56 protein-coding genes (2 of these 56 running past the window's edge) are annotated in these 55298 nt (G+C 53.5%); 36 read left to right on the top strand and 20 right to left on the bottom strand.

Annotated elements, in window-relative coordinates; all coding sequences use genetic code 11:
* Nucleotides 1–1101, bottom strand: partial view of an RNA-guided endonuclease TnpB family protein gene (locus tag TRICHSKD4_RS04470; protein ID WP_009466248.1) — the 5' portion only. It extends 144 nt beyond the left edge of the window; the window shows 1101 of its 1245 coding nt (coding positions 1–1101); the start codon lies at nucleotides 1099–1101; the stop codon falls past the left edge of the window.
* A 36-nt stretch (nucleotides 1102–1137) separates the two neighbouring features.
* Here TRICHSKD4_RS04470 and tnpA point away from each other — a divergent pair, with 36 nt between their 5' ends.
* From tnpA to TRICHSKD4_RS04365, 22 genes are all read left to right on the top strand, one after another.
* On the top strand, nucleotides 1138–1599 hold the full coding sequence (gene tnpA, locus TRICHSKD4_RS28985) for an IS200/IS605 family transposase (protein ID WP_083782717.1): 462 nt from the start codon (nucleotides 1138–1140) through the stop codon (nucleotides 1597–1599).
* A gap of 24 nt (nucleotides 1600–1623) precedes the next feature.
* Entirely contained in the window at nucleotides 1624–1848 is a 225-nt protein-coding gene (locus tag TRICHSKD4_RS04465; protein ID WP_009466246.1) for a hypothetical protein, read from the top strand.
* A 53-nt stretch (nucleotides 1849–1901) separates the two neighbouring features.
* Complete coding sequence (locus TRICHSKD4_RS04460) at nucleotides 1902–2876, top strand: phage tail tube protein (RefSeq protein ID WP_009466245.1); 975 nt, start codon at nucleotides 1902–1904, stop codon at nucleotides 2874–2876.
* Nucleotides 2869–3432 (top strand): hypothetical protein, encoded by a 564-nt coding sequence (locus TRICHSKD4_RS04455; protein WP_040616162.1) that lies wholly within the window; start codon nucleotides 2869–2871, stop codon nucleotides 3430–3432. The genes TRICHSKD4_RS04460 and TRICHSKD4_RS04455 overlap by 8 nt, the downstream gene beginning before the upstream one ends.
* A gap of 14 nt (nucleotides 3433–3446) precedes the next feature.
* On the top strand, nucleotides 3447–3707 hold the full coding sequence (locus TRICHSKD4_RS04450; protein ID WP_009466243.1) for a hypothetical protein: 261 nt from the start codon (nucleotides 3447–3449) through the stop codon (nucleotides 3705–3707).
* The gene (locus TRICHSKD4_RS27920; protein WP_009466242.1) at nucleotides 3694–6924 is read left to right on the top strand and encodes a phage tail tip lysozyme; all 3231 of its coding nucleotides are present in this window, start codon (nucleotides 3694–3696) and stop codon (nucleotides 6922–6924) included. Before TRICHSKD4_RS04450 ends, TRICHSKD4_RS27920 begins: the two co-directional genes overlap by 14 nt.
* Nucleotides 6924–7340 (top strand): hypothetical protein, encoded by a 417-nt coding sequence (locus tag TRICHSKD4_RS04440; RefSeq protein ID WP_009466241.1) that lies wholly within the window; start codon nucleotides 6924–6926, stop codon nucleotides 7338–7340. The genes TRICHSKD4_RS27920 and TRICHSKD4_RS04440 overlap by 1 nt, the downstream gene beginning before the upstream one ends.
* A 1-nt stretch (nucleotide 7341) precedes the next feature.
* Nucleotides 7342–7866 (top strand): hypothetical protein, encoded by a 525-nt coding sequence (locus TRICHSKD4_RS04435; RefSeq protein ID WP_009466240.1) that lies wholly within the window; start codon nucleotides 7342–7344, stop codon nucleotides 7864–7866.
* Complete coding sequence (locus tag TRICHSKD4_RS04430; RefSeq protein WP_009466239.1) at nucleotides 7863–8276, top strand: NlpC/P60 family protein; 414 nt, start codon at nucleotides 7863–7865, stop codon at nucleotides 8274–8276. Before TRICHSKD4_RS04435 ends, TRICHSKD4_RS04430 begins: the two co-directional genes overlap by 4 nt.
* An 8-nt stretch (nucleotides 8277–8284) precedes the next feature.
* Nucleotides 8285–11347 (top strand): host specificity factor TipJ family phage tail protein, encoded by a 3063-nt coding sequence (locus TRICHSKD4_RS04425; protein ID WP_139051957.1) that lies wholly within the window; start codon nucleotides 8285–8287, stop codon nucleotides 11345–11347.
* A 196-nt stretch (nucleotides 11348–11543) separates the two neighbouring features.
* Entirely contained in the window at nucleotides 11544–12359 is an 816-nt protein-coding gene (locus tag TRICHSKD4_RS04420) for a hypothetical protein (protein ID WP_009466237.1), read from the top strand.
* Between the two features lies 1 nt (nucleotide 12360).
* Nucleotides 12361–13932, top strand: a complete 1572-nt coding sequence (locus tag TRICHSKD4_RS04415) for a regulator of chromosome condensation RCC1 (RefSeq protein ID WP_009466236.1) — start codon at nucleotides 12361–12363, stop codon at nucleotides 13930–13932.
* 12 nt (nucleotides 13933–13944) lie between these two features.
* Nucleotides 13945–14499, top strand: coding sequence for a hypothetical protein (locus TRICHSKD4_RS04410; RefSeq protein ID WP_009466235.1), 555 nt, complete (start codon nucleotides 13945–13947; stop codon nucleotides 14497–14499).
* Between the two features lie 2 nt (nucleotides 14500–14501).
* A complete protein-coding gene (locus TRICHSKD4_RS27915; RefSeq protein WP_009466234.1) occupies nucleotides 14502–14861 on the top strand; it encodes a DUF1353 domain-containing protein in 360 nt (119 codons plus the stop codon).
* Between the two features lie 92 nt (nucleotides 14862–14953).
* Complete coding sequence (locus TRICHSKD4_RS28975; RefSeq protein ID WP_009466232.1) at nucleotides 14954–15730, top strand: peptidoglycan-binding domain-containing protein; 777 nt, start codon at nucleotides 14954–14956, stop codon at nucleotides 15728–15730.
* Nucleotides 15731–15800: 70 nt separating this feature from the next.
* On the top strand, nucleotides 15801–16295 hold the full coding sequence (locus TRICHSKD4_RS04395) for a hypothetical protein (RefSeq protein ID WP_009466231.1): 495 nt from the start codon (nucleotides 15801–15803) through the stop codon (nucleotides 16293–16295).
* On the top strand, nucleotides 16292–16510 hold the full coding sequence (locus TRICHSKD4_RS04390; protein ID WP_009466230.1) for a hypothetical protein: 219 nt from the start codon (nucleotides 16292–16294) through the stop codon (nucleotides 16508–16510). The genes TRICHSKD4_RS04395 and TRICHSKD4_RS04390 overlap by 4 nt, the downstream gene beginning before the upstream one ends.
* 120 nt (nucleotides 16511–16630) lie before the next feature.
* Nucleotides 16631–16942 (top strand): hypothetical protein, encoded by a 312-nt coding sequence (locus TRICHSKD4_RS04385; protein WP_040616160.1) that lies wholly within the window; start codon nucleotides 16631–16633, stop codon nucleotides 16940–16942.
* The gene (locus TRICHSKD4_RS04380; protein WP_009466228.1) at nucleotides 16942–17211 is read left to right on the top strand and encodes a hypothetical protein; all 270 of its coding nucleotides are present in this window, start codon (nucleotides 16942–16944) and stop codon (nucleotides 17209–17211) included. The genes TRICHSKD4_RS04385 and TRICHSKD4_RS04380 overlap by 1 nt, the downstream gene beginning before the upstream one ends.
* 124 nt (nucleotides 17212–17335) lie before the next feature.
* Entirely contained in the window at nucleotides 17336–18343 is a 1008-nt protein-coding gene (locus TRICHSKD4_RS04375; protein ID WP_009466227.1) for a hypothetical protein, read from the top strand.
* Nucleotides 18344–18809: 466 nt separating this feature from the next.
* The gene (locus TRICHSKD4_RS04370; protein ID WP_009466226.1) at nucleotides 18810–19919 is read left to right on the top strand and encodes an ATP-binding protein; all 1110 of its coding nucleotides are present in this window, start codon (nucleotides 18810–18812) and stop codon (nucleotides 19917–19919) included.
* A 9-nt stretch (nucleotides 19920–19928) separates the two neighbouring features.
* Nucleotides 19929–22145, top strand: coding sequence for a S8 family peptidase (locus TRICHSKD4_RS04365; protein ID WP_009466225.1), 2217 nt, complete (start codon nucleotides 19929–19931; stop codon nucleotides 22143–22145).
* 115 nt (nucleotides 22146–22260) lie between these two features.
* On the opposite strand, the gene TRICHSKD4_RS04360 is transcribed toward TRICHSKD4_RS04365, so the two are convergent.
* Entirely contained in the window at nucleotides 22261–22488 is a 228-nt protein-coding gene (locus tag TRICHSKD4_RS04360) for a hypothetical protein (RefSeq protein WP_009466224.1), read from the bottom strand.
* Between the two features lie 277 nt (nucleotides 22489–22765).
* Between TRICHSKD4_RS04360 and TRICHSKD4_RS04355 the strand changes: the two genes are divergently transcribed.
* Entirely contained in the window at nucleotides 22766–23608 is an 843-nt protein-coding gene (locus TRICHSKD4_RS04355; protein ID WP_009466223.1) for a DNA adenine methylase, read from the top strand.
* A 316-nt stretch (nucleotides 23609–23924) separates the two neighbouring features.
* Here TRICHSKD4_RS04355 and TRICHSKD4_RS04350 read toward each other — a convergent pair whose 3' ends face one another.
* Entirely contained in the window at nucleotides 23925–24182 is a 258-nt protein-coding gene (locus TRICHSKD4_RS04350; RefSeq protein WP_009466222.1) for a hypothetical protein, read from the bottom strand.
* Nucleotides 24183–24435: 253 nt separating this feature from the next.
* Between TRICHSKD4_RS04350 and TRICHSKD4_RS04345 the strand changes: the two genes are divergently transcribed.
* The gene (locus tag TRICHSKD4_RS04345) at nucleotides 24436–26355 is read left to right on the top strand and encodes a BTAD domain-containing putative transcriptional regulator (protein WP_208992990.1); all 1920 of its coding nucleotides are present in this window, start codon (nucleotides 24436–24438) and stop codon (nucleotides 26353–26355) included.
* 16 nt (nucleotides 26356–26371) lie between these two features.
* On the opposite strand, the gene TRICHSKD4_RS04340 is transcribed toward TRICHSKD4_RS04345, so the two are convergent.
* Nucleotides 26372–26668: a hypothetical protein gene (locus tag TRICHSKD4_RS04340; protein WP_009466219.1), complete on the bottom strand. Its 297-nt coding sequence runs from the start codon at nucleotides 26666–26668 to the stop codon at nucleotides 26372–26374.
* 110 nt (nucleotides 26669–26778) lie between these two features.
* Nucleotides 26779–27066 carry a hypothetical protein gene (locus tag TRICHSKD4_RS04335; RefSeq protein ID WP_009466218.1) on the bottom strand — a complete coding sequence of 96 codons (288 nt, stop codon included), beginning with the start codon at nucleotides 27064–27066 and terminating at the stop codon, nucleotides 26779–26781.
* 82 nt (nucleotides 27067–27148) lie between these two features.
* Here TRICHSKD4_RS04335 and TRICHSKD4_RS04330 point away from each other — a divergent pair, with 82 nt between their 5' ends.
* The gene (locus TRICHSKD4_RS04330) at nucleotides 27149–28684 is read left to right on the top strand and encodes a YcaO-like family protein (RefSeq protein WP_139051956.1); all 1536 of its coding nucleotides are present in this window, start codon (nucleotides 27149–27151) and stop codon (nucleotides 28682–28684) included.
* A 182-nt stretch (nucleotides 28685–28866) separates the two neighbouring features.
* Here TRICHSKD4_RS04330 and TRICHSKD4_RS04325 read toward each other — a convergent pair whose 3' ends face one another.
* Both TRICHSKD4_RS04325 and TRICHSKD4_RS04320 read right to left on the bottom strand, forming a co-directional pair.
* A complete protein-coding gene (locus TRICHSKD4_RS04325) occupies nucleotides 28867–29436 on the bottom strand; it encodes a CAP domain-containing protein (RefSeq protein WP_009466215.1) in 570 nt (189 codons plus the stop codon).
* Nucleotides 29427–30254, bottom strand: a complete 828-nt coding sequence (locus tag TRICHSKD4_RS04320) for a phosphodiesterase (protein ID WP_040616157.1) — start codon at nucleotides 30252–30254, stop codon at nucleotides 29427–29429. Before TRICHSKD4_RS04320 ends, TRICHSKD4_RS04325 begins: the two co-directional genes overlap by 10 nt.
* Nucleotides 30255–30428: 174 nt before the next feature.
* Between TRICHSKD4_RS04320 and TRICHSKD4_RS04315 the strand changes: the two genes are divergently transcribed.
* The 4 genes from TRICHSKD4_RS04315 to TRICHSKD4_RS04300 are packed head-to-tail and all read left to right on the top strand — an operon-like array spanning nucleotide 30429 to nucleotide 34261.
* Complete coding sequence (locus TRICHSKD4_RS04315) at nucleotides 30429–32192, top strand: glycosyltransferase family 39 protein (RefSeq protein ID WP_009466213.1); 1764 nt, start codon at nucleotides 30429–30431, stop codon at nucleotides 32190–32192.
* A gap of 9 nt (nucleotides 32193–32201) precedes the next feature.
* Nucleotides 32202–33131 (top strand): phosphatase PAP2 family protein, encoded by a 930-nt coding sequence (locus TRICHSKD4_RS04310; protein WP_009466212.1) that lies wholly within the window; start codon nucleotides 32202–32204, stop codon nucleotides 33129–33131.
* On the top strand, nucleotides 33128–33931 hold the full coding sequence (locus tag TRICHSKD4_RS04305; protein WP_009466211.1) for a glycosyltransferase family 2 protein: 804 nt from the start codon (nucleotides 33128–33130) through the stop codon (nucleotides 33929–33931). The genes TRICHSKD4_RS04310 and TRICHSKD4_RS04305 overlap by 4 nt, the downstream gene beginning before the upstream one ends.
* Before the next feature lie 15 nt (nucleotides 33932–33946).
* Nucleotides 33947–34261, top strand: a complete 315-nt coding sequence (locus TRICHSKD4_RS04300) for a lipid-A-disaccharide synthase N-terminal domain-containing protein (protein ID WP_009466210.1) — start codon at nucleotides 33947–33949, stop codon at nucleotides 34259–34261.
* Nucleotides 34262–34294: 33 nt separating this feature from the next.
* Here TRICHSKD4_RS04300 and metC read toward each other — a convergent pair whose 3' ends face one another.
* A complete protein-coding gene (metC, locus tag TRICHSKD4_RS04295) occupies nucleotides 34295–35473 on the bottom strand; it encodes a cystathionine beta-lyase (RefSeq protein WP_040616282.1) in 1179 nt (392 codons plus the stop codon).
* Between the two features lie 601 nt (nucleotides 35474–36074).
* On the opposite strand from metC, the gene TRICHSKD4_RS04290 reads away from it, so the two are divergent.
* From TRICHSKD4_RS04290 to TRICHSKD4_RS04275, 4 genes are all read left to right on the top strand, one after another.
* Nucleotides 36075–37091, top strand: a complete 1017-nt coding sequence (locus tag TRICHSKD4_RS04290) for an amino acid ABC transporter substrate-binding protein (protein ID WP_040616280.1) — start codon at nucleotides 36075–36077, stop codon at nucleotides 37089–37091.
* Nucleotides 37092–37341: 250 nt separating this feature from the next.
* A complete protein-coding gene (locus tag TRICHSKD4_RS04285; protein ID WP_009466206.1) occupies nucleotides 37342–38520 on the top strand; it encodes an amino acid ABC transporter permease in 1179 nt (392 codons plus the stop codon).
* 11 nt (nucleotides 38521–38531) lie between these two features.
* Nucleotides 38532–39686: an amino acid ABC transporter permease gene (locus TRICHSKD4_RS04280; RefSeq protein ID WP_009466205.1), complete on the top strand. Its 1155-nt coding sequence runs from the start codon at nucleotides 38532–38534 to the stop codon at nucleotides 39684–39686.
* Between the two features lie 67 nt (nucleotides 39687–39753).
* On the top strand, nucleotides 39754–40557 hold the full coding sequence (locus tag TRICHSKD4_RS04275; RefSeq protein WP_009466204.1) for an amino acid ABC transporter ATP-binding protein: 804 nt from the start codon (nucleotides 39754–39756) through the stop codon (nucleotides 40555–40557).
* A gap of 77 nt (nucleotides 40558–40634) precedes the next feature.
* Here TRICHSKD4_RS04275 and TRICHSKD4_RS27910 read toward each other — a convergent pair whose 3' ends face one another.
* Nucleotides 40635–41411, bottom strand: a complete 777-nt coding sequence (locus tag TRICHSKD4_RS27910; RefSeq protein ID WP_009466203.1) for a helix-turn-helix transcriptional regulator — start codon at nucleotides 41409–41411, stop codon at nucleotides 40635–40637.
* Between the two features lie 312 nt (nucleotides 41412–41723).
* Between TRICHSKD4_RS27910 and TRICHSKD4_RS04265 the strand changes: the two genes are divergently transcribed.
* A complete protein-coding gene (locus TRICHSKD4_RS04265) occupies nucleotides 41724–42155 on the top strand; it encodes an META domain-containing protein (protein ID WP_139051955.1) in 432 nt (143 codons plus the stop codon).
* 54 nt (nucleotides 42156–42209) lie between these two features.
* Here the strand turns inward: TRICHSKD4_RS04265 and sseA are convergent, their stop codons facing one another.
* The 6 genes from sseA to TRICHSKD4_RS04235 all read right to left on the bottom strand — a co-directional run bounded on the left by sseA (nucleotide 42210) and on the right by TRICHSKD4_RS04235 (nucleotide 47608).
* Entirely contained in the window at nucleotides 42210–43064 is an 855-nt protein-coding gene (gene sseA / locus TRICHSKD4_RS04260; protein WP_009466201.1) for a 3-mercaptopyruvate sulfurtransferase, read from the bottom strand.
* The gene (locus TRICHSKD4_RS04255; protein WP_009466200.1) at nucleotides 43061–43546 is read right to left on the bottom strand and encodes a GFA family protein; all 486 of its coding nucleotides are present in this window, start codon (nucleotides 43544–43546) and stop codon (nucleotides 43061–43063) included. Before TRICHSKD4_RS04255 ends, sseA begins: the two co-directional genes overlap by 4 nt.
* A gap of 10 nt (nucleotides 43547–43556) precedes the next feature.
* The gene (locus tag TRICHSKD4_RS04250; protein ID WP_040616155.1) at nucleotides 43557–44273 is read right to left on the bottom strand and encodes an alanyl-tRNA editing protein; all 717 of its coding nucleotides are present in this window, start codon (nucleotides 44271–44273) and stop codon (nucleotides 43557–43559) included.
* 71 nt (nucleotides 44274–44344) lie between these two features.
* Nucleotides 44345–44995 carry a LysE family translocator gene (locus TRICHSKD4_RS04245; protein ID WP_009466198.1) on the bottom strand — a complete coding sequence of 217 codons (651 nt, stop codon included), beginning with the start codon at nucleotides 44993–44995 and terminating at the stop codon, nucleotides 44345–44347.
* A gap of 47 nt (nucleotides 44996–45042) precedes the next feature.
* Nucleotides 45043–46557 (bottom strand): cardiolipin synthase, encoded by a 1515-nt coding sequence (cls, locus tag TRICHSKD4_RS04240; protein ID WP_009466197.1) that lies wholly within the window; start codon nucleotides 46555–46557, stop codon nucleotides 45043–45045.
* Nucleotides 46558–46573: 16 nt separating this feature from the next.
* Nucleotides 46574–47608: a cysteine synthase A gene (locus tag TRICHSKD4_RS04235; RefSeq protein WP_009466196.1), complete on the bottom strand. Its 1035-nt coding sequence runs from the start codon at nucleotides 47606–47608 to the stop codon at nucleotides 46574–46576.
* 267 nt (nucleotides 47609–47875) lie between these two features.
* Here TRICHSKD4_RS04235 and TRICHSKD4_RS04230 point away from each other — a divergent pair, with 267 nt between their 5' ends.
* Both TRICHSKD4_RS04230 and TRICHSKD4_RS04225 read left to right on the top strand, forming a co-directional pair.
* Nucleotides 47876–48532 (top strand): ChrR family anti-sigma-E factor, encoded by a 657-nt coding sequence (locus TRICHSKD4_RS04230; protein WP_009466194.1) that lies wholly within the window; start codon nucleotides 47876–47878, stop codon nucleotides 48530–48532.
* A 54-nt stretch (nucleotides 48533–48586) separates the two neighbouring features.
* On the top strand, nucleotides 48587–49402 hold the full coding sequence (locus TRICHSKD4_RS04225) for an SDR family NAD(P)-dependent oxidoreductase (protein WP_009466193.1): 816 nt from the start codon (nucleotides 48587–48589) through the stop codon (nucleotides 49400–49402).
* A 22-nt stretch (nucleotides 49403–49424) separates the two neighbouring features.
* Here the strand turns inward: TRICHSKD4_RS04225 and TRICHSKD4_RS04220 are convergent, their stop codons facing one another.
* The 5 genes from TRICHSKD4_RS04220 to TRICHSKD4_RS04200 form a co-directional block, all read right to left on the bottom strand.
* Entirely contained in the window at nucleotides 49425–50675 is a 1251-nt protein-coding gene (locus TRICHSKD4_RS04220; RefSeq protein ID WP_040616153.1) for a cyclopropane-fatty-acyl-phospholipid synthase family protein, read from the bottom strand.
* 4 nt (nucleotides 50676–50679) lie between these two features.
* On the bottom strand, nucleotides 50680–51525 hold the full coding sequence (locus tag TRICHSKD4_RS04215) for a DUF1365 domain-containing protein (RefSeq protein WP_009466191.1): 846 nt from the start codon (nucleotides 51523–51525) through the stop codon (nucleotides 50680–50682).
* A complete protein-coding gene (locus tag TRICHSKD4_RS04210; RefSeq protein WP_009466190.1) occupies nucleotides 51522–52817 on the bottom strand; it encodes an NAD(P)/FAD-dependent oxidoreductase in 1296 nt (431 codons plus the stop codon). The genes TRICHSKD4_RS04215 and TRICHSKD4_RS04210 overlap by 4 nt, the downstream gene beginning before the upstream one ends.
* A gap of 216 nt (nucleotides 52818–53033) precedes the next feature.
* Nucleotides 53034–53630 carry a hypothetical protein gene (locus TRICHSKD4_RS04205; protein WP_009466188.1) on the bottom strand — a complete coding sequence of 199 codons (597 nt, stop codon included), beginning with the start codon at nucleotides 53628–53630 and terminating at the stop codon, nucleotides 53034–53036.
* Nucleotides 53631–54049: 419 nt separating this feature from the next.
* Nucleotides 54050–55298 carry the 3' portion of a tripartite tricarboxylate transporter permease gene (locus TRICHSKD4_RS04200; RefSeq protein ID WP_009466187.1) on the bottom strand. 266 nt of this gene lie beyond the right edge of the window, so the window shows 1249 of its 1515 coding nt (coding positions 267–1515); the start codon falls outside the window, past its right edge; its stop codon occupies nucleotides 54050–54052.

Genomic DNA, 55298 nt, shown 5'->3' with positions numbered 1-55298 from the left:
GTCTGCATGGTCGGTGTGTCCGCAATGTTTACAAGAGAAAGACGCTTGGCTCTGACGGCTTTCCCTATCGACGGTTCCACATTCCGCGCAGGTCTGCGACGTGTAATGGGCAGGCACCTTACACAAATACCCACCCCGCTCTTCCAATTTGTACTCAAGTAGGGTTTCGAAGATATGCCAGCCCTGGTTCAGGATAGACCTGTTAAGTCCCGCCTTTTGGCGTACCATACGCCCCGGTTCGTCAGCACTTCCTTTTGCGCTAGCTGTCATGTTTCTGGTCTTGAGATCCTCAAGAACCACAGTTCCAAATCGGCGGGACAGATCAAGGCTGGCCCTGTGATGCCAGTCCTTGCGTATGCGCGAACGCAATGCGCTCAGCGTAGCAACACGTTTCCGTGCCTTGGCATATCGCCTCGACCCGCGCTTACGGCGGGACAGCATCTTCTGCGCTCTTCTCTGCCGCTTCTCCAACTTGATCAGTCTTTCAGGGACACAAAGTCGTTCACCGGTCGAAAGCGCAAGGGTGTTTGCTACGCCACGGTCGACACCAACAGACGGTGCAATATTAGCCGGCGCTTCGTGCTCAATCGCAACAGCAAAAGATATATGCCAGCCCTTGGCGTCAAGGCTGATCGTCGCATTGTTGATCTTGCCTCGCAACGCACGAGTATCGCGATACCCAACCCATCCGATCTTGGGCAAACGAACTTCGGACCATTTGCCATTCAACTTGCGGGTTTGAACTTCGCGGCCTTGATAGCGGAACGTATCGTTACGCCCCTTTTTCCTTGGGGTTGGGTATTTGGCAATGCCTTTGAACCAGTTCTGGTAAGCCCGGTCCAAATCCCTCAGGGTCTGTTGTTGGCAGGTTTGGGAAACTGCAGCAATCCAGTCAAACTCGTCACGAAGCAGGGTCAATTCGCGAGCCTGAGACGGATAGCTGATATTCTGGCCGGTTCTACTTCTAAACCTCTGCCAATGATCGCGGCGTTGCTCCAAGGCGATATTGTAAATCAGACGACACACGCCAGCAAACTGGGCAAGCAAATCTTCCTGCTCTGGTGTAGGGCCCAATTTATAACGATAGCCGCGCTGAATCATGCTCGGACCCTAACATTGGCTCCCAAAGGCAACAACATGGATTACAGAACTGGTCGGCATGTCGTTTATCTTCTGCACGTCCATTTGGTCTTTGTCACGAAATACAGACGCAACGTCTTATCAGAACCGGCAATTCAAGACCTGAAGCATATCTTTGCAAAAGTATGTACCGAATTCGAAGCCAAACTTGTCGAATGTGATGGGGAAGACGATCATGTGCATCTACTTGTCCATTACCCACCCAAAATAGCGCTTTCAAAGCTGGTCAACAGACTGAAAGGCGTCTCAAGTAGAACTTTGAGAGAGTACAGGCCCGAAATTACTGGTCGTTACCATAAAGGCGTCCTCTGGTCGCCCGCATATTTCGCAGCAAGCTGCGGAGGCGCACCGCTATCGGTCATCGCCAAATATGTCAAATCTCAAAGAGAAGCGGCCGAAGGCCGCACTCGCTTTCCTCCCCGACCTGAAGGACGGGGTATCCCGCGAGGTGAAAGATGAAAACAATCAACGGTGAGAAATCCAATGTCTGATTCTGTTTCGCTGAGCGCCATTGAGGAAAATGGTGTGACCTGCAAGAAATCCCCCCTTGGACGAGCGGCCAAGGGGACTTTTGTGTTGCTTGGCCCTGTTGAGGGGAAGGGTGCTCGTGGTGCCATTCTTCGGTTGAGCAAAGAAGAGGCTGAGCAATACGGGCAGCTTTTGCGCCCTGCGAGCGATTTGGATCTTGCTGTTGCTGGCAGGGTTTGATTGAGGCCGAATTTTCCTTGAATTTTTCGATTTTTGACCTGGAGACCTGATCCATGCCGACCAGTGCAACCCCGCGCGGCAAGACCGCAAATCTGCTTTTTTCTGACCAGGCGGATTTTCACACCGCCTCAGAGGGAACGTATTTGGCAACGCCATTTTACTCTGAAAACCTGGGTGAGAGTGAGCCGCAAGAAGCTGACCCGCTTCTTGGTACAGACCGTCACAACAACCGTGATCAGACAGGGCCTGCACCTGGGTTGGTCAGCATGAGCGGTGAAGTTGTCGTGCCCATGGATGTCAATCACTTGCCCTATTGGTTGACCATGCTTTTCGGGTCACCTGTTACAAGCGGTGATGGTCCCTATACGCATGTGTTCACCAGCGGCGGTGAAGTTCTTTCCTATCGGACCATTGAAGTGGAGAAGCGGGCGGGCGCAGCGTTTTTCCAAAATGTTGGGTGTTTGGCAGCCGGGATATCGTTTGACACTGCGCGGGCAAGTGGTTTTCGTCAGGCAACGGTTTCATTGGTCGGTCGAAGCCAGACAAAACTTGCAGCCAGTAAAGGTGGTTCTGTGGCAGAACAGTTGCCGTTGGGGCAAATACCAGCCGCCAAGGGTTTGATGCGGATCAATGGGGTTGATGCCGCCAATTTCCTGGGTGGTTCTTTCAATTACCAGAACAATCCTTCTGCCTCTGATGATTTGACAGGAGATAAGTATCTGGCCGGGTATGCATTGGATGAAGATGCCAGTTGTAACGGTTCGGGCCGGGTTCGGTATGTAAATGATGCTTATTACGACATCATGGCGGCGGGGGACCCGGTCTCGATGGAGCTGGAGTTTTCCTTGTCGCAAAGCGCCAGGATACTGCTTTCTCTTCCCACTGTTCGGTTTGAAAAGGCCCCTTTTGCGCCTGTGTCGGGGCCGGGTGGATTGCAGGCGGAGTTTAACTGGCGGGCGGAGCAAACTGCACACAAGGCCATGCTGAGCGTGACAGTGGAGAATGGGGTCGAGGCTTATAATGTTTAAGCCGTCGGCATATTCCTTTGAGGAACGGTCTGTGTCGTTGCCCTTTGGTGTTGTTCTTCATATGCGACCTGCCAACTCAATTGATGTTGAACAGGCGCAAACGGAAGCGGGGCAGGCTATCCGGGATTTTTTGATGTCCCAGGGCGCTTTGGCAGCGTTCGGTGTGCCAAATAGTCTTCTGGCCCAGCACGGTCTGGGGCTTGATGAGAGTGATGAGGATGGTGTTTTTTCATCTGGTGATGAGGAAGCGGCGAACGACTTTTTGGCTGAGCGGCTCCGCAGGTTCTTGGGGCTGTCGTCGTTTGTCTCCAGTGTTCTTCTTTTTGAGCAGCTCGTTTCTTCATGGGAGCATGTTGGAAATGAGAAGGGTGAGCCACTTGCCTTGTCCCGCGATGCGATTGGGCAGTTTCTTCTGCATAAGGACATGAAGTCTGCTTTTGACCGTGTGGCTTATTCGGTTCAAGCGACCGTGAGTGCAGAGGGAAACGAATTGCCCGTCTCGCAGCCTGGTTCGGGCGAGGCGGTTCGGACTACTGCTTGGGATGCAAAAAGCTGAACCAGAGTTGTGGCATGCGGTGTCCAGCTGAACGCTTTGCTCCAAAGACGGCTCTTGGCCGACTTGCGGTTCGTCTTGCAAGCGGGCAGGGCTCCTGGCGGGTGTCAGAGTTCAGCGGCAAACGCACCGGACTTATTGTCGGGGAAGCACTGGCCCGGGCGGGCCATGTGGACCCTGCCTTTATGTCTGTCGTCACAGAGTTCCTCGTTACTTTCGAAAGAGCCTATCTCAAGTCGAGTTTTGAGCATGAGGGTATGAACGATGGCCCGCAATAAAATGCCACAAGTCGGGATCCGTCTTGCCGCTGTTGACGGCAAGGTGGTTCAGCGAGAGTTGCGCAAATTCGGGCAGGAAGGCCAGGAGGCGCTCAAACGGATTGAGAAAGCCAGCAAACCGGCCAGAAGGAGCCTCAAGGCTGTTGATGCAGCTGTGTCAGACCTCAAGGGTCGCAGTGAGGGGCTTTCATCGAACCTTGGTGCTGTTGGTGCTGGCTTGAAAGCCATGGGGCCCGCAGGGGCCGCTGCCGCTATTGGCATTGGGGCGCTGACCCTTGGCCTTGGCAGTGTCATTCGATCCTCCAAGGATGCTGCCAGACGCGTCGCCGAGGTTGGGGATGCTGCCCGCCGCGCAGGCCTTGATGTGGAAGGGTTCCAGGAACTGCAAATCGTTGCCGACCGCAACAGGATTTCCGTAGATGCGTTAACTGACGGCTTGAAGGAGTTGAACCTGAGGGCTGACGAGTTTGTGTTTACGGGCAAGGGTCCTGCGAGCGAGGCTTTTCAACGGCTTGGGTTTGGAGCAGATGAGCTGAAGCAGAAGTTGAAAGATCCGTCAAAACTTCTTCTTGAGATTATTGACCGCCTGCAAGGATTTGATCGTTCTGCCCGTATTCGGATCGCAGATGAACTGTTTGGAGGAACGGCAGGAGAGCGGTTTGTCGAGCTGATTGACGTTGGTGCCAAAAATCTCCGCACGATGATCGAAGAGGCCCGCCTTGCAGGGAATGTCTTTGAGCGGGACCTGGTGCAAAAGGCCATGGAGGTTGACAGCAGCCTCAAACAGTCTGCCCTGACCCTTGATCGCAATTTGACCCGCGCTCTTTTGGATGCAGCGCCTGCCGCAAAGGACCTTATGGAGTTTCTGGCAGGGGCCGCGCGTGGATTTAGCGATCTCGTTGACCTGACGCGTGCGGTTGAGGATCAGGCGACCAGTCGCGTCCAGGGCAAGTACAATGACCTTTTGAACGAGCGGGTTGCAATACAGGATCGCCTCAAGGGTCTGGAAGAGCGAGATGGGGGGCGAGGGGATCAGCGTTTCGCATCGCTTATTCAAACAGCGCGCCACGATCTTGAAGTGATCGATAAAGAGCTCCAACGATATCAGGGCATTCTTGATCGAAGGAACGGATATGACCCCGATTTTGTTTTTGGGGAGGAAAATGACACTGGTGAGGATCAAAAACAGGCCTATCTTGCAGAGCAGGAGCGGGCCCGTCTTGAAAAACTTGCACAAGCCTGGATTGGCAAGGTCAAACCGGCAGCTGAGACTTATCAGGACGCCTTGAAGGATATTGCAGCAGCGGAACGGGAAGGCTTTTTGTCTGCTGAGCAGGCGGGAGATGCAAGAACGCGGGCGGCAAAAGACTATCAAAAGGCTCTTGAGCAATTGAACAAGCCGGCAAGCCGTGAGCTGGAAAAGAGACTTTCTGAAGTCAAGCGGCTGATTGAGGCGAGCCGCACACCGGCAGAAGAGCTGGGGGACCGTCTTCAGCGCATTGGCGAACTCGAGAGTGAAGGGCTTTTTGCGCGTGTGGGAGGGGATGGGAACCTTGCCAGAGTCAAGGCGATGCGTGACTACGCTTCGGCGGCGGATGATGCGGCAACGTCGCTTTTGCGATTGGAGGAGTTGTCCCATGGCAATGGGCCGAACGCCTATGCAGCAAAGCTTTATCTTGCAGAACGCAAGGCCTCGGATTTGAAAGAGGCTGTCAGTCCCTTGCGAAAGGAGCTTGCGGACGGATTTGCAGATGCGATTGTCAATGGAGAAAAATTCTCCGATGTTCTGGAAAATCTTGCCAAACAGATTTTGCGGGACTTTCTGGCGGGGCAGCTGAACTTTCTGTTTGGCGGAGCCGCCCCGAATGATTTTCTGTCGAGACTACTTGGATCGATAACCGGTCGGACATCGGGTGGTGTCACTGTTCCAGCACTGTCAGGAGCACCGGCTCAATCTGCTGCAAACCCGGCTTTCGGGTCAGTGGTTGGTTTGCAAGGGGCGCGATCTTCCATTCCTCTTACTTCGCCTGCTGCCCCGTCTTTTGATGGATCAGTTGCCTCGCAGGTCTGGAACTTCTTTTCCCAAAAGGGTCTCAAGGATTTTCAGACGGCTGCAATTCTTGGTCACGTCAAGGCAGAAAGCGCCTTTAATCCGCTGGCTGTGGGGGATGGGGGTAATGCATTTGGATTATTTCAGCACAATGACAGGCGTTTTAATCTGTTTGATTTCATTGGTGGCCGCAAGAATCTTGGAAATGTGCAGGGGCAGCTCAATTTCGCCTGGTCGGAGCTGATGTCCACAGAAGGGCGCGCCTTTCGCGCTTTGCAAAACAGCTCCAATTTGCGTGAGGCAACGGCTGCCTTTGGCGGCTTTGAGCGTCCCTCCGGCTTTAGCTGGGGCAACCCTGAAGCCATGCATAACTGGACTGGCAGACTGCAGGCAGCGCAAGACGCGCTGGATACGTTTGGGGGCGGGCTTTCAAATTCGGCGTCAAGCCTGACCCGCTTTGATGGGGGGGTCGGCCAGGCCGTATCGTCTCTTGCGAACAGTTCCGGTTCACTTGCCAACACAGCGACTTCGTTTGCCGGAGAATCCCAAAACCTTGCAGGTAGCTTGTCACGCGGACTTCAAAACGTCTTCTCCGGACTGAGTGAGGCCGGAGGTGGGCTTGCCGGTGGAGGATTGGGAGGCGGGGGAGGCTTTGGCGGGTTCTTTGCAGGTCTCTTTAAGGGGATTGGCGGATTGTTTGGCTTCCAGGAGGGCGGCGCGACGGGGCCAGGTGCAGATAATCAGGTCAAAGGGGTTGTTCATGCCAACGAGTATGTATTCAGCGCCCCGGCAACGCGGCGTATTGGCGTTGATGTACTGGAGGCTTTGCATCGCAACACCTTGAAAGGGTATCAGGCGGGCGGATTTGTAAGCTCCCATGGGCCTTCGGCCTTTGCATCGTTTGCGTCTCCTCCTGTTTCGGCGAATGAAAATGGAATGCGGGCCGGGGCTTTTGTTGCACCTGCTGCTCCCCCTGTCAGCGTGGTCGTGAACAACTACTCAAAGGCTCATGTTGATGTTGAAGAGGAGCGGGACGAGCGTGGCGGACGCAGTATTCGTTTCATAATGTCAGAGCAGATTGCCGATGGTATCAACATGCGTGGTGGTGCTGCACAAAAGACGCTTGGTCAGGACTATGGTCTGACGAAAAAGCGGGTGAAGCGGTGATGCTTGAGTGGCCTGACGATCTTCCCAAGCCTCAACGGAGCAGCTATCAGCGTCAGCCACAGGACCCGCGTCTTAAAAGACGCCGGGAAACCGGCCCGCCTTCCTTTCGTCGCCGGTTTTCCTCCGTGGCGCAGTTTTATGGGTTTTCAATCAGTGTTGACCGGGATCAAAAGGCCGTTTTTGATCAGTTCTATCACCACGCAACGCTTGAAGGGACACGGCCCTTTGTGATGCCGGATCCGACCAGTGACGGGTGGTGGCTTCTAGATTCAGGAGGGGAGCGTTTGTTGACGCCGACAGGCGAACCTCTCCTGCTTTCTGCGCCGTGGATTTGTCTGTTTGGCGAGCAGCCTCCCAACGAAACCACACGCGGTATTCGCTTCCAGATTTCTTTTCCTATCGTGGTTATGCCGTAACATGCGCCGTGTTTCACTGAACCAGCGTTTGTCGCTGGAGGATGCTTCATCTGATGAAGTCGAGGTGGCTTTGTTTGTGTTTGAACACTCAGAGCTTGAGGAGCCGGTGCGTCTATCGAGCGATCCAACTGAGCGCTTGTGGAGCGACCCTCTTGCTTACGGGACAAGGTCAACGTTCAATGACAGCAATCCGTCAAGCGAACCGTTTCACTTTGTTCTGGTTTCAACGGATTTACCCAGTGATCTGGAAGAGGCTCCAGCTGAGGCAACACTTGTGCTGGAAAATGTCACCAGAGGCATTGCAGACGTTCTTCAATCCATAACAACCAGGGCAACGGCCCATATGGCTATTGTTTTGGCCTCAAGCCCGGACGTGATTGAAGCTGAGTATCGCGATTTGCGCCTTGTGCGGGCCGAGGGTGATGCGTCGGAAATCACGCTCTCAATTAGCCGGGAGTCAATTGAAGAAGAGGCATTCCCAAGTGCTCGCATGACCAAGCAACGCTTTCCGGGGCTTCATCGATGAGCTGGACCAATTCCTATATTGGCATCCCGTTTTTAAATCTTGGTCGCGATCGGGGTGGGTGCGACTGCTACGGCCTTGTTGTTTTGGTCTATCGCGAGAAACTGGGGATCCAACTTGCCTCCTATCATGAGGATTATGTCAGCTGTGAAGAGCGCGAGGAAATCGACGGGCTTTTTTGCGGAGGCGTTAGCCAGGGGCCGTGGGGTCAGGTTGAAGAGCCGTCCATGTTTGATATTGCGCTCTTTCGAAGAGGGCGTGGGGCTGCCCATTGTGGGGTCGTGGTGACGCCTGGTTTGATGCTTCATGTCTGCGGCGATGATCAGGCCAAGCTGGAGCGCTACTGTGTCGGGGCCTGGAAGCATCGGTTGATCGGGCATTTCCGGCATAAAAAGATGAGAGCCATAGCATGAGCGAGAGCATGCCCCCAGATAAAGTTCCGGTTAAGGCTCAAGATATCAAGGCGACAAACACATTGCCTGTGCTTGCATCTCCCTGTTTGCTTGATCCTGGTCTTGGCCGGATCGATCTGGACCTTCCTTGCGGAATGAGCCTTGCTGAAATCGTTGCGAGCGTGCTGCCGGGTCTTGGAATAAGCGCTGACGCTGCCGGGAATCTACCCTTGCGTGTGGTCTTGGTAAATGAGCAAGGTGCCATGCCGGTTGAGCAACGAAACTGGCAGTTTGTCCGTCCTCGTCCAGGTGTGCGTGTTTTGATCCGGGCCCTGCCGGGTAAAAGTGCAATTCGAACCATTTTGATGATTGTTGTTACCATTGCAGCTGTCGCTCTCGGTCAGCTTTGGGCTGTTCCAATTGCCGGTGCGCTTGGAATATCTGCAGCTGTTGTCTCTGCTGGTCTGACTTTGGGCCTGTCTGCACTTGGGAACCTTTTGGTAAATGCGCTTGTGCCGCCTACGTCTGCCAATCCGGGCGACCAGTCCGGTGCGGGGGGTAATGAAGTCAAGCAGTCCTACACGATCACGGGCTGGAAAAACCGGCTTTCACCAGATGGCGCTGTCCCGGTTGCGCTCGGCAAGCATCGTTATGCTCCGCCTTTTGGCGCGATTTCCTATACGGAAATTGTTGGAGATATCCAGTATGTGCGTGCCCTGTTCCTGTTTGGGTATGGCCCTCTCAAATTGTCTGAATTCAAACTTGGTACCACAGATCTCGATGAATATGACGAAATTGAAATCGAAACCCGGGAAGGGCTTTCCGGCGATGCGCCTTTGACGCTTTATCCCAAACAGGTGATTGAAGAGGCTGTTGGGTCTGATCTGACAAGGCCACTTCCCAGAAATGATGCAGGCACAGTCGTCTCGGGACCTGCCAATGAAAAACCGGTGACCCGCTACACAGCTGCAAATTCCACGGGCGCGTCGGTTATCATCTCGTTCCCGGGCGGACTGTTTCACTATAATTCCAATGGTAAACTTCAGTCCTTGAGTGTCTCTGTGCGGATCAGATACAGAGCCCTGCAAAGTGGTGATGACTGGACCACGGTCACGACGCTTAATGTGAGTGCGGGCAAGCGAGAGGCGTTTTATCGCCAGCATAGCTGGGAATTTCCAAAGCGTGGACGCTATGAAGTTGAGGTGACGCGATTAACGAATGAGCGAACGAATGACCGGGAACAGGATCGGACGGTTTTTCTGGTTTTGCAGTCCCTGCGTCCTGAGTACCCCTTGAACTTTGATCGCCCGCTCGCACTGGCTGCCCTTCGTATCAAGGCCACTTACCAGCTTAACAACTCTCTCGATAATTTCAGTGCTCTGGTGTCTCGGGTGTGCCTGGATTGGGACAAGGCAGGTGGGAGCTGGATCTCCCGCGAAACGTCAAATCCGGCGGCGCTCTACCGATTTGTTCTTCAGTCTCCGGCCAATCCCTATCCGGTGGCAGACAGTGGGATCGATCTGGGTTTCCTTCAGGATTGGCATGAATTTTGTGCTGCCAAGGGTCTCAAGTTCAACTTTGTGCTGGACCGCGATCTGACGCTCTTTGAAGTTCTGCAGCTGATTGCGGCAGCGGGCCGCGCCACTCCGCGCCATGACGGGGTTAAGTGGAGTGTCGTTATTGATCGACCTCAGGACATGGTTGTTGACCATATCAGCCCGCGCAATTCGGACGGCTTCAAGTGGACGCGCACATATCTGGATCCGCCAGATGCCTTCCGGGTTCCGTTTTTTGATGAGACCAACGAGTTTGAACCGGCAGAGCGTGTCGTGCCGTGGCCCGGTTTTTCCGGTGAGATCAACTTGACGGAAGAAATTGAACTTCCGGGAAAAACCAATCCGGATGAGATCTGGATTGAGGCGCGTCGGCGCATGTACGAAATCATCCATCGCCCTAATCGCTATTCTGCTCTTCAGGATGGGGCGGTTCGTGTTGCAACGCGCGGTGATTTGATCATGGGATCCCTGGATGTTCTGGAAAAATCGCAGGTGGCAGCACACGTAAAGCGTGTTGAGGGCAATCTGATTGTTCTGGATGAAGAGATCCAAATGGAAGAAGGCGCTGACTATGCTGTCCGCTTTAGAACCGGGATCTGTGAAGAAGACACAATTGGAACGTCAAGCCTGCGTAGCGTTGTCTTCGAGAGTGAGCCTGGATGCGTGATCCGGGTTGATGGCGGTGGGGTGTTGCCGAAGGCTGGTGACATTGTCCATTTTGGCAAGGCGTCCCAAGAAAGCAAGCCACTTATTGTTCGCGGGATTGAGGCGGGGCAGGATTTTACCAGCCACATCACATTCGTTGATGCAGCCCCTGAAATCGATGCGTTGACGGATGCGGAGGAGCCGCCAACATGGTCTGGCGTGATTGGATCGGAACTGGATGACCAGCTGTCCATTCCGGCAAGGCCGCGCTTTACGGCCATTCGAACGGGCGTTGCCGGGACCGGGTCTGCAAATGGTCTTGATGTGCTTTTGGTTCCAGGCTCGGGCAGCTCTGCCACTATCGGGCGTTTTGAGATTGATCACAGGCTTTCTGGGACATCGCCGTGGACAAGTGTTGACGTAACAGCCGCTGAGGGCGGCGGGGCGATCTCCGGCTATGAGGTCGGGGACAGGGTTCAATTGCGGGCTCGTGCCTTGACGCCCAATGGTCTTCCAGGACCTTACAATGCCATATTCAGCATCACGATCGGCGAAACGGATGCAGGCATTCCGCGTGGCCTTGGGAACGGGAGTGGTGTTGTTGGCGGGAAGGCTCATGCGAAAGTCACCATCGTGACCCAGAACGACGAGAATGTAGTGGCAGTTGTTATCTATCGTCTTGCCAGTGCCGGCGTACTTGATCGTGAGGCCCACGTTATTGGAACTCATGGGGTTTCCAGGTCTTCAACACTTGAGGTTATTGACGGCGATGCCACAGGTGAAGATGGCGCGCTGTTGCCGGCAGGGTCCTATGATTATTATCTTGAGCCGAAGAATGAGGACGATGTGGCCGGGCCTGTGTCGGGCCCCTATACCGCAGTGATTACTTGAGCGTGTTCAGGCGAAGCGACGGAACTCCGTTCCGCAAGTGGGTGAAAACAAATAGATAGAGCAAATCGAGTGGTCAAACAGACACGCGGCATGCTCTGACCTTACATCTCATCGAACCTTACCAAGCAACTCTTTCAATGCGGCTTTCGCCTGTGCGAAACGCGTCTTTTTGCTGTCTGTTTAGCGGAGCCATCACATGGGAATCAGAACCAGCCATTTGGACGTTGTCCCGATACTGGATGAGGTTATTGGTCATGCTGAAGTGGCGGGCCACAAAAAGACAGTCGTCATGCCGGCAACCAAACTTGCCGCACAGCTGGATGCAAGACGGGGCCCGAGCCTTGCGACTTTGGCCGAGCTGGAAGCGGATCTTGACTGGGGCGAAGGTGCCGAGGCCAAAGTCTGGGGAGACGCTTCATCTGACAAACGTGGTATTTACCGCAAGTCAGGGGTGTCAGGTCAGGGGCAGTGGACCCGGATAGGACCGCTTCCCGAAACCGATATTACGCATTCACTCAGGGTTCCGGACGAGGAAACGATTGAGCCGTTCCCCCAAAAGGCTGACCGGGCTGGCACGGTCATGATGTTTGACGCTGACGGTCAGCCGACAGCAGGTCCGACAGCGTCTGATATTTCTAATGCCCAGGCTCATGCGCAAGGAATAACGGCTGCCAGGGATGCTGCGGAGGCTGCAAAAAAACGGGCAGAAGAAATTGCGGCCGATGTTCAGGAGACGTTTGACGATGCTGCACAAAAGGCTGCCCAATCAGTTGTTAGTTCTGTCCAGTCAGCTGTTGAGCGGGCGGAGGCTGCAAAAGCAAAAGCAGAAGAACTGCTGGCAGCAGGCAGCGTGTTTTATGGCCTCTACCGCGAAGACGATCATCTGATTTTAGAGAACGGTACCGGCGACTTCGACACATCCAAATATCTTTGTTGGGACATCGGGCCTCCGGGTCTCACATTCTCCATTGATCAAAACGGCCATCTAATTCTGGCAACGCAGGAGGGCTGAGATGAAGCTTGACTTGAACAAGATTAAATTCACATGGCGCGGTGAATACGACACTGCAACCGAGTACGAGGCGGATGATATCGTCAGCCTTGACGGGTCCACGTATATCTGCGTGGCGTTGGAGGCTGTGACTGGCATTGCGCCCGTGGAATGGGCCAACACCACCACATGGCACTTGTACAATCGCGGGCTGTCCGCAGCAGAACGCCAGTCCAGCTTGAATGCAGCTGGAAACCGGGTCGCGAAGTTGACTGATGGCAAAGCGATGTATGGCCGATATCGTTCTGGCGGGGTCATCATGGAAGACGGAACGCTGCGCCTTTGGGGAGATAGTGGCTCCGGCCAATTGGGGCAAGGCACTTGGCACCACCATCGGTCAACGCCGATCACTCCTGCCTTTCCCAAGACTGATGCGACCGTGGCAAAATGGGTGACTTCTGGGAGAGAAAACCTGTGCCTGATGTCAGACGGCTCAGTCTATGTTTGGGGGCAGAATGGTTACGGTTGCCTCGGTGTCGGGAACACCAGTAACGTTCATGTTCCAACAAGGGTAACAGCTCTTGATGGCGTCAACATCATCGACATATCCGTTGGTCAGAGTCGGTATACCGGTTCCATACATGTGATGTTCCTTGCCGATGACGGGCGACTGTTTGCGAGCGGCTACAATGCTTACGGTCAGCTCGGGCTCGGCAACACGACATCGGTCAGCACACCAACAGCCTTGGCAAAAGACGATTGGTCTCAGGTGGTTTGCGTTGGCAGTAACTACGGTCGGACATTCGCAATTGATGAAAATGGCGGATTGTTTGCGTGGGGATATAACAGCCAAGGCCCGCTGGGTCTGGGCAACTCGAATAACCGAAGCGCTCCGGAGCAAGTTACTCTTCCTGACAAATGCGTCGAGATTGTTGGTTGTATGGACGATAATCATTCGACCGGCGATCAACCCTACGGCCACACTCTTGCTCGATTGGAGGATGGCCGCGTCTACAGTTGGGGCTACAACGGTTATGGGCAGCTCGGGACCGGCAACACGTCTACGGTCCATAGCCCGCAACACATCGCCGCGCTTGGAACCGATAATGAGCAGTTGCTCGCTTGGGGCGGAGCTTACGGCTCAAGTGCGGTGGTGAAGGCCGATGGGACAATCCGGACCTTCGGCTACAACAACTACGGCCAACTTGGGCTCGGAAACACCTCCAATACAAACAGCCCTCAAAACCCTGGAATTGAGGGAAATGGCGGCATCAAGCAAGTCCTCGGATATGGGGGCTATAATTACGCCTCCTTGGCTGTTTTGCATAACGACGGGACGTTGCTGACAACCGGCTACAACGGCAACGGCCAGCTCGGCGTGGGGCATACATCGCACCGATCCTCCTTCACGCCCGTACACATCATGAAACACAAGCCCGTTGCGCTCTGCGCGGTCGGCTACGTGAATGAAACCGGTATGGGCATCCTGACCGATAACGGTCTCTACTATCAGACTGGATATGGCGGGCATGCCCAGATCCCGGATGATGATCATGAACCAAGCTGCGTTCCGTACCTGGTTCAGTTTCAATAAGGGAGCCTTTAGATGAAACTCTTTGAAATCTCGGAAGGGGCGACCATCGTAGAGCCGCCGATGACCAATAGTGTGCTTGCCGTTGTGTATCTGGGGCAAAAGTACCTTGCATTGCTTGTGGGTTCCAAAATGCCGAAAGGCACAAAGGGGCTCAAGGAAGTCAATTGGCAAGAGGACACGGAAGTTCGGGCAGCAGCCGTTGCTGACATGAAGTCGTCCGGCAACCCCGATGAGTTTGATGGTGAGCGACGGAACGTCTATGAGAAGCTGACAGCGCCTACCGAGGCTGAACAACAGGCCGCATTGATTGCCGGTATCCGGGCTGAAGTCGGACGGCGGATTTTGGAACATGCCAGTCAGTCAACACAGATGAACCTGTCAGCTGCAGCTGGCGGCGGTATTTTGTCTGAAGAGCAAATGGCGGCCTATCGTGCTGGTTTGATGTGGATCGCTCAAGTTCGCCAAACTGGCAAGGCTCTTGTAGAAGCCGTCGATCCGGACTTTGCCAATGACGAAAAGTGGCCGAAGGTTCCTGAGGCGACCGCTGAACTGGCTGCTCAGTTTTAAAAATGACTGGAATAGCCCGGTTTGACGGATTTGAGCGGGTTCCAGGCACCCGGAAACGCTACCGGCTGACTGCGCCGCTGCTATGGGATGTCAGCAAGAAGGGCTCCAACTGGACGCTCATTCTGCCGCCAGGTACCGAGTTTGATATTTCGGTGCCATGGTGCCTGGAATGGGTGCTTGATCCCCATGATCGTGCGGTTCTTCCAGCCGCTGCCATTCATGATGAACTCTTGATACGCGGACATGATCCGTCTGTTTCATCGGCGGAGTTTAGAAGAGCTGCTGTTGCTAGAGGATGCTCCAGGCGATGGGGCTGGGTGCTCTTCTTCTCAACCCTCCTTTGGACGGCGTTCGGCAAATAGCGCCGGCTGATCCCCTTTTTCAAAAATCCAACTGTCATCAGGCTCACGCACGTGGGCCTTTTCGTGTTTTGCCCTGAACAAGGAAGCCAATCATGCGCCCACTCACAGAAATCATTGTCCATTGTACGGCAACGCCTGAAGGGCGGGCTGTGTCGGTCAAGGAAATCGACACATGGCACCGCGCCCGTGGCTGGTCCGGTATTGGCTATCACCGCGTGATCGATCTGAATGGCGACAGTTGGCAGGGCAGGGATTTGGCAAGTGTGGGCGCGCATTGCGCGGGCCACAATCTCCGTACCATTGGCGTGGTCTATGTCGGCGGGCTTTCCAAGGATGGCAAGACTGCGAAGGACACCCGCACCCTTTCCCAGAAAGAGGGATTGATTGCCGAGCTGACCAATTTGCGGGACCGGTTCAACATTCAAAAAGTGTCTGGTCACAATGAATATGCGGCTAAAGCCTGTCCGTGTTTCAACGCCTCCGCCGAGTATGACCACCTTTTCCCGGAAGGGCGCAGCATCGTGGTTTCCAAAAACCCGGACGGGCTGTTGAGGCGAGGGGATGCGGGGCCGGATGTTCATCGATGGCGTGAGGATCTGGGTGCTTACCGTGACAAGATCGGCCATCCGTATCCTGTGCCGGCAACAGGCCCGTTTGATCACACGCTAGAGCTGGTGACCATGTGGTTCCAGAAAGAACGTGGCATTCAGGTGGATGGCATTGTCGGTCCGCAGGTCCTCGAGGAAATGAAACTGGCCCTGCAAGGCAAGCCGCCATTCCTTGCCATGCCTGACAATGACGAAAAGCCTGATACGGCAACCGCGCTCTACCACGCAGAAATGATCGTCAAACTTCTCAAGACGGCTTGAACCAATAGCCGCTTGATTCGCTGAACATTCAGCAAACCCTCACTACCTCAAAAAATCGGAGTATTTTGAAATGATCCGCTTCGCATTCGCGGCGCTGATAGCGCTCGTTCTGTGTCCCGTCTCGGCCTTTGCCGGGACCACAGTTGATCTTTCCCCCTTTGCGGTTCCTGTCTTTGAGACGGTGATGACGGTTCTGGCAGGTGTTGTTGTCTGGTTTGGCCGCAAGGCCGTGAACACCTTTGAGGCCAAGACGGGCATCCAGCTCAATGAACAGATGCGAGCCAGGCTTGATGACGCGCTCTTCAACGGTATCGCTTACGCCAGAGAGCGAATTGGGGAACGGCTCGGAAACCAAATGGGAGACCGTCTCTCGGGTTCCCTTGAGGTCGATGTCAAAAACGAAACCCTTGCCATGGCAGCTGACTATGTTCTCAAGGCCATGCCCGAAACCTTGGACTATTTCGGGATAAACCGGCAGGGCGTGATTGACCGCCTTGAGGCGCGGCTTGGTATGGACCTCAACCGGGATGGCCGGATCGGCTTTGTGACGAGCCACTCCTCATGAACCTTCTCGTCTCTTTTGTGACAAAGCTGCTCGCGGACCTTGTTCGCGGGCTTGTCTTAGACTGGAAACAGGACCGGCTTATCCGACAGAACACTGTTTTGAAGGCTCAGCTGAAGTCCCGAAAGGCTATTTCCCGTGCACGTCAAACATCTGATCGCCGCGCTCTTGGCGATATTCGCAACCGGCTGCGTCAGCGCACCAATCGGCCCAAATAGCGGCCTCTGTGCCGCCTTGTCCGAGATCAAGTGGGAAGCACACGACGCCGATGTTGTGTCAGAGCGACTGGCTCGCTCACTCGATACTGTTCTGGAGCTTGAGAAAGAGCAGGGGTGCCGATGATGGATGGATCAATTGCAGACCTTTGGAGCGGTATTGGGTCCAATATCCAGCTTCTCGCCCTGTCCGGGATCACCGGGGCGGTGGTCAAGGCCGTTGTTGCTCCTGAGCGGCACTGGCGCAGGCGACTTGCCCAAGGCGTTGCCGGTGGGGCCGCTGCCATCTTTCTTGGCCCTATAATCGCACACTTTCTGACAGGTTTCGTTGAACAGGAGGTCTATGCCTGGTTGGCGGCAGGGTTCCTGTGCGGCTATGCCGGTGAAACCGCTGTCCTGCTACTTCAAAACAAATTGGTCGGGGGCAAGAAGTAATGGTGTTCTGGATCGATCAATTTGTTACCTGGGCAACCGCACTTGCCGGATGGTGGATTATTCACCAGACCAGCGACACCCGTCTCGGGCTGGTTCCCGCCATCATGCGGATTGGTATTGGCCTATTGGTTCTGGCATTGTCCGCAGATGGGCTTGGTGAATTGGGGCTGATGGGTGTGCCGAATATAGCGTTGCTGCTCAAGGCTGGGCTCGGCGTGCTCTTCGCGGGCGTGATCCTGTTCCACTATCAAAGGTTCAGGCAGTTGTAGTGAATTCGGGAGCCAACAAATTCGATTGGTTCTATTGAAACGCTCGACAGGCGAAATCCATCAAGTTTAGAACTGGAGATAGTTATGTCTTAAATTGTTCTTCGAGATATTTGGAACACCAAGGATGTTATACAAGGATTTGATATCCACTTATGGCTCTTCGCTGGCAGGTAGGTCTTCACCGAAGGACGATCCGATATGGCATTTTTCCCGAACCGACGAGCTTCGACTGTTTCGAGAAAATACACTTGAGGCACTGCAGCAGGCCAAAGTTTATCTACTGGATCATTTGGCGGCTTCTTACGCAGATACACTCCATGATGACTTTTTATTGCAAGTGAAGGACACAGATGTCCCTTCGGTTGTAAAACTGGGAGCGATTGAGCTTCCTGCCAAGGTTGCTTGGGTTGAGTTTGATTATGGGGCGTTGGCTTCATCACGCGTTGATCGAGATTCGCCCCAAAATGCAGGCTATGAAAAACCACTGGGTTCGGGTCTATGCGGTTATTTGATCGATGATCGCGATGCAGATCATTTAAGCATCATCATGTTCGCTCGTGAAAGCGGTTCCAAGCTTATGGATCCCACATGCCGACTTCGGGTTATCCGTGCTGCAGACGGGCAGCCGAATTTCGACGACTACCTGTTAGACCGGGTCCTTCATTTACTTGATTACTATAAGCGGCTCCAATACCCAGAGGAACGCATTCATGCGAATCTGGGGTATTTCGATAGCCGCACGAAGCAAGACCTTTTTATCCCATTTGCGCTCTTTGCGATGCTGGTTTCTCCTGACTTGGGAGGAATTATCCCAACGCCGACGGAAACACTTTCAGCGAAGGAAGCTAAGGTGGCCCGTAAGTTCGGGAAGTCCTGGGTTACCAGCGCGCAGAAGTCCCATCTAACGATCCGGATCGGCCCTCAAGCCATCTCCCATATGATAGAGAAGCAGGCTCGCATAGAGTTCGAGCGACAATCGAGGGAAGAGCGGGCTGGTCCAGTTCGCCATTGGGTGAGTGAACATGAGCGTCATTACCGCAACGGGAAGGTCGTACTGGTCAAAGGGCACTTCCGTGGGGATGAGCCCGTTTCCAACCTGCCAACGCGGGTTATGGGGCCGAAGACTGGGTGAGCCAAATGCAAACCTTACAATCCGATACAATTCAAACGTCGCCGCAGTTTACCTGTGATGTAACTGCTACCACTGGTCCGAAGGGACACGCGAAGTCGCTCTTAGGGTGGTCAACCTGAGAGGGGCGTCTAGTTGATTGACCGTTGCCAGACGCCTTTCTCTGTTTGGCGCTGCTGTTTGGACACCCGCGCGCGGGAGTGATCGGTGTTGGCCTGTAAAGGTTGATAGCAGGATCAGGAGATAACGGTCTCGTCCGTCATCTCATACGGGACATTCACAAAGGATCGATACCGTTTGGTGCGCCCCCAAGTGGCTCCGGATCGCGGCTGAGTGCCTGATCAACGCTAAGGAGTTAGCGTATCAATGAATGAAATTTCTAAAGTGGAAGAATAAAGGGTTTGTAAAATAATTTCCTCCCAGTTATGTTAGTGACCAGCTAAGACAAATAAATAATTGGGATAAAAGAATGGCAGATAATGATGAAATCGAAAAGGATTTCGTCCACCTTGCGAGGGTGGCGCTGTCAGGGCGCACTCAAGACGTTCTGACGTATCTGCATCGAATAGCGAAGCGCCGCAGTCTGAATAAGCAATTCTCAGGTGCCTTGATAGAGCTACTTCGCAAAAACCCCACGCGAGCATCGCCCTTGCGCAAGGGTATGGAAAAGGCTTTGCCGACCGACACTGATTCTCGCTTCCAGCTGTTGAGGGTTGAGGACACCCCGTTACTGCAAATGGAGCCAGTCTACACGGAGCATGTCCAAAGCACGTTGTCCCGCCTTGTGAACGAGAGGCAAAACCTCGGCGCATTGCTTGAGGCAGGATTAGAGCCGACAAGAACGGTTTTATTCACAGGCCCTCCCGGCGTCGGAAAGACTCTAGGTGCACGCTGGGTTGCACGCGAGCTCGGGGTTCCGCTCATTATCCTCGATCTGTCTGCTGTGATGAGCAGCTATCTCGGGCGCACAGGATCCAATTTGAGGCATGTGCTGGATTACGCAAAATCCGTTGATTGCGTTCTTCTGCTCGATGAGTTGGACGCGATCGCAAAGCGCCGCGATGATGCCGGAGAGATCGGAGAGCTAAAGCGACTGGTCACGGTTTTACTTCAGCAGCTGGATGATTGGCCTTCGTCCGGCCTACTCATCGCAGCCACCAACCATTCAGATCTGCTTGATCCCGCAGTATGGCGGCGCTTCGAACAACCTATCGACTTCGCTCTGCCGGAGGAAGCCGGGATACGTGCGTTTTTGGGGGCGCTGCTTGAAGAGGTCGCGCCGGATATGTCCGCCTGGGTCGACATCCTTTCGGTCTCTTTGATCGGGCGATCCTATAGCGACATCGAACGCGAAGTCACCCTTGCGCGCCGCTCCGCTGCACTGAATGGCAAAGGGCTGGATCATTACCTTTCCCAGCTCGTCGCATCTGACAATCACTCGAAACAGGAGCGCATTGAAATCGCGGTCCGGCTAGTCAGGAATGGTCTGGTGACCCAAAGAAAAGCGCATGAAATCACGGGGGTCGCGCGCGATACGATCCGCATACATTTGAAGAACAATGAAGTTTTAAAGGATTAAACAATAGCGATGAGCAAACAGAATTTTCTTCTGGGTCGGGGTGAACGCCTCACTAACAATATCGTCGTCAAAGGCGGAGGCGCTCCGAAGGAGCCCCCTTACACATTCAACGAGGCTCGCAGCAGGCTTTCGCCAATGGTCACCGAGGCGTCATCGCGCATTGATGATCTTCCTCAAGCGGCTTGCCCGGGTGATGAGGCAGTTATCTCACTGACGCTAAATCCAGAATACATCGCAAAGTCCTTTTTCCCCTATGAACTCATGCGGGATGTGGGTATCGAAGTGATTGGTAGCCGCCCAAAGAAGGCAACCCCAGCTAAGCGATCGCGAGGCAGGGAGCCCGAAGAAGCCGTAACGACTGAACTATTCGCGAAAGGCCGTAGGTCTGCTATTCGCTCATGGAGCCAGCAACTTCCAAATTGGCGCGCAAATAGAGGAAGCGCGAATGCACTTATTTCTATTGAGGAGGTCTTAGCACCAGTTCCTCACGCCAAAATCAAAGGGTCTTTGCCCGAGCGAGGGCGAATGGCACTGGAGACTGTACTGCATGCCAACGAGCTTGAGCGCGTTATGCTTGAAGCTTTTGAGGAATATCTTCAAGTCCAAGAAATCGAAGTAGAACTCGGCCGACGTTTCTTCGCCAAAGGTCTTTGCTTTCTCGAGCTCGACGCGCCTGTGGAGAGAGCAGATGACATCGCGCTTTTTACCGGTGTTAGAACATTGAGGCAAATGCCCGGCTTAAGAATCCTACGGCCGACCATTCGTTCGGCAGGGATCCCAACAACTGATCTGGTGCTACCCTCCGAAGGACCCGTGTCAGAAGATGTCCGGGTCGCAATTTTTGATGGTGGTATACCGGATAACCATCCTTTGACCCAATGGGCGACACCCTATGAGCTACCCGGAATGCTCCCAGCGACAGAAGATGACCTGTCGCACGGTGTTGGTGTGACATCTGCGGCGTTGTTTGGACACATCAACACCAAAGAACCTTTGCCACGCCCCTATGCAAATATTGATCACTATCGGGTCTTGGACGAAGCGCCGGGACAAAACCCACACGAACTGTACGAAATCCTCGAGAGGATTGAAGGGGTGTTGTCGAGCCAAGAGTATGATTTCATCAATCTGAGTCTCGGCCCTTGCCTCCCAATCGAGGATGATGATGTTCACGCTTGGACCGCCGTGCTGGACGACCGTCTTTCAAGAGTATCCACACTGGCAATGATAGCAGTTGGAAACGATGGGGAAGGGGACGCCATACTCGGCTTGGACCGCGTTCAGGTTCCGTCCGACTGTGTCAACGCGTTAGCAATTGGTGCCTGCGATACTCCTGGAGAGGATTGGCAACGCGCACTCTACAGTTCGAAGGGACCGGGGCGTAGCCCGGGTCTTGTGAAGCCGGATCTGGTCGATTTCGGGGGCGAGTTCAGTCGCCCCTTCGTCGTTGTCGCACCCGACGCGATACCTTCGCTCACAACGACGGGTGGCACATCCTTCGCCACGCCAAGTGTGTTGCGGTTGGGTGCCGGCATTCGCGCTCACTTCGGAGGCAGCCTGAACCATCTCGCCATCCGTACTCTCCTTGTGCATACAAGTGAGGAAGGTGGCCAAGATCACAAAGAAATCGGTTGGGGGCGTGTTGCGCGCAGTTTGGACGACGTCATCCTTTGTGATGACGACACGGTTCGGGTCGTTTACCAGGGCGAAATATCCCCGGCCAAGTATATCCGTGCAGCAATTCCTGTTCCGTCAACGCAAATGAGCGGTATGGTCTCTATTACAGCCACGCTCTGTTACAAGACCCAAACAGATCCGCATCACCCCGGAAACTATACGCGAGCCGGATTGGAAGTGACTTTCCGCCCCAACGACACAAAATATTCGCGCGACGAGCAGGTCCATCCCAATTCCGACAGCTTCTTTGGCTCGTCTCTACCGGGTGCGACGGAAGATGAATTGAGGCACGATGCCTGGAAGTGGGAAAACTGTCTTCATGCGGTCAAACGCAAACGCGGCAGTTCTTTGATCAACCCCTGCTTCGACATCCACTACAATGCTCGGCTTGAAGGGCGCAATTATGCTCCTCCTGAAAAATTGAGCTACGCGATGGTGGTCTCTGTACAAGCGAAGGGTGTAGCTGATCTCTACGATCAGGTCGTACGTCAATATGCGACACAGATCGAGCCGCTGCGGCCAATTTTGGAAGTACCAATCCGCACCTGACAACTTGAGATGCGCAAAAAGGAGTTCAAGTTTCCATTGCGATTCCGGACATTGCGTCGCTTGGCGGCGATGACCTTCTGGGCATCGCACCTTATCGCAATTGGCGAGTGAAGCCTTATCCCTCCCTCGCGATACGCTTGAACTCTCGCCTGACAGCCTCTTTGGCCGCTTCCTTGGTGTCTTCAATGCCTTGCGCGCGGGCGTGGGTGTCGTTGACGAACCAATACCAACGCTTACCACCTGCCTCCAGATAAACACGCGCCTGAAGGCCCGGTACCTTGTCACAGGTTGCTATCCCGTCATTGGCCTTATCTGGCCATGTTGCGCGCCACTTCAGATCCATTCTTGAGCATAGCCCTGTTCATTTGTTCTTATTATGTTCTCATGAACTGATTGACCGAACGTGTCCAGAACGCGGCTCGCCGCATCACCAAAATTCTAAAAGTTTCCCGGTTGAATTGACGCGGGAGATCCGGAGCGCGCCAACGCTCCGGAAATCGGCAGTCCGACAAGACTTTATGCCGATCGATGTCACACAAGCATTCCATCGCCCCCGCGATCAGACCCAAAGGTCCGATTCTGCGCTGCTGCAGATCGCGGGTGTTTAGGAGTGTGAAGAGATGGAGTCAAACCTCTTTGGGGAACGTGAGAACAATGGTGTCGCGCCAGTTGCGCCTTGGATTGGGGGCAAGAGGAACCTTGCCAAGCGCCTTATCCGGCTGATTTCTGCGGTCAAACATGACCTTTATGCCGAAGCCTTTGTCGGGATGGGTGGTGTCTTTCTACGCCGCAAGTTTGTGCCAGGTGCAGAGGTCATAAACGACTATTCCGGCGAAGTGGCGAACCTGTTCCGGATCCTGCAGCGCCATTATCCGCAGTTTCTCGATTGCCTGAAGTTCCAGATCACCAGTCGGCGCGAGTTCGACCGCCTGCAGCGTGTCGATCCATCAACGCTCACCGACCTGGAGCGGGCTGCTCGGTTTCTCTACCTTCAACGCACCGCATTTGGCGGAAAAGTCGCAGGGCAGAACTTTGGCGTCTGCGCAGAAAGGGGAGGCCGGTTTAACCTCACCAGCCTGGTGCCAATTCTGGAAGATGTTCACGAACGGCTCGCGGGTGTCGTGATTGAGAACCTGAGCTTTCAGGACTTCATTCCGCGTTATGATCGGCCAGAGGCGCTGATCTACTGCGACCCACCATATTTCGGCTGCGAGGATGACTACGGTAAGGAGATGTTTGCCCGGTCTGACTTTGAAGTCCTGGCGGACCTGATGCGCGGTGCTGAAGGAAAGGTCATCGTCTCGATCAATGATACGCCGGAAATAAGAGAAACGTTTGAAGGCCAACCAATGTTGCCGGTTAACGTGACTTATTCGATTTCAGAGAGTGCGCCAAAGGAGTTTGGCGAATTGATCATCACGAACTTCGACCATCCGTTGATAATTGGAGATGCCACGCTTTAAGCCGAAATTGGGTGCGGGATAGATTCGAAAATCTATTGTGATATCAATCCCTCAATTAGCGGCACTAAACAAGGTGCGGGACAAAAAAGGTCAATTAATTCAATGATCTTTTCCCCCCTGCCGGGGTCGCCAAACCTCCAAAATACCGAAATCTGCTGACCCGTTCGGTCATGCGCAAAGACTGAGCAAAAAAACATCGTTACGCCGTCAGCGGCGCAACGATGGTCAAAGTTGGGAGAGGACGCTGCTAGCGCTCCGTTCGGGACATGCTGCACTCACCAGTTGGGTCAATGCTCATTACCCCGAACGTTCCGCTTTAAACATTATTCTGCGCTTGCTTTTGAGCCTGCGCTGCCGGGAAGGGAAGAGGCGTTACTCGTGATTTGACCAGCGCGTTCATTTCTTCTGAGTCATCCGCAAGGGCATTGAGAGCCATATCGAGAAAATAGGCGCAGAAAGTCTTGCCGTCCTTCTCCGCTTGCCGCTTGGTGAAATAAATCATGCGCTTTAGGGATTCGTTCCCGCACTCGTCCAAAAAAGTGTCAGATGAAGTCGGGTCAGAAAAATTTGACATTGGTTGCCTGCCGTTACCAAAAAAAATCAATTGATCTGTCGATCTACGATACGAAGCCTAACATGGTTTTGCCCCGTGAAATTAGCGTGATATATTTTGCAGGCTCTGCTCTCGCATAATTGAGGCTCATGCATTATCGCCGTTTTCTGGCTCTTTTAACTCAATTGATGGCACTTGAATTATGAATAAAAACGTTACGTTTCATAGCTTGGGAGCGCCATCATTGACTGATGAGATGGGGCAGGCGATTCATGTGAAAACGAGGAAAGCACTTGCGCTTTTAACCGTGCTTTTGCGTCGAAACAGCCAGCCTGTGGCTAGAGAGGAAATCGCGGACCTGTTTTGGAGCGCCTCGGACCGGGATCGGGCATCGCAGTCTCTGCGGCAGGCATTGAGGCAGGTTCGTCTCCTCGAAGATGCCTGTGGTATTCCGTTTCTTGAGGCCAAACACACGTATCTCGCCGCGCACGCCGGACCTCTCAATTGGGATGTCCCAACCCTGTTCCAGCTGCTTCAGCAAGGAAATGGTGCGTCTCTGGAAACAGCGCGTGATCTCTGGAAAGGGCCGTTTCTGGAAGGGTACGATACACTGGACCCGAATTTCGGCGACTGGCTTGCTGTGGAGCGGGAAAACATTCGTTGGCAAGCAGTTGAAAGATTAGTTGAGCTGTTTAGCGGTGCGGAAAGGTCTGGAAATTCCGTCATTTTGGAAGTTGCAGCGCGCTTTGTTGTCGACATAGATCCAGGACATGAGATCGCGCACGAAGCCCTTCTTCGATACTATCGGGAAACTGGCCAGATGGAGCTTGCCCAGCATCAATTAAGTGCTTGCGAGCGCGAGGTGAACCAAAAGTCAGGTCTCGCTGCCAATGCACGAAAAGCAATTGAAACCAGTCGTCAAACGGCGCTACTCGCCTCGGGCCAGTCGAGTGCACGGTCCGAAAGGTCTCAAGACTTAAATTTCTTACCGGAAGGTGATGATGTCATTCGTCTTCCCAAGATCGCAATTGCATCAATTGCGGTCCAGAAGAAAGGGGATGCAAAGGCCAGAGCGCTACGCGATGAAATCGTCAACGGTCTGTCATCCTATCAATATTTCGATCTCTATCAGGCAGATTATGAAGAGCCGGGAGGCGTTGCTGCTTTGGCGCGCCTCGATGATGGGGAATTGGGAAGTTATCTTCTGCGCTTTCGCACTGAGTGCGAACTGGAAAAAGTGTATCTCCAGTTTGAAGATCGGCAATCCGGCAAGATCCTTTTTCATGATGTGGTTGATCTAAGCGACTGGTCTACCAGTTGTGAGGCGCGGCCCTTGGCGTTTCATTCCGTGAATCGCATCCACTCTCAAGTACTGCATCGCCTGAGAAATCCTCGCAACACCGCTCCATTCGCCAAATGGTGTCAGGCCGAAGCCATGCTCTGGGAATTCTCCCGCACTGCGGATGAGAAGGCCTTGCGGATATTGAACGATCTTGAGCGCCAGTGTCCGCAGTTTTCCTTGACCTATGCGGGCAAGGCATCCATCGAAATGAAGCAGCTGCTTTATTACGCGGTAAAAAACGCGTCAGACGTCCCGCGGATCGAAGAGGCCGTGATGCTCGCTGAAAAAGCAGTCACGCTTGATCCATGGCAGTCAATCAATCAAAGGCTATTTGGATGGGCTCTTGTCCTGTGTGGGGCAACGGAGGACGCTGGCAACGCGTTCTCGGAAGCATCGCGCCTTAATCCGATGGATCCGAGCAATCTCATGTCGGTAGCTGAGGGACTGGCGGCACTTGGGCGCTATCAAGAAGCCGTCAAATATGCAGAAAAGGCACTTTCTACCTTCACGTTTCCGCCCCGGATCGTGAATGAGTATATGGCAAACATCTATTTTGCTGCCGGCGACTATGAACGCGCAATTCAGTTTGGTGAACGCGCGCCGCTTGGAAGTCTGATCAGTTTGGCAACGCGGGTTTCAGCCTTGATGTGTGTTGGGCGAGAAAGTGAAGCGCGAAGTGTTTTGCAGCTGTACAGAGGTAAGTACGAAAACCTGCTGTCCTCCGACCTTTTCGCGGAAATAAATGATGCCTCCTGGGATCAGCGGATTAACATCTTCCAAGATCCTCGAGTGCGGCACAATTATCAGGTCGGGGCCAGTTTGGTTCGCCGGTCCGTTCTTGGTGAAGCGTGATCAGCGACTGTTTCAGTTATGACAGGTTTGTTGTGGGCACAAGGCGAGCAACTCCAGCCAGATATTCCGGGTCACATTCCGCAACCTTTTGTTCATTCAGGCGGTAAGGAAGTGCGATCATCGGGGTGTTCTGTGCGCCGTCCACGACATTGAAATTGAATAACTGCAGCGTGACATCAGGAAGAGCCGCTTTTTTCAAGACCTCTTGAGGGTTCTGCATAAGTTCGGCTTTAAAAGCGGGGTCTGTAGCTGCTTTTGCCAAAAGGCGCCCAAGCGCAGACACCTTTGACTTGTGATAGGGAAAACGCGCCATATCAGCCCTCAGATTATGGGATATTGGTAATCGGTAATCAGAATGGGATTGCCGCGCCAACCTGATGTCGGAGTTGGTTGGCGCAGCTCACGGGAGTGGACCCGGATGCCCTATTCTGGAATATCTTCATACATGCAGGCGCTTAGGGCCAATTGTCCCAGTTCCTCGAAATAGGCTTCATCATTAGCGACAATTCGATCAACATCGACTTGAGCCGGTACAACCAGATGAATTGTGTCGGCAGTATCTGCAAGCACAACGAGGTTGTTTGGTAATTCCGAATTTGTAAGGACTTGTTTCGGGTTTTGAATGAAATTCTCGCGCGTTTCGTCTGAACCGATAATAGACGCTAATTCTTTTCCTGCGACTAAGGATGAATTGCTAGTGAAAATGCTCATCTGTAGACCTCCAATTTAATTTCAATACAGAAATGGGTGCTGTATGTGACCCAGAGGCGCAGTTATTCTTCCGACTTTGTTCGTGACGGCAGTGTGTTTACTTGCGCCGTATTTCAGTTTTGATCCGTTGAAGGTGGTTAAATCAACCAGTTTGCGTATTTCGTCTAATATAGATACTTATGGTTGTTTTTTGGTGGGCGTCGATTGGGCATATGAAAAAATGAGGGACGGTTTGTCGGTTCTAGGAGGGCTCTTCTCAGAACCGAAAATTCAAAAACAAGCGGGTGTCAAAAACAGTCTCTACCACGACCTAGTCGCGCTCGGCTTAATCGTGATCGATGACGAAGGGCCTCGTTTTTCATCACTACTACCCAGCCGCACGTATGACTTGTTTTCGAAGGTGCTCGATCCGAGGTTTTTGCGCCTGCGAAACGTTCGATTGCCCGGATGTCCGATCGTCTTCTGTACGGGAATTTGGTCGGAAACGCCCGACACAAACGGCGAAGGCTTCCGACAGCCACTTAAGATCGTCGCGGGGGGGCAGGGAGAAAGTACTGCGGCGGCATTCTTGTCCTGTATTGGCGAAATTGCTGAGCGACTTAGTCTTCAAACCGCTCCAGATGGCGATGAACACAGGATAAATACAGTTTCAAGAAAAGTGCGAGATTTGGAAGCGAGCGCGTTTCTAGGGTTTAGCAAGCGGCAAGTGTCGAAAGCGGTCCTGGCAGCTGACGGGAAGCATCGGAAGGACGCAAACGCCTTGGATTCGTTGAATTCGGCTTCTGCGAGACGGATCAAAATCGAAAGTCTGAACTCCGGTGAAATAGCCCAGCTCCCGTCACTGTGCGGCTTATTTGGTGAGGCAGAAAAGTGGGGCCTATCTGGAAGCGCGAGTACGTCTGGTGCCGCTGTCCATCAGACGCAGGAACAGGCATTCAAAGGAGCATTTCTCGAGGCGGTTGAACGAGACGTTTTTGCTCCGGCTTGGTACAACCGCTTGGGGATAAACCTCCTTCAACCGCAACAGATTGCCCAAAATTTAGGCGAAAAACACTGGCAGTATTTGCAGTGTAGAGAACGACAGTGTGCCTTTTTTTGTGTCCCGACCCAATTCAGCGTGCACGTTGCCGGGGCGGTGTCTGCTGATCCGGACGGATTCGGCGCTGCCATGGGGGTTTCAGCTGGTTTGACGCTTCACGAAGCGGTTCGCAGCGCTTATCAGGAAATGTTGCAAAGCGAGGTGTCGCAGTCTTTTTCGAAATTGTTTGAGCAACAATCCGGAGCCTCGTCACCCGCAGTTGCATATGGCCGGAGACATCGGCTTTTATCGGACCTGTGCGGCAGCGGGCGGTATTTTGAAGTCGATGGGGACTGGAATACCGAGTATTCGTTTCAAGATCTTATTGACAGCTACATTGCCGCTGGCATCTCGATTTGGAAATTTGATGCAACGCACCCAGTGCTCAATGTCCCTTGCGTTAAAATCCTGTCGCCGGACCTTTGTAGTCTGGAGCCACGTTTTGGCAGAGTGAGACTGTATCCCGAAGAGGTCCGTCACTGCTCCGCGAAACGGGACGCTCTTGAAAAGACATATTCTGAGCGTGTGTACCCTTTTTAGGTGTGGTTGGAAGCGCCCCCCGTTGACAGGTCTGACGTCACGGTCTATTCAATAAATATGAGTATAAAACTCAACTTATGAGTTTTGTTCTCACTGGCGATTGCCGGTGCCCTTCGGGGTCTCTGGAAACCTTACTTGGGCGGGCGTTTTAGCCCGCCTCTTTTTTCGCGCAAAACCCGTCATTATTGGCGGATATCAGGCCTTCCTGCACTTTCAGGTCGAGCAAGCGTAAGAGCCCAAAAATTGCGCCATTTTCCGTTTGAGCGAACCGTACGCCCAATGCCAATTTGCGTAACATAGGGGTTGAGAAGGTTCTTGTTGTGGCCTTCTGAGCCTTTCCAGCCATCAAAGGCGGCTTGAAGGTCAGCGTAACCGGCGCCAAGATTTTCAGCCGCTGCGTAATTCTTGTAATCGGCCTTGTCGAGGCGGCTGGACAGTCCAAAATCCGAATGCGCCCATGTGTCCATGCTGTCTCTCTTGGCAATATGAAACGCCATGTCGACGGATACCCGGTTGAGGGTTTGGTCGATTTCCAGAGCGGGCAACCCATTCTCGCTTCGGTAGGCGTTGATAAGCGAAAGAAGCGCGTCCTGATTGACTGCGACCTCTCGGATAACCGGTTGCTCAGTCGTTTCAGGTTTTTGCGGCAGGACGCTACAAGCTGACAGGAGCGTTGCAACGAGGGCTGCTATGAGCGCGGATACAGCGTGTCTCTGAATCAAAGGTGGTGTAGTGCCTGTGTTCATGGCCATGAGATGCCTTCGTCAGCAACGAATGAAAAAGGACCGGGAGCCTGCTCAACGAATGCTGTATGTGTTGCGATTGATCCATCTGGTGTTGTGACATGTATATAGTACTGTGCAGGTTCAAGCCTGAAATGCGCCGGTGCGTCTTTTGAAAAGTCCAACGCAGAATTATGCGCTGTGCTCGGCGCCAACGTAACAACAGTTCCGGCAAATTCCGCTGTGACTGCCCGATGCGCATGGCCGCACATGATGCGTTTCACATGCGAGTGGCGTTGGACAACGTTTCCCAAAGCATCAGCGTCTTTCAGGCCGATAGTGTCCATGAAGTGCATACCCGTTTGAATTGGGGGATGATGAACGGCAATGAGGGTAGGGGCTGTGTTGGCGGATAAAGCAGCCTCAAGCCATAACAATTGGTCTTCTCCAATCTGACCATAGGGCTTGCCCGGAATTGAACTGTCTAGCGCGACCAACTGTAGTTCGCCGATTTGCGCTGTATAGGAAAGCTTCGGCTTTTGATCCGCCGCCCTTATTCCTGGATAATCCTTAAAGGCCTGCGCCATGGCAAGTGTACCGTCATGATTGCCCGGGACGACATAAACGGGCATGGGCAACCGGGATAGTATTTCCCGGGCAAGGTCATATTCCCGTGGATCGTTTCCATCCGTCAGATCACCTGTCACCACAACTGCATCTGGCATTTGTGGCAGATTCTTCAGGGCGAGTACCGCGCGCTCGGCAAACATGTTTGTATCGCTAACGCGAAAACAGGTGGCGCCACGGGGTCTTAAATGCAGATCGGATATTTGGGCAATGAGTGTCATGAAAGGGCAATCTCGTTTGTCGAACAGTGCCCTGCGACGATATCGAAGTAACGTCTCAGCACAAGTGAGTGTTTCCCTTTTCCGCAAGCTCATGTAGGACAGACCCCAACATGAAAGGGATCGCGTCGTGCTTTTGCCAGCCTTGCGCGACCCGTGAATAGACCAGGTCTCGGAATGACTGAAACCAGCTCCACGGAAAATGAACCGACTGCCGTCCCCGTAACCGAAACAACAGGTGCTACGTCTGTAGAGCAGAAAAAGCCATTGTGGTTACGCTTGTTTGGCCACGACCTGTCTGCACCGCTGTTGCTTCTTGCGCTTGCGCTGGTTTTCTTCGTGCCGGGGCAGTGGACGGTTCCGCCACTGGATCGTGATGAACCGCGTTACACCCAAGCCACCAAGCAAATGATGGAAACCGGCGATTATGTTGATATTCGGTTTCAGGATCAGGCGCGGCACAAGAAGCCCGTCGGCATTTATTGGATGCAGGTCGCTGCGGCAAAAGTAATCGGAGATGGGCCTGATAGTCCGCTCTGGGTTTATCGGTTGCCGTCGCTGATTGGCGCTGTTCTCGTCGTTTTGGCTGGGTTCTGGATGGCGAGAGCCTTCATGGGCGCGCCGGGTGCCTTGTTGGTCGGCCTCTTCCTTGTATCGGCCATTATTCTGGGTGTGGAAGGGCGGCTTGCCAAAACCGACGCAATGCTCTTTGCCTCGATTGTGATTGCTCAAGGTGCGTTAGCGCGAATTTGGTTGTCCGAAAAAGACAAGCGCTTGTGGGGGCTTGGCTTTGTTTTTTGGACAGCTTTGGCGATAGGCATCATGGTCAAGGGGCCTGTGGCCCCAATGGTGGTCGGCTTTACCGTGGCGGGGCTCATGCTCTTGTCCAGAAAAGTCAGATGGTTTCAGGCAGCGTCACCCATTATCGGTTTCTTGTGGATGATCGCCCTTGCATCCCCTTGGTATATCGCTATCGGGCTCGCAACCGATGGAGCCTTCTTTACAGAGGCTATTGGCAAGGATCTTGTCGGTAAAATCGGGCAAGGACAGGAAAGTCACGGAGCGCCGCCGCTGACGCATTTGGGAGCAATGCTCGGCGTGTTTTGGCCTTTACCCGCCTTTTTTGTATTGGCCCTGCCAGTCATCTGGCGAGAGCGGAAAAGCCCTTTGGTGCTTTTTGCGGCAGCTTGGTTCCTCCCGTCGTGGATAGTGTTTGAGTTGGTTGCGACCAAATTGCCGCACTACACGATGCCACTTCTACCAGCTTTGGCTTTGGCGACTGCTGCAGCACTGGTTGATGGGGCGGGCACCCAAAGCGCGCGCTGGCATCGTTGGGTTTCGGCAATTTTGCTGGCTGTTCCGGCAATTGCCGTAGCGGGCGCAAGCTTCGGCGGGCCTATTGCCCTTGGTGTTTGGCCGTCTCCTCCCGGTGTTGTGATCGCTGTCCTCGGAGCCATTTTGTCGCTGATCGCAGCAAGTCGTATCGTTGCAGCGGTTCCGCTCAAGGCTATGTCAGTCGCCATAGGAGCAGCTGCGTGTATATCCGTTGGTGTGTGGGGATTTGTCGGCCCGGCTTTGACGCCAATTTGGGTGAGCCCACGTTTGGCGTCCGCAATTGATGCTGTGCCCGGGTGCACAACCAAGGCCGTTACAACAACAGGTTTTCACGAGCCGAGCTTTATTTTTCTGCAAGGGACCGATACGAAGATCGTTCCAGCTGAGGAGGCGGCCAGCCTCCTTTCAGAAAATGACAATTCAGGCGATGGGCATTGCCGCATTGCCGCCATAGAAAGCCGGGAGAAAACAGCGTTTCTGGAAGCTGCAAAGGCAAAGGCACTTGTGCCTGAGCTGGTTGGCGAGGTAGACGGCCTCAACATCAATGGCGGTGACGACGTTGTGATAGGTCTTTATCGGGCCAAACAACCGACTAATGAAGAATAAAAGGGTGTTATGGAAAAGTCTGGTTTTACTGATCGGGTAAAATTTATTCTCAACCGCATGCGGAAGAACTTCGCACGGGTGACAACGACCATTTCCTCCCGAAAACAAAGATCGGTGGACTTTGTTGATCCCTTGCGTCCAGGACAACGCCCTCAGGATTTGCTGGCTGTTCTGCTGTTGACGGTTGGCGTAGCTGTCGTCGCTTTCGATATTCCAACCTATCCTTGGATCCGGTCTCTGCCGGGTGAGTATCGCGCCACCTTTGCGGCCTTTACAGATTTGGGGAAGGCGCACTGGATTTTGTGGTCGACCGGTCTCACCTGTCTTTATTTGTTGGCGATCAAAGCTAACGAACTGACCTTCCGCCTGCGCATGGCAGTTGGTGCGGTTTTTACCTATGCCGGATTTGTTTTTTACTGCGTTGCTGCAACCGGCATTCTGGCCATCATTTTCAAATGGGGCTTGGGTCGTGCCCGTCCCAAGCTTTATGAACAAGTCGGCCCGGTGCATTTCGACATACTCGCCCTGCACGGTTCGTACACCAGCTTCCCGTCTGGTCACTCCACAACAGTTGCAGCACTTGCCATGGCATTGGCGCTGATTTTCCCGGCCTATCTCTGGCTGATCGCGGTCATTGCCTTTTGGGTGGCATTCAGCCGTGTCATGGTCGGGGCGCATTTCCCAAGCGATGTCATTGCCGGAACGCTGCTCGGGATGACATTCACCTACTTCACGGCCCGTGCCTTAGCCCGACGCCGTATTGGCTTTGCTTACAACAAAGACGGCAGCATTGAGCCAATCATGAGCTCACGATCTGCCAATGCGTGCGCCCGCGCCGTCTGGGATGTTGTAAGAGGCCGACGTCGTGCATGGCGCTATGAGCAAGCGATAGCGACATCGGAAACGGCCAAGGGTGCTGCGGAGCAAGAAACGTCATGACACGCAGCTACGCGGAATTTCTGGCCGAGTATCCCGGAAATCTAGATGTTTCGGTCGTGGTTCCAGCCAAGAATGAAGCAGAGAATCTTCCCATTCTGCTTGATGAAATTGGTGCTGCGTTGTCAGGGCGGACATTCGAAGTGCTCGTCATAGATGACGGATCAACGGATGAAACAGCAACTGTTCTGGCTGAATACGCCAACGCCAATCCGTGGCTCCGGCCTTTTTCCCATGCCTCTTCATGCGGCCAGAGCTGCGCTGTCAGAACCGGTTTGCAGAACGCGCGGGGCAAGGTTGTTGCCACCATTGATGGAGATGGTGAGAACAATCCTGCCTATATACCGCAATTGCTTGATGCCCTAGAAGCGGCTGGACCCAAAACAGCCTTGGCCGCTGGTCAGCGCGTTGGTCGTAAGGCAAGCCTTGCAAAGCGTCTTGCTTCCAAGTTTGCCAATCGTGTGCGCGGAGCGATTTTGAAGGACAACACCCGGGACAGTGGCTGTGGGTTGAAGGCGCTCCGCCGTGAGGTCTTTTTGCAGCTGCCCTATTTTGACAGTTGGCACCGCTTTTTGCCCGCACTTGTCATCCGCGAAGGGTATGGTGTGGTCCACATCGATGTGGAAGACCGCAATCGCCGATTTGGAACATCAAAATACGGCATCTTCGACCGGGCCCTGATCGGAATATTGGATCTCATCGGGGTGTGGTGGTTGAGGCGGCGGCGGAAGAACCTTCCAAATGTGTCTCCGATTGCTGGTGAGACGGGAAACCGGACAGCTGCCAAAGCGGTAACGGACTAAAACGACGAGAACGCCATGAACGCGCTATATGATTGGCTTTACACTGTTTTTGTAGAGCGATTTGATTTCTGGATCATTTTGGGTTTCTTCGCCCAGGCAATGTTCATGATGCGCTTTGTCGTGCAATGGGTCGCATCCGAACGCGTCGGACGCTCTATCGTTCCAGTCGCCTTCTGGTTCTTCTCTTTGGCAGGCGGTTCTCTGCTGTTGATCTACGCCATTCAGCGCCAAGACCCGGTGTTCATTGCAGGGCAGGGCCTCGGCTTGCTCATTTATTTCCGCAATCTCTGGCTCATCTTCCGCGAAAAAAGAAAAGACCCGACAATCTGACGGGCCTTTTCGTTGAGTCAGATCTGTTGAGCTTTACTGAAAAGCGGATTCCAACGCTTGTTCCAAATCTGCAATGAGATCTTGTGGATCTTCCAGACCGATGTGGAGGCGGGCGGACAGGCAGTCCGGGTCAATATCGGTCGTGGTCCGGATGCCTTTCAGTTTCACTGGAATAGCGAGACTTTCAAACCCACCCCATGAATAGCCAAGGCCAAAGAGATTGAGCGAGTTGAAGAAATGGTTCGATTGCTCTTTCGTGGTGCCTGCTTTGAAATCAAAAGCGAACAAACCCGACGCACCAGAAAAGTCTCGCTTCCAAAGATGATAGCCGGGGTCGCTTTCCAGCGCTGGATAACGGATGGCAGCCACTTCATCGCGGTCCTTCAGCCAGTTAATGACCGACATGGTGTTCTTGAAGTGACGTTCGAATCGCACTGACAGGGTGCGCAGGCCTCGAAGCGCGAGGTAGACGTCGTCTGGAGCGACATGAACACCCATAGCACCGTAGACAGTGTCGAGCGCTCCCCAGGCTTTTTCGCTCGCGGCAATGGTTCCGAGCATGACATCGGAATGGCCAACGATGTATTTCGTTCCCGCCTGAATGGAGAGGTCAACGCCAAGGTCTATCGGTTTGCAATAAAGAGGGCTGGCCCACGTATTGTCCATCAAGACGGTTGCGTCGATTGTTTTGGCAGCTGCCGACAAGGCGTGAATATCTTGCATTTCAAAAGTCAAAGACCCCGGCGCTTCAAGGAACAATGCCGCGGTGTTCTCTTTGAAAAGCCCCTTAATATCGGTTGCCCGGGTGGGATCATAATACGCTACCTCGACATTCATCTTTGGCAGTACGGTGTCTGCGAAATGGCGGGTAGGACCATAGGCGGTGTCGGGGATGAGAAAATGATCACCAGTTTTCAGGCAGGAAAGACATGCCAGTGCCACGGCATTGAGCCCGGACGTTGCGAGCCGCGTTCCCGCCGCGCCTTCCAGCTCTGTGATGGCATTTTCCAACGCCTCTGTTGTTGGTGTTCCGCGCCGACCGTAGGTGTAGCTTTGATTGCCTGTTGCCATGGTCTCAACGTCTGGAAACAGAACCGTAGATGCATGCACCACAGGCGGATTCACAAAGCCATGGAACTGATCCGGATAGCGTCCAACATGGGTGAGCTGGGTGTCGGTTTGATAGTTTTTTCCAGACGTTTTTTTATCCATGAAGACCAACTTTTGAAGGTGTTTTGAAAGAAGCGGCAGGGTGTGGATATTTTCCAAGCCGCGGTCCGAAGGAAGGCAGCAGTTTAGCTTTTGATCACCAAAGATCAATCAGCGCAAGACTGGCCAGCCCGAGCTTCGAAAATAGCGCTTGCTTCAGATTGAATATCTGGCGGGAACAAGAGGGAATTACCTGCCTGAGTAGAAAAAAGTGGTGCGGTAGACGGTGAGTTCTTGGCAATAAGAGACATAATCGCACTAGACAATGGCTGTAAGTCAAAGGATTGAAGCTTGGGGTGGTTGGGTCAAGCAACAAGATTTCGTTTGTTCCCCTTATGTGCGACCTAAACTGTCCGTGAAAGCCAGTTTAATTGATTAAATATATCCATTCGTATCACGCAACCTCTTGACCCTTACGCATAAATGCCATCGTATGTGCCTGTTGGTACGGAAGTCTGATGCCCGGAGGAACCGACCTTTGTCTTAGGTTGGACGCGGACTTGGGATGCGATCTTCGGATTTGCTGACGAGATGGCGTGGAGGGTTCGGCTTCAAAAAGTACCAATGCAAAAACAATGTGGGTAACAATAAAGGCTGCATATCCATGTCAAAAAAATTTCTTCCGCTTGTTCTGGGCGCTGCAATGGGCGTTGCTGCAACAAGCGCTTCTGCTGCAACTCTGGACGATGTTAAAGCCAAAGGCTTTGTTCAGTGCGGCGTGAGCCAGGGCCTTCCAGGCTTCTCTAACCCGGATTCCCAAGGTAACTGGACCGGTCTCGACGTTGACGTTTGCCGCGCAATGGCCGCTGCAATCTTTGACGATGTGAACGCTGTAAAGTTCACCCCGCTGTCTGCTAAAGAGCGTTTCACTGCTCTGCAGTCAGGCGAAATCGACGTTCTGTCCAGGAACACCACCTGGACAATGACTCGTGACACATCTCTGGGTCTGAACTTCGCTGGCGTGAACTACTACGACGGTCAGGGCTTCATGGTTCGTAAGGACCTCGGCGTTACCTCCGCTCTGGAACTGTCCGGCGCATCTGTCTGCACCAACACCGGTACAACAACCGAGCTGAACGTTGCTGACTACTTCCGTGCCAACAACATGCCGTACGAAATCGTTGCCTTCGAGAAAGCCGACGAGGTTGTTGCTGCATACGATGCCGGTCGTTGTGACGTTTACACCACGGACGCATCCGGCCTGTACGCTCAGCGCCTGAAGCTGACCAACCCGGGCGACCACATGGTTCTGCCGGAAATCATTTCCAAAGAGCCTCTCGGACCGGTTGTTCGTCAGGGCGACGATCAATGGTTCAACTTGGTCAAGTGGACTCTCAACGCAATGATCAACGCTGAAGAGCTTGGCGTAACATCTGCAAACGTTGACGACATGAAGGGTTCCGACAACCCGAGTGTTAAGCGTCTTCTTGGTACTGAAGGTGCATATGGTGAGAACATCGGCCTGACCAACGACTGGGCTGCTCGCATCATCAAGCACGTTGGTAACTACGGCGAAAGCTTCGACGCCAACGTTGGTCCGGACACACCGCTTGGTATCGCACGTGGCGTAAACGCTCTGTGGTCAAAAGGCGGCGTTCTGTACGCACCGCCAGTACGCTAATCCGCTGAGCGGGTCTTAATGCCGGGCCTCGGTGGCAAGTTTGCTGCCGGGGCCCTAAGAACAGGCCAACAAGGTGCGGGGCTTTCAGCCAATAAGCACCAATGGCTTTGAAAGAGGGTAGCTGTTTCCGCCGACGGGGTGATAACCGCAACAAGCGGAGTGTTTTAGGAAACAGCTTGGCTAGCAGCTTAACGCCAGCTCACATGACCGGCTGGCCCGATGGCTGCAGCGAGAAATCGGGCGAGGACATATGTCAGATACGGCAGACGCGCCACCGCGCGCATCGCTGTTGAATGACCCCAAGGTACGTGGACTGTTCTACCAAGTTCTACTGGTAGCATTTCTGGTCGCCGGCGGGTGGTTCATAGTTTCGAATACGGCAGCGAACCTGGAGAGACAAAATATCTCCTCCGGCTTCGACTTCCTCAAAAATACGGCTGGCTTCGGTATCAGCCAGACCCCAATCGAATATTCCGAGACTTCCAGTTATGGGCGCGCGATTGTAATCGGCTTCCTTAACACGCTTCTTGTCGCGGTTTTCGGGATCTTCTTCGCCACAATCATCGGGTTTGTGGTCGGGATTTCAAGGCTCTCTACCAACTGGGTTATCTCCAAGCTGGCCTATTGGTATGTGGAAATTGTGCGGAACGTACCGCTGCTTCTGCAAATCCTGTTCTGGTATCTGCTTCTTATTGAAAGCACGCCTAGTCCCCGCAAAAGCGTTGAGCTTGGTGCTGGTGCCGTTTTGAACAATCGCGGGTTCTTCTTGCCAAAGCCGATTTGGGGAGATGTGGCGGTCTATTCTCTTGCCGCTCTCATTATCGGCATTATCGCGACATTCGTGATCCGGTCATGGGCCCGCAAGCGTCAGGAATTGACGGGACAGCAATTCCCGGTCGGCTTGACCGCGCTCGGTGCAATCATTGGCTTTCCGTTGCTGGTTTTCCTGATCACAGGTCTCCCGGTTCAGTTCGAATACCCGGTTCTGAAGGGGTTCAACTATGTTGGTGGACAACGGCTGATCCCTGAGTTTTTGGCTCTGTTGTTTGCGCTGTCGATCTACACAGCAGCGTTTATCGCGGAAATCGTCCGGGCCGGTATTCAGGCAGTCAGCCATGGCCAAACGGAAGCCGCACATGCACTTGGATTGCGGAACAGCCCGACCTTGCGTCTGGTGGTCATTCCTCAGGCCATGCGCGTGATGATTCCGCCCATGACCAGTCAATATCTGAACCTGACAAAGAACTCATCTCTCGCGGTTGCGATCGCGTTTCCGGATCTCGTGGCAAATGGCCAGATCGTCATGAACCAATCTGGTCGTGCGATTGAAATTGTCGGGATCTGGATGGTTGTTTATCTGTCACTCAGCCTGGGCACGTCTGCCTTCATGAACTGGTACAACAAGCGCATGGCGCTGGTCGAACGGTAGGAGCGGATCAAATGGCAAACGCTGAAATGTTTCACGTTCGTACGGAAGAGGCGCCGCTACTGCCGGCTCCTGTTTCCACCACCGGTGCAATTGGCTGGATGCGCCAGAATCTGTTCTCCTCTATCGGGAACACGATCCTGACCGTAATCGGCATCTTTATTGCCTATTCGATGATCATGCCGATTATCCAGTTCGCATTTATCGACGCGGTTTGGACAGGTGAAGACAGAACCGCCTGTCTTGCTGCCGAACCGGGCGAAAAGGTTGGTGCATGCTGGGCCTATGTTGGTGCCTACATGAAGCAGTTCATCTACGGTCGATATCCGTATGAAGAACTTTATCGGGTAAACATCGTCTATGGCTTGTTCGCTCTGCTTCTCATCCCGTTGGCCATGCCGAGTGTTCCGGCCAAGGGTCTGAACGCCTTCCTGTTTCTCGTGATGTTCCCGATTGCTGCCTATTACCTCCTGACCGGGTTGGAATTTGGCTCATTCGTTGTGTTCCCGATTGTTGAAACAGCAGTCTGGGGCGGCTTGTTGGTGACGTTGGTAATCGCGGTAACGGGCATTGTTGCATCGCTCCCGTTGGGGGTCGCCTTGGCTCTCGGACGGCGGTCGCAAATGCCGATCATCAAGCTGGTATCGATCATCTTCATCGAGTTCTGGCGGGGTGTGCCGCTCATTACAGTGCTGTTCATGGCGTCTGTGATGTTGCCGTTGTTCTTGCCCGAAGGTGTGAACTTCGACAAGTTGCTGCGCGTGCTGATCGGTGTGACACTGTTCTCGGCCGCATATATGGCTGAGGTGGTGCGCGGTGGTTTGCAGGCCATCCCGAAAGGTCAATATGAAGGTGCGATGGCGCTTGGGCTGCGTTTCTGGCCGATGATGTATCTAATCATTTTGCCGCAGGCGCTGAAGCTCGTGATCCCGGGCATCGTGAACACTTTCATTGGGCTGTTCAAGGACACGACCCTGGTTCTGATCGTCGGAATGTTCGACCTTCTCGGCCAGATCAAGTCGTCGTTCTCTGACTCGACCTGGGCAACGCCATCCCAAGGACCAACCGGCTACCTGTTTGCAGGTGTTGTGTTCTTCCTTTTCTGCTTTGGCATGTCGCGCTACTCCATTTTCATGGAGAAAAAGCTACACACCGGCCACAAGCGCTAACGGATCGGACTGCTGGGCGGCCTGATCGGTTCGCCCGGCTCTGGATAAGAATTCGGAGTTAAAACTCATGACTGACGCGACAAACATAGGCGACGACTACACGCCAGATCGCTCAAAAATGCAGGTGTCGGATACCGATGTAGCGGTTGAAATCACCAAAATGAACAAGTGGTACGGTGACTTTCACGTCTTGCGGGACATCAATTTGAAGGTCATGCGCGGTGAGCGGATCGTTATTTGCGGACCATCTGGTTCCGGCAAATCCACGATGATCCGTTGCATCAACCGTCTGGAAGAACATCAGGCCGGTAACATCGTAGTCGATGGAATCGAACTGACCGATGATCTGAAAAAGATCGACGAGATCCGCCGTGAGGTTGGCATGTGCTTTCAGCACTTCAATCTCTTCCCGCATCTGACCATTCTGGAAAACTGCACGCTGGCTCCGATCTGGGTTCGCAAGATGCCCAAGAAGGAAGCTGAAGACATCGCGATGCACTATCTGGAACGCGTGAAGATCCCAGAGCAGGCCATGAAATATCCCGGCCAGCTTTCTGGTGGTCAGCAGCAGCGTGTGGCGATTGCACGGTCCTTGTGTATGAACCCGAAGATCATGTTGTTTGATGAGCCAACATCAGCGCTTGATCCGGAGATGATCAAGGAAGTGCTGGACGTGATGGTTGGTCTTGCGGAAGAAGGCATGACCATGCTTTGCGTAACTCACGAGATGGGCTTTGCCCGGAAGGTCGCCAACCGCGTGATCTTCATGGATGCAGGTCAGATCGTGGAGCAGAACGAGCCGGAGCCGTTCTTCACCAATCCGCAGCATGAGCGGACAAAACTGTTCCTCAGCCAGATCCTTCATCACTGATCAGGCGAAGACCACTGACTACAAAATTCGGCCCCGGACATGTCCGGGGCCGTTTTTTTGTCTGGTTCCTACAGCGACTAAAGCGGTGCAGCCTGAGATGCGTAACCGTCAAAGTACTTTCGAATGTGGTCTGGAACTTCAGCGGGGCACAGTTCTATAGGCAGGCGAGCAATTTTCTTGATCAACCCCAAATCTGGTCCAAGTTTCTCCAGAACCAATCCTCCGTTAAATGTGTGGCGTCTTGTGTGCCAGGTCATGGCACTTAACTTGTAACCACGGAACATTTTGGTCGGAGCATCGAGCTTTTTGTAGACCGTAAAAGCAATTGCACGGGTCGTTCCAGCCTGTCCTTGATCGAACACCATAAAGCCGTCCGGTGCGTCGAAAGCTGGGCCAACATACGATACCATTGGGCGCGCGAAGCGCTCGCGGCCCATAGGAATGGTAGGGACTTTTGCTCGCAGAACCCTAGCGCCTCTCGAACTGCGCACCGAAATTAAATGAAGGCGAAACATCCCAGTATTGGTAAGGCATTGTTTCCACTCTGCATAAATACCATCAGGCAACATTGAGCGGCTTACTGGCGAGAGTGAAAAGCCGAGTTCCTCCAAAGTGCTGTTGGCAATTTGCTTGGCAGCGTCAGCGCTTGCGATTTCTTCTAGAGATTGGGTCAGGATCCGCGCATCGACGTCAAAATAGTCACATATTCGGGAAAGGGCTTCGGGCCGAGGCAATGCTGTGCCGGCGAGGTAGCGAGCAAACTTAGTTCGATCAATCCCGATTTCTCTTGCTACGACGCTTACGTTTTTACCGTTCGGAATGAGTTTAGTCAGGTTTTTTAGAGAAGATGGCATTTAGTGTATCGAAAGTCTGTGTCACGATATCTCACTGAAAGACATTCTAAACTTGGTAAGTTGCTACTAACAATAACAACTTACGTTATGTATGGAAATGGGAGTTGCCCGGAGAATTCCATCCACGTTTTGGTAGAGGCCAAAAACCGAAGTTTGCGAAAACCGGAATTTGGGGCACGATAAGTTGCGACAAGGAGCACAACATCGGCTCAGCAATTTCACTTTTTTGCCTTATGCTCGACGAGATTAGCGATTTAGATTGCAGCAGTGGCGCAAGCCGAAGGGTATTGGCAGCAAATACGGATTTACAAAATGACCAATCGATTTTTGAAGTGGGGCGCGTTTTCCTTGTCAGCCTTGGCGCTCAGCGTGGCGGTAAGCCTTCCTCAGGTGCGCGCGAACGGAACTGCGCCCGTAGTGCTGGTTGGCACTTGGAAAGCTGAAGAAATTGCCGGCGAACCGGTCAATGCAAAAGTGCAATCGACCTTGGGTATCAAACATGACGGCCAAGTCAGCGGTTCAGGCGGCTGCAACAACATTCTCGGGCAGATGGAGGGAGATCGGGACACCGTCTCTTTTGGTCCATTGGCAACGACCAAAAAGTTATGCCCGGACGACGTCATGAAACAGGAATATGCATTCCTATCTGCCTTGAATGAGGCCCGCAGTTACACCGCGAACAAGACGACGCTGGAACTCGTTGATGGCAGCGGTAACCTGCTGGCAAAGTTGGTTCGCCAGTAACACGTTCAATTGTTCCAACGGAAAAAGCCGCTTCAATCGGGCGGCTTTTTGTGTTTATTCAGTGGCGCCTGTCGCAACGGGTGTATCTTCTCGGCTGCCCCATTCGCTCCAGGAACCGTCATAAAGCTTCAGCTTTTTCGCTCCGGAAAGAGTGAGTGCAAGTGTGAGAGCTGCTGCCGTCACACCGGAGCCACATGACGTGATGATCGGTTTGGTCAAATCCAGACCGGCGTCAATGATCATGTTGGAGATCTCGTCGGTTGATTTGATCGTGCCATCTTCCTGCATCAGTTGATTGAAGGGGAGGTTGTGGGCACCGGGCATGTGACCTGATCGCATGCCTTCGCGCGGTTCCGGGTCTTCTCCAGTGAACCGTCCGGCAGGTCGTGCATCGAGGATTTGTGCAGAGCCGTTCTCAACCACCTTCAGAACGTCATTGATATCGGCGAGCGCGCTGGTGTCTAGGCGCGCTGTAAAGTGCCTTTCAGGACGCTTGACCGGAAGATCCTCTAGTGGGCGGTCTTCCGCTTTCCATTTTCGCATTCCGCCATCGAGAATGTAGACGTCTTCGACGCCCATCACCTTGAACATCCACCACACCCGTGGGGCTGAAAACAGACCGATTCCATCATAAACGACAATGCGCGCGCCATCACCAATTCCAAGTCGGCGCATTTTGGATGCAAACACATGGGGGGCGGGCAAGGTATGTGGGAGGCCGGAAGTTGGGTCACTGACTTCATCGATATCGAACCGAATTGCACCGGGGATATGGCCTTCCAAATATTCAGCGTCTGCATCGCGTCCCATCTGCGGCAGATACCAAGAGCCGTCAACGACGATAAGATCGGGCGAAGAAAGGTTTGCCGCAAGCCAATCTGTCGAGACGATAGGAGAGGGAGTTGTCATTCGGTTTCGCCTTCCTTTAATCCGTGCAAGCGATGCCACTCGTCTATCGAGTGCTCCGGGTATTCGGGGAAATGTTTGTGATCAGGCCCGTCGGGAACATCGACCCAGCTTGCCTTGGACCCGAGCATGAGGTGAACGGTTTCGGGTGTCTTTGGCAGGTCGGTGTCAATTGCTGCGGCCAGTGGATGAAGAAGGTCTGGCCAACGGGGATCCCATAACCAGAGATGGGACCCACATTTGCTGCAGAAGTGGCGCTCAGCCGGACTTGCCTTTCCGTCTATATGCGCATGGTAGACTTTTTTGACGTTTTCCTTGTCCTCAACGTCAAGGCTGTTGGCATCTGCCTTCAGGTTGATGGCATAGCCGCCAGCGCCAGTTGTCTTGCGACAGATGGAGCAATAACAGCGGTTGAAGGGATAGTAAGTTCCGCTTTCAACCGAAAACTGAACCGATCCGCAGTGGCAGCTCCCAGACAGGCGCATGTGTGTCTCCTCAATCGACGAGCCGGATACGGACGCGGCGGTTTTGCTTGCCCTTCTTCTCGCTCTTGCCAAGTTCCACTGTCCCGATCTCCGAGGTGCGTGTCACATGCGTGCCGCCACAAGGCTGAAGATCAACATCAGCGCCAATGCGGACCAGACGGACACGGCCAGAGCCTCGAGGTGGCTTGACCGACATTGTTTTGACGAGGTCCGGTTTGGCATCAAGTTCCTCGTCGGTGATCCATTCGGTCGTCACTTCATGGTCTCCAGCAACAAGGTCCGCCAATCTGGCTTTAATGTCTTCTTTGTCGAGTTGGGTATCGCCCATATCGAAATCAAGGCGGCCTTCACCTTCGCTGATCTGGCCGCCGGTCACAGGGAAGGGAAGCGCAACGGACAGAAGATGAAGCGCTGTATGCACGCGCATCATATGATAGCGCCGTTGCCAATCAAGATGGGCAACGACTTTGGCCCCAATCTCTGGCAACGGGCTGCCCTCTACCGGAACGTGGATGATCGTGGTTCGATCTGAATCATATACCGTTGCCGCGATGTCGAGACGTTCGCCGCCATCTAGTTCCAAGTACCCGGTATCTCCAGGTTGGCCGCCACCCGTGGCATAAAAAATTGTTCGATCAAGAATAAGTCCGCCGCGATCATTTATGTCGACCACCTCTGCATCACATGTGCGCAAATAGGCATCGTCGCGAAAAAGCGGATGTGTCATGGGCACCTCTTGGGATTCTGATTGGCATAATTGACCAGCTGAAGATCAATGCTGCAAGGGCGATTTACCGATCAGCGACCGCTTGCCTGAGTTGCCAGCAATTTGATCGCAAAAGTTCCCATCACGCCCGCGATCCCCCAATCAAAAACCCGCAAGATTCGAGGCGAGCGTTTGAGTGTTGTGACCAATTGTGAGGCACAGGCCACCATTGCAAAACAAATTGGCGTTGCCAGCAGAGTGAAATAGAGACCCAAAAACAAAAGCTTGGCCGCAGCGTTCGGATCAGCAGGATGAATGAACTGCGGCAAGAACGTCACAAAGAACAATACGATCTTTGGGTTCAACAGGTTGATGCAGACACCATGAAACCAGCTGCCCAATGCGGTCTCGCGCTCCGTTTCTCCAGTCTCAACAACCAGATTGGTTCCATGGCGAATGGATTGGTAAGCAAGCCAGACCAAATAGCCTGCGCCAAGCACCTTGAGAACAAAGAAGGCTGTCTCTGAAGTCGCCAACAAAATGGACACCCCAAGAGCGGCAAGAACCGAGTGAACCACGACACCTGTTGCAGCGCCCAGAACAGCAGCAAAGCCATTAGATCTGCCATGGGCGATGGTCTTGCCCAGAAACAGGGCCATGTCAGGCCCCGGTGCCAGAATCAGGACTAAGGAGGCAGCTGAGAATGTCAGCAGGACAGCGAGGGAAGGCAGAAAGTCAAACACAAGACACCCGGAATAAATCGAAAAAGACCCGGCACCCTTTCACGGATTTACAGAATTGGCGAGAGGAGATTTGCAGCTTGAGCCAACACACGGAATGCATAGCTCCGGTTGGCCAAATCATCGGTTCCGGTTTGGCGGGCATTGGAAAAATCTTCTTCCAGCATCGCGTGAACTTTGTCGATCATGCGGGAGTGGGTGAACCAGAGGGTTATCTCAAAATTGATCCGGAATGAGCGATTGTCGAAATTGACTGTGCCAACAGAACAGAGTTCGTTATCTACCAAGGTCACCTTCTGGTGAAGGAAGCCATCCCGATATCGATAGACTACCACACCGCGCCGAACCATCAGATCCGCGTGTGAATGGCTGGCAAGCCAGACGATCCGGTGATCTGCCTTTTCAGGCAGGAGTACGCGCACATCAACGCCGCGCATGGCCGCGGCAAAAAGAGCGGTTTGAACGTCCAGTGACGGGACGAAATACGGCGTTACGATCCAGAGCCGTTTACGCGCCCGCGCAGCCGCCTCGGCAAAGGCGATCGAGCATTCTTCCAGCTCATCAGCTGGGCCGGTTGGCATCACGAGGACAGGTTCGTCCCCCGGCCGCGGCAGCTCCTTGGCTTTCGGAAAAACCAGTTTCTGCCCACTCGCCCAAAGCCAATCTTCGGAAAAGGAAAGGGCACAGGCAAGGGCTGCCGGACCGGACACCTTCACATGCGTGTCGCGCCAATGACCGAAGCGCTTGGACTTCCCGACATACTGATCGGCAACATTATGTCCGCCCACCCATGCGTGAACAAAGTCGGTCACCACGATCTTGCGGTGATTGCGATAGTTGAGACGCATTGGGCCCAACAAGCGAAGATACCGATGGTGTTCATTGAACCCGCAGGTATGAATTCCAGCGGCTCTGAGACGGTTGATATAGCGGTTGGACAGCGTTCGGCTGCCGATGTCGTCAAAGAGGAAATAGACAGGGACACCGTCTTTGGCCCGGTCTATCAGGGCGTCCGCCAGTTGATTTCCAAGCTCATCATCGCGGACGGTAAAAAACTGCACCAGAATGCTCTGTTGTGCAGCGGCGATGCCTTCAAAAATGGAGGTGAAGGTCGCATCACCATCAATCAGCAGGTCAGCATTGTTGCCCGATAAAAACGGCAGGTTCGCAATGCGTGCCAGGACTTGCCAATCCCGGGTCTCATGCCGGTCGACCAACTGCATGTCTTCAGCGCGTTTGCTTCGCTGCAAGCGGCCCAACCGGTGCTGGATATGCTTGTAGTCTGAAAATGACCGCCACCCGAAAATGAAATAGAGGGGCACCGTGACATAGGGAATGAAAAACAGCGACAAGAGCCAGGCAATCGTGCCCTGCGACGTTCGGCTGTTCATGATTTCCCGGACCGCGCAGATAAACGCAAGAACGTAGATGACCAGCAACAGGCCGGCCAAAAGGCCGAGATTGTTGGCAATCATGTCCAGAAAGTTTGCGTCTTCAACCAACGTCCGAAACAGCAGACTTCTACCCGTAAGGTCTTCCGGTGTGGACGTCGGTTGGACGGTCATTGGGAGAAGGCCTTACTCAGACAATTGGAGCCTCGAGCGCAGTCTTTTGCTCGAGCCAAGCTGGGACCGGCAGGTTTTTCGAGCGCAGGAATTCCGGATTGTATAGTTTGGACTGGTAGCGCGTTCCATGGTCACAGAGGATCGTCACAATGGTGTGGCCGCGGCCGAGCTCTTGCGCAAGACGCCGAGCACCGGCGATGTTGATGGCAGACGAACCACCCAGCAGAAGACCTTCTTTTTCGGCCAAATCGAACACGAGTGGAAGAGCCTCATCGTCCGAGATCGACCATGCATGATCAACCTTGGCAGCCTCAACAATCGGTGTGGAGCGGCCAAGTCCGACACCTTCGGAGACGGATCCGCCCTCGCTGGCCTTGGCTTCGCCGGTCGAGAACAGGCTCGCCATCGCTGCACCCAAGGGGTCAGCGCAGCCGATGGCGACATCGGGCTTCTTGTCTTTGAGGTAGGAAGAAACGCCAGACAGGGTGCCGCCGGTGCCGACGGCACAAATAAAGCCGTCTACTTTTCCGCCGGTCTGCTCGAAGATCTCCGGACCTGTGGTCTCAAAATGGGCTTTGCGGTTGTCCATGTTGTTCCATTGATCGGCGAAAAGAACACCGTTGGGCTCACTCGCTGCCAGCTCTTCCGCCAACCGGCGCGCAACATGCTGATAGTTATTGGGGTTTTTGAAGGGCAGGGCCGGGACCTCCAAAAGTTCAGCACCGCATAGGCGCAGCATGTCCTTCTTTTCCTGGCTTTGTGTTTCCGGAATCACGATCACTGTTCGATAACCGCGAGCACTTGCAACAAGTGCAAGGCCAATGCCGGTGTTGCCAGCCGTTCCTTCCACGATAACGCCGCCCGGCTTCAGGTCACCGCGGTTTTCCGCCTCCAAAATCATGTGGCGGGCCGCGCGATCCTTGACGGACTGGCCCGGATTCATGAACTCAGCCTTACCATAAATGTCACAGCCTGTTTCATCTGACAGGGCGTTGAGCCGTATAAGTGGCGTGTTTCCAATTGCGTCGATGACAGAAGCGTGGAGGGGCATGAAGCAGGTCCCATTTGAAGATTTGATTTTGCGGCGACGCTAATCGCCCTTTCCCGAAGGATCAAGCAGAACTGCCTTGTATATGCGCTTGTCCATTGAAAGTGATCTTTTGCTTGTTCCGCTGCGGCTATGGATTGTCTGGCAAAACAAACTAGAATAAAAGTCGAGGCGGTTTGATCTGATCAAGTGATCTTCGCGTAAGCCTTGCGAATGCTGCCTGAACATCGCTTGAGGGAGATTGGCCGGTTGGCTGGAATGAGTGTAGACATGGAACGAAATGTAACCGGGATGGATGAGTTGCTGGCTGGCTATGCTGCTGGAACACTCGCATCTCCCACGCATGCTTTGGTGGGCGCTCATCTGGAATTATCCGGCGCCAATCGTGGTTTTGTTACGTCGTTGGAAACATTGGCTGGTCAGGTGCTTGAAGAAACTGCACCGGTGTCCTTGTCCAACCGAGACGCTGCACTTGAAGCAATTTTTTCTTCAGCGCCGAGCGATCCTATTTCGGTCCAAACTGCGAATGCAGCCAATGACGATGTGGATTTGCCTCAGAGCCTGAAGAGCATTGTAGATGGGCCTTTGGAGTCGCTTCCATGGAAAACGCTTTTGCCGGGCGTTCGCGAAGTGAAGTTTGGCGAGATCGATGGCTGCAATGTGAACCTGCTCTGGGTGCGCCGGGGGCGTGCCATGCCGTCACACACGCATGATGGCACCGAATTGACCCTCGTCCTTAAAGGCGGGTTCAAGGATGCGGACGGGCATTACGTGCGCGGTGATATTGCCTTTGCCGATCACGACGTGGATCACAGCCCGGTTGCCGATGATGATGGTGAAGACTGCATCTGTTTTGCGGTAACAGAAGGTCGCTTGCATTTGACCGGCCTCGTTGGCCGGTTCCTCAATCCGTTTGTTCGTAATTAAAGCAATCTGATCCCCTCCGGTCGTTCGTATAAGAACCAAAAACCGGAGGATATCTTGTCATTACATCAATATGTTGCTCGATCTGCTGATGGCTGTGCCTGGATAACAGGTGCAAGCTCGGGGATTGGCCGTGCCTTGGCGCTTAAGCTTGCGCAGGATGGCTGGTGCGTTGCAGTGACAGCTCGTTCAGAAAATGCACTGCAGGAAATGGTTACTGAGGCGTCGGATTTTCGCGGCTCAATCGTTGCTTTCCCCGCAGATGTGACTGACGCTCAGAAAATGCAATCGATCGTCACATCCATTGAAGAAGACGTCGGGCCGATTGCGCTCCTGATAGCCAATGCGGGTGTCTATCTGCCGCAAGATGGACTGAACGGCCGTGTGGAGGAATGGAACCGCACGATTGATGTCAATCTGAAGGGTACGGTCAACGCCTTGTTGCCAGTCATTGATTGCATGAAGCAGCGGCACAAGGGGCAGATTGGTGTTGTCGCATCTGTCGCAGGATATCGGGGTCTTCCAACGTCTGCAGCCTATGGCGCAACAAAGGCGGGGCTGATCAATATGGCCGAGGCCTTGAAGTTCGACCTTGATCTGGCTGGTATCCGAATTCAGATCATCAATCCAGGTTTTGTGGATACGCCTGCGACGAAGTCCAATCCGTTTCCAATGCCCTATTTGATGAGCGCAGATGAGGCTGTCGGCGAAATCATCAAGGGGTTGAAAGATCCCAAGGCTTTTGAAATTGCGTTTCCCAAACCGTTCGTTCGCCAGCTCAAGTTCCTGAAAGCGTTGCCTTACAGTCTGTATTTTAAAGCCGTTTCAAAAAGCACCGGTTGGAGCAAAAAGACAAAAAAAACCGGCCCTTGAGCCGGTTTTTTGATTCAGACTATCAAGCTTTTACATAGACCAATTGGCGGACATCTATGTTTTCAGAGCGGAACCCGGCTTCACAATAGTGAAGGTAAAACTCCCACAGCCGCTTGAAGCGATCATCAAAACCAAGTGGCTTGATCCGTGGCCAAGCGTCATGGAAGCGTTCGCGCCATTCTGCCAGCGTGCGCGCATAATCCTGCCCGAAAATGCGTTCTGCCTTAAGATGCAGGCCCAAATGAGCGCCCATATTCGCGAGCTTTGTCGGCGGAGGCAGCATGCCGCCCGGGAAAATGTGACGCTGAATGAAGTCTGTCCCACTGCGATAATCGTCAAACATCCGATCCTGAATGGTGATGATCTGAAGACCAGCGCGACCACCGGGGTTCAAACAGGAAGACAGCTTTTCAAAGTATGTCGGCCAATATTTTTCACCCACCGCTTCGAACATCTCAATGGATGCGATCCGGTCGTATTTTCCGGTTTCATCGCGATAGTCCTGAAAACACACATCAACCTTCTCGTTAAGGCCAGCCTTGAAAGTCCGCTCGCGTGCGAAATCATACTGCTCTTGAGAGATGGTCAGCGCCTTTACCTTGGCTCCAACTTCCTTTCCGATGAACTCTGCAAAGCCACCCCAACCGCAGCCAATCTCCAGAACCGTATGGTCTGGTTGAATATCAGCTCCTTTGACAAGCGAAGCGTATTTGGCGTTTTGGGCGCTTTCCAGAGACTGTGTTCCATCCTCATAAAGGGCGGAGGAGTAGGTCATCGTCTTATCCAGCCACTCCTTATAAAAGGAATTGCCAAGATCATAATGAGCTGAAATGTTGCGTTTTGAACCGCGTTTGGTGTTTGCATTCAGCCAATGTCGCAAGGACAAAAGGAGCCGCATGACCGGGCGTCCCTTCAGCGCTTCAACAGTCGCATCCCGGTTGATGCAAAAGAGTTCCAGAAACGTCGTGATGTCGGGTGAGGACCAATATCCCGCCATATAGGCTTCACCGACGCCAACATCGCCGGATTGAACGACCATGCGGGCAAATCGCATATCATCGATGTTTAGATGGGCATCCGGTCCGGGCTCCGCGCCGCGGATTTGATAAGTGCGGCCATTGGGCAGGCAGACGACCAACGATCCATATTTCAGCGACAGCAGCAAGTTGAAGCCCATGCGGGCAACTCGTGGCAGACTGGCCAGTTCATGGCGCGCATTGTCTGGTCGTAGCCACACAGGTGAAAGTGTCTCAAAACTATCAATAACGCTCATTGGATTACCCGGTCATCATTTGACTGTTTGTTGCTTTCCTTGCAGCAGGGCTGCTGGCAGCAATCTGGTTTCGCGAGTGGAATTTCAGGCGCTTGCGCCACAGCTTGAACGCCTCACAGTGAATGGCTGCCATGACCTTCATGGTCATAAGCGGCACTTTGAAGAAGAGGCGTAGGAGATTAGAGGATGTGAACGTCAGGCGTTCACCGGAAAACGTTGCTGATAACAGCGGACCATCTGCGTCGGTCTCAAGGATACGGACGCGGACACCATCCCTCGGCGGAACCATGCGGAAATGGTAGGTCTGCTCCATGTCGATGAAAGGCGACACATAAAAGTCCTTTGACTGTGTCTGCCGAATACTGGCCTCACTCAGCTCTGCATCCGTAACCGGGCAAACGTAAGTATGAAGGTCACCAAACGTGTTGCGCACCTCATAAACCAGAGCGGTCACGTCGCCGCGTCCATCATAGCAATAATAAACGCTCAATGGATTGAACACATAGCCAAGGATACGTGGGTAGGCGAGGATCATCACCTTTTCAGGACGTTCGACACCTTTTGCATCAAGCAGTTTATCAATGTGCTCGCGCAGGGAAGAGCCATCCCGCGGCCCATGGTCCTTTTCGTTGAACGAAATGAGATTAAACCGACCAACCGAGAAAAACTGACTGCGCCGGCCAATCTCGCGCAAGTGGTCAATATCCAGCAGTAAGTTGAACACATCGTAGGTGAACCGATGCGCTTTCGGTTTCATCCGTTGGTGCATGACTTTGCCGACATACAAACCGGCTTGTTCCGGGGCATCCGCCCCGTTGCCGTGTTGCTGTTCGGGGGTGACCTTACTCATTCGGCTGCTTCCAGAACCTGAGATTCGACAGGTGCTTCCCAAGGTGCGTCAGCCCCTAGGGCGCGCGCAACGCGCAGTCCGGATGAAATCCCGTCTTCATGGAAACCGCTTCCGGCCCACGCTCCACAGAACCAGATGTTGTTCGTACCTTGCAGTTTTTCCAGCTGCTTGCGGGCGGAAAGGGCCGCAGCATCAAATTGCGGGTGGTCATATGTAAACTGCGCGAAAGTCTTGTTATCGGCCGGAGCTTCAGAGGGGTTCAGCGTCACAAACAAGGGTTTGGATGGATCGATGTTTTGCAGGCGGTTCATCCAGTAGCTGACGGTCACATCAGATGTAGCTCCGGCTTTGGTATCTGCCATGAAATTCCACGACGACCAGACACGCTCGCGTTTTGGCATCAACCGTGTATCGCGGTGCAGATAAACCGTGTTGGGGCGATAGCGCATTCTGGAGAGGAGCGAGCGTTCCTCCTCGCTCGGATCTTCCAGCATCGCCAAGCTTTGATCTGTGTGACTGGCGAGGATGACATGGTCGAACGTGTCGCTGTGTCCGGCCGCATCCTTGATATGGACCAGACCATTTTCGCGCCGAATACCGACCACTTCGGCCCCGAGACGGAGTTTGTCCTGAAATGGAGCCAAAAGTTTGGACACGTAGTTGCGGCTGCCGCCTTTGATCGTACGCCAGGTTGGGCGGTCAAAATGGATCAGGCGGTGGTTTTCAAAAAACGATATGAAGCTCTCGGCTGGGTAGTCTTTCATCTCCGCTATAGGGGTCGACCAGATTGCTGCGCCCATTGGCAAAAGATATTGATTTGCGAAGGTATCGGAAAAACCATTTGCGTCCAGATAATCGCCCAGTGACATAGCGCCAAGTTGGTTGTTGGCGAGATCATCGGCAGCTATTTTGTTAAAGCGCAGGATCTCCCGCAACATGGACAAGAAGCGCGGCGAGATGAGGTTGCTACGCTGTGCAAAGATCGTGTTGAGCGAACTGCCTGCCCACTCGACCCGGCCATTGTCTGCCGAAAAGCCAAAGCTCATGTCACTGGCTTCTGTAGCCACGTCGAGATGGTTCAAAAGCGCCGTAAAGTTGGGATAGTTGAGTTCGTTGTAGACGATGAAACCGGTGTCGACACTGATCGAGACACCATCATACTCAATGTCGACTGTTGCACTGTGGCCGCCGGGTCGGTCTCGTTTTTCATAGATTGCAACGTCGTGCTGGGCGCTCAAGGCTCGTGCTGCAATGTTGCCGGAAATCCCGGCGCCAATGACGGCGATCCGCATGGCATGTCCTTATTATTTTAAATTCATCTTGCAGCTTGGGCCGAAAACACCGTGCAGTGTCAAAGCCATGAGCCAATTACAAAACAGATACGCTGCAACTGTTAAACCGGATCATGCAAAAAGTTGCATGTAATCTGGAGGGTGAGGGGAAGACAAAAATGGCCCGCCAATGGTCAGGCCACTTTTTGATAATCGTCCTGATGCAACTGCGCGGTATCAGGCTTGTGTCGGTTCAAACATCCAGTTCCAGGCGACTTGGACACGGTCGGCTGCCGAGGAAAAGAATCCGATAAAACTCGCCCAAAGGCTCTCGCCGAACCGAGCTGCTTCTAGCAAAAGCGAGCCGTCTTCTGCCTCAGACGGCGTTTCAACAAATTCAACCGATGTACCGGTGTCGGCAACTTGAACCACCTGACGGCTTATAAAAGCTGCCTGATCGGCCGGAACGCGATCTGTCTGAAGTTTGACAATTGACGTCTTGGAGATATTGGATCGCACGACAATTGCGCGGCCATCTGGAAGGAGGTGCGTTTCATTCGACCTGACTTCCGCATCATAAATGACCTCGCCATAGGCGTCGATCAGCTCCACCCAAAGAACATTGCGCCCGTTGAGCTCTATTTCACCAACCCAGATCGACATGTCCTCGTCAAGTGGACCTTTTCCGGTGTCCGGGGCGGCTGCCACTGTCACCGACAGATCGTCATGCGGCAGGGCAATGGTTTCCTGAGATGTTTGATACGCGGCAGCTGGCACTGTCATAAACAGCGCGGCTGCCAATGCTAGTCCTGTGGCTTTCATATTCTGGTGCATTTCACGCCTCCCGAGGCCAATACAACCATTGTGTTCCATGGTTAAGGTGCTCAGGAATTAGCTCTTTTTGGCTAATTTCCAGTCAGCAACTGCGCCATGATCTTGCCATTATTGCACCACATTTCGTGCGATGAGTGTATTAAAACGGACAAATCCACCTTAAAATGTGGTGCTAGTGTTAATGATTTGGGCGTTCTTGGAAAAAATAAAAGAACCTCAATAGGTTAATCACGCGAAATTCATTGCGATGGAAAATCGCGTTACAAACAAACTTTACGGAAAGTGCGTTGACGCGCACTGCGTCCCCAGTGTTTGGGGTCACAGAAGCCTGTTTCCCTTGAAGATGAAATAGCCGATGTGAGGGATATGGACAAACCTCACATCGGCTATTGGCGTTGGATAAATTCAGGACAGCGGGATCAATCGCCGTCTGCTGTGCCTTCTGCGCGCAGCCGCGCACGGCGGGCGCGGTAGCTTGGAAGAACAACCAGAATGGCAGCGAGAACCAAAAGTCCCATTGTCATTGGCCGCTCTAAGACAAAGCTGAACCCGTCATAAAGCTGCATGGAGCGTGCGAAGTTATCTTCCAGCATCCGGCCCAGAATGAAGCCGATGAGCAGAGGGGCAAGCGGATAGTCCGCAAACCTGAGAATAGTCGCACAAACTCCGAACCCGACAAGGATCAACAGTTCGGTCGCATTGTTCTGCCCGATATAGGCTCCCATCAAGGTGAAGAACAAAATGAAGGGGATCAGATAGTTCCGTGGGACCGCAAGAACCTTGGCGATATACGGGATAAGCGGCAGGTTCAGGATCAGAAGGATCACATTGCCGATATACATGGAGATGATCACCGCCCAGAAGATCTGAGGATCATCGACCATGAGGCGAGGGCCGGGGGTCACATTCAGGGCAATCAGGGCACCAAGAAGGATCGCTGTTGTGCCGGAACCCGGAATGCCAAGCGTGAGCAGCGGAACAAATGAGCCAGTACAGGCGGCATTGTTGGCAGCTTCCGGTGCAGCCAGTCCTTTGACGGAGCCTTTGCCGAACTTGTCCTGTTCTTCCTTGCTCGCAATATTGCGTTCAACCGCATAGCCGAGAAAACTCGCAATTGTTGCTCCGGCACCCGGCAGAACACCAACCAGAAAGCCCTGAATGGATTGACGCCCTATGACCGGAGCAATCGACTTGGCTTCTTCCTTGGTTATGCGCAGGTCCTTGATCTCGTTGCTCGAACCGGTCTTGGAACGATTGGGATCCAGAATAAGGAAAATAGCTTCCGGAAGCGCGAACATAGCCATTGCAAGTGTAATGAAGCCAAAGCCGGACTGAAGATCCATCACGCCCATGGTGAAGCGGGGCATGTTGAAGAGCGCGCCTTCGCCAACCGTTGCCATGATCAAGCCAAGCAGCGTCATCAACATGGCTTTGCCGACTTGTCCGGTTCCGGCAAATGCGGCAATGGCCGAAAGCCCAACCACCATCAACGCGAAGTACTCAGCTGAATGGAACAGCAGGGCGACCGATGCCAACATCGGCGCGAAAATCATCAGCAGGATTGCGCCAACCGTACCTCCAACAAAGCTGGAGATGGCAGCAACAGTGAGAGCCTTACCTGCCTTGCCCTGACGGGTGAGGGGATAACCGTCGAATGATGTTGCAACG

The organism is Roseibium sp. TrichSKD4, from assembly GCF_000148725.1.
Lineage (GTDB): Bacteria > Pseudomonadota > Alphaproteobacteria > Rhizobiales > Stappiaceae > Roseibium.
The sequence above is the reverse complement of the archived record's forward strand: the minus strand, read 5'-3'. Positions and strand labels throughout refer to the sequence as shown.

Bases quoted from the DNA above. Each gene is read 5' to 3' on its own strand.
- tnpA (WP_083782717.1), top strand. From the start codon at position 1,138: ATGGATTACAGAACTGGTCGGCATGTCGTTTATCTTCTGCACGTCCAT.
- TRICHSKD4_RS04465 (WP_009466246.1), top strand. From the start codon at position 1,624: ATGTCTGATTCTGTTTCGCTGAGCGCCATTGAGGAAAATGGTGTGACC.
- TRICHSKD4_RS04460 (WP_009466245.1), top strand. From the start codon at position 1,902: ATGCCGACCAGTGCAACCCCGCGCGGCAAGACCGCAAATCTGCTTTTT.
- TRICHSKD4_RS04455 (WP_040616162.1), top strand. From the start codon at position 2,869: ATGTTTAAGCCGTCGGCATATTCCTTTGAGGAACGGTCTGTGTCGTTG.
- TRICHSKD4_RS04450 (WP_009466243.1), top strand. From the start codon at position 3,447: ATGCGGTGTCCAGCTGAACGCTTTGCTCCAAAGACGGCTCTTGGCCGA.
- TRICHSKD4_RS27920 (WP_009466242.1), top strand. From the start codon at position 3,694: ATGGCCCGCAATAAAATGCCACAAGTCGGGATCCGTCTTGCCGCTGTT.
- TRICHSKD4_RS04440 (WP_009466241.1), top strand. From the start codon at position 6,924: ATGCTTGAGTGGCCTGACGATCTTCCCAAGCCTCAACGGAGCAGCTAT.
- TRICHSKD4_RS04435 (WP_009466240.1), top strand. From the start codon at position 7,342: ATGCGCCGTGTTTCACTGAACCAGCGTTTGTCGCTGGAGGATGCTTCA.
- TRICHSKD4_RS04430 (WP_009466239.1), top strand. From the start codon at position 7,863: ATGAGCTGGACCAATTCCTATATTGGCATCCCGTTTTTAAATCTTGGT.
- TRICHSKD4_RS04425 (WP_139051957.1), top strand. From the start codon at position 8,285: ATGCCCCCAGATAAAGTTCCGGTTAAGGCTCAAGATATCAAGGCGACA.
- TRICHSKD4_RS04420 (WP_009466237.1), top strand. From the start codon at position 11,544: ATGGGAATCAGAACCAGCCATTTGGACGTTGTCCCGATACTGGATGAG.
- TRICHSKD4_RS04415 (WP_009466236.1), top strand. From the start codon at position 12,361: ATGAAGCTTGACTTGAACAAGATTAAATTCACATGGCGCGGTGAATAC.
- TRICHSKD4_RS04410 (WP_009466235.1), top strand. From the start codon at position 13,945: ATGAAACTCTTTGAAATCTCGGAAGGGGCGACCATCGTAGAGCCGCCG.
- TRICHSKD4_RS27915 (WP_009466234.1), top strand. From the start codon at position 14,502: ATGACTGGAATAGCCCGGTTTGACGGATTTGAGCGGGTTCCAGGCACC.
- TRICHSKD4_RS28975 (WP_009466232.1), top strand. From the start codon at position 14,954: ATGCGCCCACTCACAGAAATCATTGTCCATTGTACGGCAACGCCTGAA.
- TRICHSKD4_RS04395 (WP_009466231.1), top strand. From the start codon at position 15,801: ATGATCCGCTTCGCATTCGCGGCGCTGATAGCGCTCGTTCTGTGTCCC.
- TRICHSKD4_RS04390 (WP_009466230.1), top strand. From the start codon at position 16,292: ATGAACCTTCTCGTCTCTTTTGTGACAAAGCTGCTCGCGGACCTTGTT.
- TRICHSKD4_RS04385 (WP_040616160.1), top strand. From the start codon at position 16,631: ATGATGGATGGATCAATTGCAGACCTTTGGAGCGGTATTGGGTCCAAT.
- TRICHSKD4_RS04380 (WP_009466228.1), top strand. From the start codon at position 16,942: ATGGTGTTCTGGATCGATCAATTTGTTACCTGGGCAACCGCACTTGCC.
- TRICHSKD4_RS04375 (WP_009466227.1), top strand. From the start codon at position 17,336: ATGTTATACAAGGATTTGATATCCACTTATGGCTCTTCGCTGGCAGGT.
- TRICHSKD4_RS04370 (WP_009466226.1), top strand. From the start codon at position 18,810: ATGGCAGATAATGATGAAATCGAAAAGGATTTCGTCCACCTTGCGAGG.
- TRICHSKD4_RS04365 (WP_009466225.1), top strand. From the start codon at position 19,929: ATGAGCAAACAGAATTTTCTTCTGGGTCGGGGTGAACGCCTCACTAAC.
- TRICHSKD4_RS04360 (WP_009466224.1), bottom strand. From the start codon at position 22,488: ATGGATCTGAAGTGGCGCGCAACATGGCCAGATAAGGCCAATGACGGG.
- TRICHSKD4_RS04355 (WP_009466223.1), top strand. From the start codon at position 22,766: ATGGAGTCAAACCTCTTTGGGGAACGTGAGAACAATGGTGTCGCGCCA.
- TRICHSKD4_RS04350 (WP_009466222.1), bottom strand. From the start codon at position 24,182: ATGTCAAATTTTTCTGACCCGACTTCATCTGACACTTTTTTGGACGAG.
- TRICHSKD4_RS04340 (WP_009466219.1), bottom strand. From the start codon at position 26,668: ATGGCGCGTTTTCCCTATCACAAGTCAAAGGTGTCTGCGCTTGGGCGC.
- TRICHSKD4_RS04335 (WP_009466218.1), bottom strand. From the start codon at position 27,066: ATGAGCATTTTCACTAGCAATTCATCCTTAGTCGCAGGAAAAGAATTA.
- TRICHSKD4_RS04325 (WP_009466215.1), bottom strand. From the start codon at position 29,436: ATGGCCATGAACACAGGCACTACACCACCTTTGATTCAGAGACACGCT.
- TRICHSKD4_RS04320 (WP_040616157.1), bottom strand. From the start codon at position 30,254: ATGACACTCATTGCCCAAATATCCGATCTGCATTTAAGACCCCGTGGC.
- TRICHSKD4_RS04315 (WP_009466213.1), top strand. From the start codon at position 30,429: ATGACTGAAACCAGCTCCACGGAAAATGAACCGACTGCCGTCCCCGTA.
- TRICHSKD4_RS04310 (WP_009466212.1), top strand. From the start codon at position 32,202: ATGGAAAAGTCTGGTTTTACTGATCGGGTAAAATTTATTCTCAACCGC.
- TRICHSKD4_RS04305 (WP_009466211.1), top strand. From the start codon at position 33,128: ATGACACGCAGCTACGCGGAATTTCTGGCCGAGTATCCCGGAAATCTA.
- TRICHSKD4_RS04300 (WP_009466210.1), top strand. From the start codon at position 33,947: ATGAACGCGCTATATGATTGGCTTTACACTGTTTTTGTAGAGCGATTT.
- metC (WP_040616282.1), bottom strand. From the start codon at position 35,473: ATGGATAAAAAAACGTCTGGAAAAAACTATCAAACCGACACCCAGCTC.
- TRICHSKD4_RS04290 (WP_040616280.1), top strand. From the start codon at position 36,075: ATGTCAAAAAAATTTCTTCCGCTTGTTCTGGGCGCTGCAATGGGCGTT.
- TRICHSKD4_RS04285 (WP_009466206.1), top strand. From the start codon at position 37,342: ATGTCAGATACGGCAGACGCGCCACCGCGCGCATCGCTGTTGAATGAC.
- TRICHSKD4_RS04280 (WP_009466205.1), top strand. From the start codon at position 38,532: ATGGCAAACGCTGAAATGTTTCACGTTCGTACGGAAGAGGCGCCGCTA.
- TRICHSKD4_RS04275 (WP_009466204.1), top strand. From the start codon at position 39,754: ATGACTGACGCGACAAACATAGGCGACGACTACACGCCAGATCGCTCA.
- TRICHSKD4_RS27910 (WP_009466203.1), bottom strand. From the start codon at position 41,411: ATGCCATCTTCTCTAAAAAACCTGACTAAACTCATTCCGAACGGTAAA.
- TRICHSKD4_RS04265 (WP_139051955.1), top strand. From the start codon at position 41,724: ATGACCAATCGATTTTTGAAGTGGGGCGCGTTTTCCTTGTCAGCCTTG.
- sseA (WP_009466201.1), bottom strand. From the start codon at position 43,064: ATGACAACTCCCTCTCCTATCGTCTCGACAGATTGGCTTGCGGCAAAC.
- TRICHSKD4_RS04255 (WP_009466200.1), bottom strand. From the start codon at position 43,546: ATGCGCCTGTCTGGGAGCTGCCACTGCGGATCGGTTCAGTTTTCGGTT.
- TRICHSKD4_RS04250 (WP_040616155.1), bottom strand. From the start codon at position 44,273: ATGACACATCCGCTTTTTCGCGACGATGCCTATTTGCGCACATGTGAT.
- cls (WP_009466197.1), bottom strand. From the start codon at position 46,557: ATGACCGTCCAACCGACGTCCACACCGGAAGACCTTACGGGTAGAAGT.
- TRICHSKD4_RS04235 (WP_009466196.1), bottom strand. From the start codon at position 47,608: ATGCCCCTCCACGCTTCTGTCATCGACGCAATTGGAAACACGCCACTT.
- TRICHSKD4_RS04230 (WP_009466194.1), top strand. From the start codon at position 47,876: ATGGAACGAAATGTAACCGGGATGGATGAGTTGCTGGCTGGCTATGCT.
- TRICHSKD4_RS04220 (WP_040616153.1), bottom strand. From the start codon at position 50,675: ATGAGCGTTATTGATAGTTTTGAGACACTTTCACCTGTGTGGCTACGA.
- TRICHSKD4_RS04215 (WP_009466191.1), bottom strand. From the start codon at position 51,525: ATGAGTAAGGTCACCCCCGAACAGCAACACGGCAACGGGGCGGATGCC.
- TRICHSKD4_RS04210 (WP_009466190.1), bottom strand. From the start codon at position 52,817: ATGCGGATCGCCGTCATTGGCGCCGGGATTTCCGGCAACATTGCAGCA.
- TRICHSKD4_RS04205 (WP_009466188.1), bottom strand. From the start codon at position 53,630: ATGCACCAGAATATGAAAGCCACAGGACTAGCATTGGCAGCCGCGCTG.